Origin of the sequence: Azomonas macrocytogenes, assembly GCF_014191985.1 — a bacterium.
GTDB classification, from domain to species: domain Bacteria; phylum Pseudomonadota; class Gammaproteobacteria; order Pseudomonadales; family Pseudomonadaceae; genus Azomonas; species Azomonas macrocytogenes.
In genome coordinates, this window is record NZ_JACHXI010000020.1 from 1 (window position 1) to 56,697 (window position 56,697).

53 protein-coding genes, 2 tRNA genes and 1 pseudogene (1 of these 56 only partly in view) are annotated in these 56,697 nt (G+C 54.6%); 29 read left to right on the top strand and 27 right to left on the bottom strand.

The features are described from left to right. Positions 1–18 precede the first annotated feature (18 nt). The gene (locus tag FHR87_RS15555; protein ID WP_275944087.1) at positions 19–3,993 is read left to right on the top strand and encodes an amino acid adenylation domain-containing protein; all 3,975 of its coding nucleotides are present in this window, start codon (positions 19–21) and stop codon (positions 3,991–3,993) included. Between the two features lie 366 nt (positions 3,994–4,359). Here FHR87_RS15555 and FHR87_RS15560 read toward each other — a convergent pair whose 3' ends face one another. The 5 genes from FHR87_RS15560 to FHR87_RS15580 form a co-directional block, all read right to left on the bottom strand. Then, positions 4,360–5,361: a GNAT family N-acetyltransferase gene (locus FHR87_RS15560; RefSeq protein ID WP_183167639.1), complete on the bottom strand. Its 1,002-nt coding sequence runs from the start codon at positions 5,359–5,361 to the stop codon at positions 4,360–4,362. Positions 5,362–5,589: 228 nt separating this feature from the next. Then, entirely contained in the window at positions 5,590–8,004 is a 2,415-nt protein-coding gene (locus FHR87_RS15565) for a TonB-dependent siderophore receptor (protein WP_221189879.1), read from the bottom strand. A gap of 176 nt (positions 8,005–8,180) precedes the next feature. Further along, complete coding sequence (pvdO, locus tag FHR87_RS15570; RefSeq protein WP_246336061.1) at positions 8,181–9,053, bottom strand: dihydropyoverdine dehydrogenase; 873 nt, start codon at positions 9,051–9,053, stop codon at positions 8,181–8,183. Positions 9,054–9,103: 50 nt separating this feature from the next. Then, complete coding sequence (pvdN, locus tag FHR87_RS15575) at positions 9,104–10,393, bottom strand: pyoverdine-tailoring periplasmic protein PvdN (RefSeq protein ID WP_183167640.1); 1,290 nt, start codon at positions 10,391–10,393, stop codon at positions 9,104–9,106. A 30-nt stretch (positions 10,394–10,423) separates the two neighbouring features. Beyond that, on the bottom strand, positions 10,424–11,758 hold the full coding sequence (locus FHR87_RS15580) for a dipeptidase (protein ID WP_246336062.1): 1,335 nt from the start codon (positions 11,756–11,758) through the stop codon (positions 10,424–10,426). Positions 11,759–11,919: 161 nt separating this feature from the next. Between FHR87_RS15580 and pvdP the strand changes: the two genes are divergently transcribed. Further along, a complete protein-coding gene (gene pvdP, locus FHR87_RS15585; protein ID WP_183167642.1) occupies positions 11,920–13,542 on the top strand; it encodes a pyoverdine maturation tyrosinase PvdP in 1,623 nt (540 codons plus the stop codon). Positions 13,543–13,675: 133 nt separating this feature from the next. On the opposite strand, the gene FHR87_RS15590 is transcribed toward pvdP, so the two are convergent. The 4 genes from FHR87_RS15590 to FHR87_RS15605 all read right to left on the bottom strand — a co-directional run bounded on the left by FHR87_RS15590 (position 13,676) and on the right by FHR87_RS15605 (position 15,154). Then, positions 13,676–14,233 (bottom strand): recombinase family protein, encoded by a 558-nt coding sequence (locus tag FHR87_RS15590; protein WP_183167643.1) that lies wholly within the window; start codon positions 14,231–14,233, stop codon positions 13,676–13,678. Continuing rightward, complete coding sequence (locus FHR87_RS15595) at positions 14,227–14,388, bottom strand: hypothetical protein (protein ID WP_183167644.1); 162 nt, start codon at positions 14,386–14,388, stop codon at positions 14,227–14,229. The genes FHR87_RS15590 and FHR87_RS15595 overlap by 7 nt, the downstream gene beginning before the upstream one ends. Next, positions 14,385–14,711 carry a hypothetical protein gene (locus FHR87_RS15600; protein ID WP_183167645.1) on the bottom strand — a complete coding sequence of 109 codons (327 nt, stop codon included), beginning with the start codon at positions 14,709–14,711 and terminating at the stop codon, positions 14,385–14,387. The genes FHR87_RS15595 and FHR87_RS15600 overlap by 4 nt, the downstream gene beginning before the upstream one ends. A gap of 152 nt (positions 14,712–14,863) precedes the next feature. Beyond that, complete coding sequence (locus FHR87_RS15605; RefSeq protein ID WP_183167646.1) at positions 14,864–15,154, bottom strand: nucleotidyltransferase family protein; 291 nt, start codon at positions 15,152–15,154, stop codon at positions 14,864–14,866. A 160-nt stretch (positions 15,155–15,314) separates the two neighbouring features. On the opposite strand from FHR87_RS15605, the gene FHR87_RS19675 reads away from it, so the two are divergent. The 3 genes and pseudogenes from FHR87_RS19675 to htpG all read left to right on the top strand — a co-directional run bounded on the left by FHR87_RS19675 (position 15,315) and on the right by htpG (position 17,887). Further along, positions 15,315–15,620 (top strand): DUF4158 domain-containing protein, encoded by a 306-nt coding sequence (locus FHR87_RS19675; protein WP_420826748.1) that lies wholly within the window; start codon positions 15,315–15,317, stop codon positions 15,618–15,620. Further along, positions 15,515–15,832: pseudogene (locus FHR87_RS15610) on the top strand (Tn3 family transposase); the annotation flags it as partial. The gene FHR87_RS19675 and the pseudogene FHR87_RS15610, both read left to right, overlap by 106 nt. Positions 15,833–15,979: 147 nt before the next feature. Continuing rightward, positions 15,980–17,887, top strand: a complete 1,908-nt coding sequence (gene htpG, locus FHR87_RS15615) for a molecular chaperone HtpG (protein WP_183167647.1) — start codon at positions 15,980–15,982, stop codon at positions 17,885–17,887. A gap of 77 nt (positions 17,888–17,964) precedes the next feature. Here htpG and FHR87_RS15620 read toward each other — a convergent pair whose 3' ends face one another. Continuing rightward, entirely contained in the window at positions 17,965–21,432 is a 3,468-nt protein-coding gene (locus FHR87_RS15620) for a PAS domain-containing hybrid sensor histidine kinase/response regulator (protein WP_183167648.1), read from the bottom strand. A 325-nt stretch (positions 21,433–21,757) separates the two neighbouring features. Here FHR87_RS15620 and FHR87_RS15625 point away from each other — a divergent pair, with 325 nt between their 5' ends. Continuing rightward, on the top strand, positions 21,758–22,324 hold the full coding sequence (locus tag FHR87_RS15625; protein WP_183167649.1) for a GNAT family N-acetyltransferase: 567 nt from the start codon (positions 21,758–21,760) through the stop codon (positions 22,322–22,324). A gap of 81 nt (positions 22,325–22,405) precedes the next feature. On the opposite strand, the gene rdgC is transcribed toward FHR87_RS15625, so the two are convergent. After that, positions 22,406–23,326, bottom strand: coding sequence for a recombination-associated protein RdgC (gene rdgC / locus FHR87_RS15630; protein WP_183167650.1), 921 nt, complete (start codon positions 23,324–23,326; stop codon positions 22,406–22,408). 203 nt (positions 23,327–23,529) lie between these two features. On the opposite strand from rdgC, the gene FHR87_RS15635 reads away from it, so the two are divergent. The 20 genes from FHR87_RS15635 to hypE all read left to right on the top strand — a co-directional run bounded on the left by FHR87_RS15635 (position 23,530) and on the right by hypE (position 39,715). After that, positions 23,530–23,605, top strand: a tRNA-Val gene (locus tag FHR87_RS15635). A 15-nt stretch (positions 23,606–23,620) separates the two neighbouring features. After that, positions 23,621–23,697 (top strand) — tRNA-Asp (locus tag FHR87_RS15640). A 264-nt stretch (positions 23,698–23,961) separates the two neighbouring features. Next, a complete protein-coding gene (locus tag FHR87_RS15645; RefSeq protein ID WP_183167651.1) occupies positions 23,962–24,756 on the top strand; it encodes a BamJ family beta-barrel-assembly machinery protein in 795 nt (264 codons plus the stop codon). Between the two features lie 30 nt (positions 24,757–24,786). Next, positions 24,787–25,560, top strand: coding sequence for an SIR2 family NAD-dependent protein deacylase (locus tag FHR87_RS15650; protein ID WP_183167652.1), 774 nt, complete (start codon positions 24,787–24,789; stop codon positions 25,558–25,560). Between the two features lie 468 nt (positions 25,561–26,028). Next, positions 26,029–27,105 carry a hydrogenase small subunit gene (locus tag FHR87_RS15655; protein ID WP_183167653.1) on the top strand — a complete coding sequence of 359 codons (1,077 nt, stop codon included), beginning with the start codon at positions 26,029–26,031 and terminating at the stop codon, positions 27,103–27,105. Next, positions 27,102–28,910, top strand: coding sequence for a nickel-dependent hydrogenase large subunit (locus FHR87_RS15660; RefSeq protein ID WP_183167654.1), 1,809 nt, complete (start codon positions 27,102–27,104; stop codon positions 28,908–28,910). Before FHR87_RS15655 ends, FHR87_RS15660 begins: the two co-directional genes overlap by 4 nt. An 11-nt stretch (positions 28,911–28,921) precedes the next feature. Beyond that, positions 28,922–29,641, top strand: a complete 720-nt coding sequence (gene cybH, locus FHR87_RS15665; RefSeq protein WP_183167655.1) for a Ni/Fe-hydrogenase, b-type cytochrome subunit — start codon at positions 28,922–28,924, stop codon at positions 29,639–29,641. Between the two features lie 88 nt (positions 29,642–29,729). Next, positions 29,730–30,353 carry a HyaD/HybD family hydrogenase maturation endopeptidase gene (locus FHR87_RS15670; RefSeq protein WP_183167656.1) on the top strand — a complete coding sequence of 208 codons (624 nt, stop codon included), beginning with the start codon at positions 29,730–29,732 and terminating at the stop codon, positions 30,351–30,353. Between the two features lie 2 nt (positions 30,354–30,355). Next, entirely contained in the window at positions 30,356–30,679 is a 324-nt protein-coding gene (gene hypC / locus FHR87_RS15675) for a HypC/HybG/HupF family hydrogenase formation chaperone (protein WP_183167657.1), read from the top strand. Then, positions 30,679–31,107, top strand: a complete 429-nt coding sequence (locus tag FHR87_RS15680) for a thioredoxin domain-containing protein (RefSeq protein ID WP_183167658.1) — start codon at positions 30,679–30,681, stop codon at positions 31,105–31,107. Before hypC ends, FHR87_RS15680 begins: the two co-directional genes overlap by 1 nt. Before the next feature lie 10 nt (positions 31,108–31,117). Continuing rightward, positions 31,118–31,975 carry a hydrogenase expression/formation protein gene (locus FHR87_RS15685; RefSeq protein WP_183167659.1) on the top strand — a complete coding sequence of 286 codons (858 nt, stop codon included), beginning with the start codon at positions 31,118–31,120 and terminating at the stop codon, positions 31,973–31,975. Further along, the gene (locus tag FHR87_RS15690; protein WP_183167660.1) at positions 31,972–32,190 is read left to right on the top strand and encodes a rubredoxin; all 219 of its coding nucleotides are present in this window, start codon (positions 31,972–31,974) and stop codon (positions 32,188–32,190) included. Before FHR87_RS15685 ends, FHR87_RS15690 begins: the two co-directional genes overlap by 4 nt. Before the next feature lie 7 nt (positions 32,191–32,197). Next, positions 32,198–32,659, top strand: coding sequence for a [NiFe]-hydrogenase assembly chaperone HybE (gene hybE / locus FHR87_RS15695; protein WP_183167661.1), 462 nt, complete (start codon positions 32,198–32,200; stop codon positions 32,657–32,659). Beyond that, entirely contained in the window at positions 32,652–33,698 is a 1,047-nt protein-coding gene (locus tag FHR87_RS15700) for a nickel-dependent hydrogenase large subunit (protein WP_183167662.1), read from the top strand. Before hybE ends, FHR87_RS15700 begins: the two co-directional genes overlap by 8 nt. Then, positions 33,691–34,032, top strand: coding sequence for a hydrogenase maturation nickel metallochaperone HypA (hypA, locus tag FHR87_RS15705; RefSeq protein WP_183167663.1), 342 nt, complete (start codon positions 33,691–33,693; stop codon positions 34,030–34,032). The genes FHR87_RS15700 and hypA overlap by 8 nt, the downstream gene beginning before the upstream one ends. A 2-nt stretch (positions 34,033–34,034) precedes the next feature. Then, a complete protein-coding gene (hypB, locus tag FHR87_RS15710; RefSeq protein WP_183167664.1) occupies positions 34,035–34,958 on the top strand; it encodes a hydrogenase nickel incorporation protein HypB in 924 nt (307 codons plus the stop codon). 23 nt (positions 34,959–34,981) lie between these two features. After that, positions 34,982–37,288 (top strand): carbamoyltransferase HypF, encoded by a 2,307-nt coding sequence (gene hypF, locus FHR87_RS15715; RefSeq protein WP_183167665.1) that lies wholly within the window; start codon positions 34,982–34,984, stop codon positions 37,286–37,288. A 5-nt stretch (positions 37,289–37,293) separates the two neighbouring features. Next, complete coding sequence (locus FHR87_RS15720) at positions 37,294–37,548, top strand: HypC/HybG/HupF family hydrogenase formation chaperone (protein WP_183167666.1); 255 nt, start codon at positions 37,294–37,296, stop codon at positions 37,546–37,548. After that, positions 37,545–38,693, top strand: coding sequence for a hydrogenase formation protein HypD (hypD, locus tag FHR87_RS15725; RefSeq protein ID WP_183167667.1), 1,149 nt, complete (start codon positions 37,545–37,547; stop codon positions 38,691–38,693). The genes FHR87_RS15720 and hypD overlap by 4 nt, the downstream gene beginning before the upstream one ends. Then, positions 38,690–39,715, top strand: a complete 1,026-nt coding sequence (gene hypE / locus FHR87_RS15730; protein ID WP_183167668.1) for a hydrogenase expression/formation protein HypE — start codon at positions 38,690–38,692, stop codon at positions 39,713–39,715. The genes hypD and hypE overlap by 4 nt, the downstream gene beginning before the upstream one ends. A gap of 72 nt (positions 39,716–39,787) precedes the next feature. Here the strand turns inward: hypE and FHR87_RS15735 are convergent, their stop codons facing one another. Continuing rightward, the gene (locus FHR87_RS15735; RefSeq protein ID WP_183167669.1) at positions 39,788–40,351 is read right to left on the bottom strand and encodes a HupE/UreJ family protein; all 564 of its coding nucleotides are present in this window, start codon (positions 40,349–40,351) and stop codon (positions 39,788–39,790) included. A gap of 342 nt (positions 40,352–40,693) precedes the next feature. On the opposite strand from FHR87_RS15735, the gene FHR87_RS15740 reads away from it, so the two are divergent. Further along, a complete protein-coding gene (locus FHR87_RS15740) occupies positions 40,694–40,903 on the top strand; it encodes a cold-shock protein (protein WP_183167670.1) in 210 nt (69 codons plus the stop codon). Positions 40,904–40,963: 60 nt separating this feature from the next. Here the strand turns inward: FHR87_RS15740 and FHR87_RS15745 are convergent, their stop codons facing one another. The 3 genes from FHR87_RS15745 to dapE form a co-directional block, all read right to left on the bottom strand. Beyond that, positions 40,964–41,338, bottom strand: coding sequence for a hypothetical protein (locus FHR87_RS15745; RefSeq protein ID WP_183167671.1), 375 nt, complete (start codon positions 41,336–41,338; stop codon positions 40,964–40,966). A gap of 108 nt (positions 41,339–41,446) precedes the next feature. Beyond that, positions 41,447–42,169, bottom strand: a complete 723-nt coding sequence (locus FHR87_RS15750; protein ID WP_183167672.1) for a DUF2076 domain-containing protein — start codon at positions 42,167–42,169, stop codon at positions 41,447–41,449. A 219-nt stretch (positions 42,170–42,388) separates the two neighbouring features. Beyond that, positions 42,389–43,528, bottom strand: a complete 1,140-nt coding sequence (gene dapE / locus FHR87_RS15755) for a succinyl-diaminopimelate desuccinylase (RefSeq protein WP_183167673.1) — start codon at positions 43,526–43,528, stop codon at positions 42,389–42,391. Between the two features lie 304 nt (positions 43,529–43,832). Here dapE and tcdA point away from each other — a divergent pair, with 304 nt between their 5' ends. Then, positions 43,833–44,639, top strand: a complete 807-nt coding sequence (tcdA, locus tag FHR87_RS15760) for a tRNA cyclic N6-threonylcarbamoyladenosine(37) synthase TcdA (RefSeq protein ID WP_183167674.1) — start codon at positions 43,833–43,835, stop codon at positions 44,637–44,639. Here the strand turns inward: tcdA and FHR87_RS15765 are convergent. The 4 genes from FHR87_RS15765 to FHR87_RS15780 form a co-directional block, all read right to left on the bottom strand. Further along, positions 44,636–45,052, bottom strand: a complete 417-nt coding sequence (locus FHR87_RS15765; protein ID WP_183167675.1) for a SufE family protein — start codon at positions 45,050–45,052, stop codon at positions 44,636–44,638. The two genes, tcdA and FHR87_RS15765, sit on opposite strands and share 4 nt — an antisense overlap. Continuing rightward, complete coding sequence (locus FHR87_RS15770) at positions 45,049–46,254, bottom strand: aminotransferase class V-fold PLP-dependent enzyme (RefSeq protein ID WP_183167676.1); 1,206 nt, start codon at positions 46,252–46,254, stop codon at positions 45,049–45,051. The genes FHR87_RS15765 and FHR87_RS15770 overlap by 4 nt, the downstream gene beginning before the upstream one ends. A 72-nt stretch (positions 46,255–46,326) precedes the next feature. Then, on the bottom strand, positions 46,327–47,358 hold the full coding sequence (gene dapD / locus FHR87_RS15775) for a 2,3,4,5-tetrahydropyridine-2,6-dicarboxylate N-succinyltransferase (protein WP_183167677.1): 1,032 nt from the start codon (positions 47,356–47,358) through the stop codon (positions 46,327–46,329). 62 nt (positions 47,359–47,420) lie between these two features. Continuing rightward, a complete protein-coding gene (locus FHR87_RS15780; RefSeq protein WP_183167678.1) occupies positions 47,421–47,774 on the bottom strand; it encodes an ArsC family reductase in 354 nt (117 codons plus the stop codon). Positions 47,775–47,905: 131 nt separating this feature from the next. Between FHR87_RS15780 and FHR87_RS19515 the strand changes: the two genes are divergently transcribed. Beyond that, entirely contained in the window at positions 47,906–48,040 is a 135-nt protein-coding gene (locus FHR87_RS19515; RefSeq protein ID WP_275944088.1) for a hypothetical protein, read from the top strand. A 128-nt stretch (positions 48,041–48,168) separates the two neighbouring features. Here the strand turns inward: FHR87_RS19515 and FHR87_RS15785 are convergent, their stop codons facing one another. The 8 genes from FHR87_RS15785 to FHR87_RS15820 all read right to left on the bottom strand — a co-directional run. Beyond that, on the bottom strand, positions 48,169–48,570 hold the full coding sequence (locus FHR87_RS15785) for a VanZ family protein (protein WP_183167680.1): 402 nt from the start codon (positions 48,568–48,570) through the stop codon (positions 48,169–48,171). A 108-nt stretch (positions 48,571–48,678) separates the two neighbouring features. Continuing rightward, positions 48,679–49,797 (bottom strand): polysaccharide biosynthesis/export family protein, encoded by a 1,119-nt coding sequence (locus FHR87_RS15790; RefSeq protein ID WP_183167681.1) that lies wholly within the window; start codon positions 49,795–49,797, stop codon positions 48,679–48,681. 383 nt (positions 49,798–50,180) lie between these two features. Beyond that, entirely contained in the window at positions 50,181–50,951 is a 771-nt protein-coding gene (locus FHR87_RS15795; protein WP_183167682.1) for a WecB/TagA/CpsF family glycosyltransferase, read from the bottom strand. Then, complete coding sequence (locus FHR87_RS15800; protein ID WP_183167684.1) at positions 50,941–51,819, bottom strand: glycosyltransferase family 2 protein; 879 nt, start codon at positions 51,817–51,819, stop codon at positions 50,941–50,943. The genes FHR87_RS15795 and FHR87_RS15800 overlap by 11 nt, the downstream gene beginning before the upstream one ends. Beyond that, positions 51,779–53,032, bottom strand: coding sequence for a hypothetical protein (locus tag FHR87_RS15805; protein WP_183167686.1), 1,254 nt, complete (start codon positions 53,030–53,032; stop codon positions 51,779–51,781). The genes FHR87_RS15800 and FHR87_RS15805 overlap by 41 nt, the downstream gene beginning before the upstream one ends. 49 nt (positions 53,033–53,081) lie before the next feature. Continuing rightward, positions 53,082–54,242 carry a Coenzyme F420 hydrogenase/dehydrogenase, beta subunit C-terminal domain gene (locus FHR87_RS15810; RefSeq protein WP_246336063.1) on the bottom strand — a complete coding sequence of 387 codons (1,161 nt, stop codon included), beginning with the start codon at positions 54,240–54,242 and terminating at the stop codon, positions 53,082–53,084. Between the two features lie 86 nt (positions 54,243–54,328). Beyond that, entirely contained in the window at positions 54,329–55,633 is a 1,305-nt protein-coding gene (locus tag FHR87_RS15815; protein ID WP_183167688.1) for an oligosaccharide flippase family protein, read from the bottom strand. A 6-nt stretch (positions 55,634–55,639) separates the two neighbouring features. Further along, on the bottom strand, positions 55,640–56,697 hold the 3' portion of the coding sequence (locus FHR87_RS15820; RefSeq protein WP_183167689.1) for a polysaccharide pyruvyl transferase family protein. Its footprint extends 145 nt past the window's final position; only the last 1,058 of its 1,203 coding nucleotides appear in the window; the start codon falls outside the window, past its right edge; it ends in the stop codon at positions 55,640–55,642.

Consider the following 56,697-nt stretch of genomic DNA (forward strand, 5'->3'; position numbering starts at 1 on the left):
CAGGCACAGCTGGACCAGTTGACCGCGAACATCCCGTCCGCCCAGATCAGCGATATCTACCCGCTCTCGCCGATGCAGCAGGGCATGCTGTTCCATTCTGTCGAAAGCACAGAATCAGGGTTGTATATCAATCAATTGAATGTCTCTGTAGTGGGACTCAATGTAAATCGTTTTCGGTTGGCTTGGCAAGCAGCGGTAGCGCGCCATGATATTTTGCGAACTGGCTTTGTTTGGCAAAGCGATTTTCATGAGCCTCTCCAGTTTGTAATGCGCTCCGTCGAGTTTCCGATTCGCATAATAGATTGGCGTGATCGTGAGATTGGCGAGCAGCAATTGAGAGAATTGGCTTTGGATGAGTGTAAGTTGGGATTCGATTTGACTTCTCCTCCATTACAACGTGTTCTACTGGTCTGTCTAGCTGAAAATCATTATCAGCTGATTTGGACCAGTCATCATATATTAATGGATGGTTGGAGTCGCTCTCAATTAATGGGAGAGGTTTTAGCCCTATATTTCGGAGACTCGGTGCTTTCGACAGACAGGAGTTACCGTGATTATATCGCTTGGTTGAAATGTCAGGATAAAAAGAAGTTAGAGCACTTTTGGAAAAGTAAGTTGCTCCTGCTTAATGAGCCAACTTGCCTGGCTACTTGTGTAGTTCCCGTTTCTGAGAAAGGCCGAAGTGGTCATGCTGAATACTATTTGCGTTGTGATAAGGAAAGAACCAGTGCGCTCAAGAGGTTCGCTCTAACCCAGCGAGTTACCGTCAATACCTTGATTCAGGCAACTTGGCTACTGTTGCTACAGAAGTATACTGGCCAATCGATCGTTACTTTTGGTGCTACTGTTGCTGGACGGCCACTTGGTTTGGCTGGAGTTGAAAACCTTCTCGGGCTATTCATTAATACTTTGCCGATAATTCAGCAAATAGATTCACAGAAGACTGTTGGTGACTGGTTACGTGAACTACAGCAATATAACTTGTATGCTCGAGAATACGAGCATGCTCCATTGCAAGATATACAGCGTTGGGCTGGACAAAGTGGTCAACCTATTTTCGACAGTATCCTGGTTTTTGAAAATTATCCGCTGGATCAGCGCCTACAACTTCTTGGCAATGACGAGTTGAATTTTGGTACTACGTTCTCTCATGATGTCACTAACTTTGCTATGGGTCTTGGCGTTAATCTTGACGAGACGTTGACCATCGAATTCGTTTATTTACGTCAGGCTTTTTCTGATACTGGAGCGGAACGAATTCGGGATTATTTTAATATTCTGCTGGCTACTCTAATTCAAGATGCTTTGTGTCCAATTGGAAACCTTGGCATCTTACCTGTTTCCTCGAATTTTCTTCCGCCGCAAAATCTTGACATTCGTCCAGGCGCTCCAGTGAAGTTTGTTCATGAGGTGATCGCCCGTCAAGCGATGGCCCGTCCTAATGCTCCTGCGTTGATTTGTGGGGAACAATGCCTCAACTATGCAGAATTGGAGCGGCGCGCTAATCATCTAGCTAACTGCTTGATACAGAAGGGAGTAGGTCCTGAAGTTCGAGTTGGAGTCGCGTTACCCCGCTCAGTCGAACTACCACTAGCTCTTTTAGCTATTCTCAAGGCAGGAGGTGTGTTTGTTCCACTGGATATTTCTTACCCTGCAGAACGGTTGGCCTACCAGATGGCCGATTCGCAAATGGCCTTGCTGTTAACCAATAGCCGGATAAACCAACAGTTAGCCATTGTTGATAACTTAATCTGCCTGAATATAGATGATCTTCCGATTTTGGATTCATCGACGATAGTCACTCCGGCATATTTACATACAGAAAATTTGGCCTATCTGATCTATACATCCGGTTCTACCGGGTTGCCAAAAGGAGTAGCGGTTGCTCACGGGGCAATAGCCCAGCATTGTCAAGGTATTATTGACCTATATGAGCTGGGAGAAAATTCTCGTGAGTTCCACTTCATGTCTTTTGCCTTCGATGGTGCTCAGGAGCGCTGGTTGAGTGTACTGATGTCTGGAGGACGCTTGGTCATCCGCGATGAAGGCCTATGGACTGCGGAACAGACCCTAGAGGTATTACGGAACCATCAAATCAATGTCGCCTGCTTTCCGCCTGCATATTTAATGCAACTGGCCGAGGCGGCTGAACTTTTAGCGACGCCTCCAATAGTTCATACCTATTGTTTCGGTGGTGAAGCGGTATCCGAGGCTAGCTTCGAGCGAGTCAAGAGAACTCTCAAGCCACAGTGGCTGATAAATGGTTATGGTCCGACCGAAACTGTAGTGACTCCGTTGCTCTGGCGGGCTGCGGCGAGTGAACACTGTGCTGCACCCTATGCACCAATTGGTCATGCTGTTGCTAAGCGTGAGGTATTCATACTTGATAACGATCTAAATCTCCTTCCTGTGGGCATAGCTGGAGAGTTATTTATTGGCGGAGAATGTTTGGCGCGTGGTTATCTACTTCGTCCGGCATTAACCGCTGGGTGCTTTGTTCCCAATCCTTTTACTGTGGACGGCGGTCGACTTTACCGAACTGGCGATATCGTTCGGCAACGGCAAGATGGTTTGATCGATTATCTTGGGCGTCTCGATCAGCAGGTTAAAATTCGCGGTTTTCGTATTGAATTGGGTGAGATCGAGTCTCACCTACGCACTTTGCCACGTATAAAGGAAGCTGTCGTTACTGTGCATGAAAATGCTATTGGCAAATATTTGATTGCCTATGTAACGGGTATGTTAGAGCGTGGATCGGAACAAGCTTTGAGTGCTGCATTGCGAATGCAGCTTCCCGATTATATGGTTCCGACCAGAATCATCCAGTTAGATAGCCTGCCGCTTACAACAAGCGGAAAGATAGATCGGCGAGCCCTACCTGAGCCAGATTGGACTACCAAAATTTATCGCGCTCCACGCAATAAGCTAGAAGAGGCATTGGCCGCAATCTGGGCGGAGGTCCTTGGAATATCCCGTATAGGCATTGATGATAATTTCTTCGAATTAGGAGGGGATTCGTTACAGGTATTAAAAGTGATATCTAAAGTTCGCACCTGCCCTGAATTGGGGCTAGATCTAAAGTTGCGAGATTTGATGCAGAAACCCTATATTAGGGAGCTGAGTGGTTTTATGGAGAATACTTCTATACAACACATTCCAGACTCATTGCTGCTATTGAATACGCTAATTGAGGACTCTCCACCGTTATTTTGTTTACATGGAGGTTTCGGTACTGTATTTGATTATGAACCTCTCGCTCGACGTCTTAACAGACGGCGTACGGTCTATGGTATCCAGTGTCGAATGTTATTTGATTCTGCTTGGCAAGATATATCGCTCGAACAAATGGCTAAAGACTATGCTCAGCGTATTCGGCAAATTCAGGTTGAAGGACCCTATTATCTACTTGGCTGGTCCTTGGGTGGAACTCTTGCGTTGTTAGTAGCCTATGAATTGGAATCTCAAGGCGAACAGGTAGTCTTTGCCGGGTTGGTAGATAGCTTTATTGTTGGAGGCTCTGCGCCTAGTGACTGGCGGGATGATCTGTCCTACTATCTTGCTTTTGTACTGAAGCTTCCCTTGGAAGAAGTAAGCTCATTGCTTTCTGGCTTGGAGATGCAAAGTTATGACAACAAGGTCGTTAAACGAATCATTGAGGCTGCGCTGGCTTTACCAAATTTTATTGCGAATGATGCGTCGGCTGTGCTTAGCACTGTAGAGTTGACGCATATTTTTACGGTTGGTAATCATCTCAAACAGCTGGCTTTCGAAGCAAAAGCTCCAGCTATACCTCAAGTAGCGATACATTGCTGGTGGAACCCTGAAGTTACTAAAGAAAATAATATTTCTTCAGTGCAGATTCCGTATCGAGTTATGGATCATACAGTGCAAGGCGGACATTTTGAATTGATGTACAAAAACAGCTTACTTGATGAGCTTGTAGATTTATTGGACCCTGTTTCGATGTCTGCAATTACTGTTTGTCTGGAATAAGTTATCAAGCGGGGACTGAATAGAATCCTTTTTTATTCAGTCTTTAGCTTTTATTTTTCACAATTCATATAGTAGTCTTACTGTATCAAGGAAACAGAGGCATAATTAGATAGTTTTCTGGCCCAGTTTATCGTCATAATGAAAGAGCGCTTTAAAAATTATCTGGCTGTGCGAGACACATGGATCATGCCGACCAGTGCAACGGACTTCGTGGCTACTATTAAGGATTGGTGCTGACGTTGGAAGGCAAGGCGCCGCTACCGCCGAAACTGTGGGGGGGCGGCGTAGACCACAAGCCAGCCCCGCCTGCTGCGTCGATCACCCGACCAGGCACACCCCGAATACTTAGGTGAAAGTATTTTGCAATTAAGCTAGGTTACAATGATCGAAAAAGGATTCACGACTCATAAGCATAAGTGCCGCTCGTTTATGGGGGAAGTCAAATTCGCGGCAACAATGAAACCGATTTTTGATCATATAATTGATCATCCGCTCATTATCTGCACGTGGTTCTGCCACAATTCGTTGAGTTCGTGGGTCATCTAAGAATAAATAATGAGCGAGTCCCGATAACCAACTTGTTACTTTATGTGGTCCGCGGTGGTGATCTTCTCCAACCAGCATATGAATACCACGATCATAATCGGATACATCATAGTATGGGGATATACGATCTTCTTTGGCCCAATAAGCTTCAAAGTATGCAAAAGGCTCGTCGTTAAAGCAGCCTATCAAGGTAAGCGTATGGGGATCATCTTTTAACTTCTGTAAATATTTTCGATGCCGTTCTAAATCACCACTTTCCTGCCAAAACTTCGAAACTCGTGGTAGGTTCTGCCAGCAATTGAAAAGTGCTAAATCGCTGTTAATATCTAAGGTTCGTATGGATATCCAGGTATTTAAGTGATTGTCGAAACGTCGGTATACTTCACCTTTGGGTTTTGAGGGGCGACGTGGATGACGCTTCTCTCCACTCATTTGCATTTGGTGTGGGTAAGGAACAGTTGGCTTGACTAACCATAGATTCGGCAGTTGCCAAAATTGATCACGATCACAATAATAGGTTTTAGTTTTATCGCAAAAAAATAAAGAATCACAGCTTTCAAGAGTATCTTGAGATTTCCATATGATTCTTGAGTAGCTTAAATATCGTGTGAATAACCAATAGTTAGCTAGCTGTATCGCTTGATTTCGGTATTTAAAAGTCCATTTTTGGGGAAAAATAGTCAATGTATTACTGGTTTGTTTTTTGTTAAGCTCTACAAGTGGTGTATTATCGAGACTAAAATTTAACCAGGTATTGGTTTCGTCAACATTTAAATACTGGCCGTTGGGTAGTGGGAATGTATTTTTTAAATTTGATGTCATGAGTGTCGCCTATAAAATATTTTCATAAGTTTATTAATTTATTTTAATGGCTTGTGTTTTGGTGGAATTTTAACCTTTGGTTAACATTTTATCGAGTTGCTAAAAATAGAGAAAATATCTATTTTATATTTTGCAATTAAGCAAATCTACTTGCCTTTAAGTTGTGTTGAAAACAGGTAGATTTGCATTGTTTAAATATATGGGTTTTCTAGGATTTATTAAATGCTCCTAAAAATCCCAGCGTGTAGTGAGCATCATGTTACGGGGTTCTCCGTAAGCTCGAGTGCTATATTGACCAATATTGGTATAATAGTATCGATCAAATAAATTATTGATATTTAGCGTTGCGGATAACTTATCGGTTACTTGATACTTACCCATTAGATTGAATAACCAGTAGGAACCTTGGCGATTGATCGCTGGGTTGTAATCGTAATCATAGACATTTTTATTCCAAGTCTTACCTTGAAAGTTGGCACCTCCGCCAATGGTAAGTTTGTTCAAGCTGCCCGGAAGACGGTATGTCGTATAAAGTTTGAATAGATCCTCCGGTTCTTCAGTCGAAAGTTTATTATTATTGTTGTCCTGTCGGATAATCTTATGAGTATAGCCGGCTTGAATGTTCCAACCTGGTATCAACTCGCCGGATATTTCGGCTTCAAAACCTTTGGTTTTGGCTTTCATCCCTTTATAAATCCCGGTGTAGGTAGCGTAATTCCAGCCTACTTCAACCGCACGGTTATCTTCGCGAATCTCGAAATAGGCCAAGCTGGCATTCAGGCGACCGTTGAACCATTCGCCTTTGATACCACCTTCGTAGCTGTTGCCTTTATTAGGGGAAAGCAGCTGATCGTTTTCATCTCGGCTGTTCGAGGGTAAAAATATCTTCGTATAGCTGGCATAAAGAGAATAGTTGTCGTTAAGGTCATAGACCACACCGGCAAACGGCGTCACCTCACCCGTAGAGCGTGAGTTGTAATCGCGTGTCATGTGGTAGTTGGTGACCCGTCCACCGAGAATCAGCGCCAGATCATCGGTAGGCTTGAAACGTACCGTGGCATAGAGGGCTCGTTGATTCGTAAGCTGGTCAAATCGACGAGTCACTGTGCCAGCTTCTGGTTTCTGAATATCGCCACTCCAGTCATAAAAATCATCTGCTGTGGCTGAAAACGGGTGGTGATTACCTCCTTTCCAATGATTGCGGTAGGCACTGGCACCGATGACCAGTTCGTGCTCACGTCCAAATAGTTCGAAAGGACCGCTGGCATAGAGCTCCACTGCATGGCTCTTGGTCTTGCCACGGTAGAGACCGCCAGCCAACTGAGCTTCACGGGTTTCGGCATCTGGTCCGTAAAGCAACGAGCCGAGCTGGGCGTCGTAACCATTAACCTGAAAGGTGTAATAGGCTCGGCTGACCCAGCCATTGTCGAAATGATGATCCAATTGAGTGAAGGCTGAGCGGCTGTATTGTTCGTAAGAGCTCCAGTCCGCGCCGGGGTTGTACGAGCGCGATACATGCACCCGCTTGTTGGCACTGTCATAGAGGGGAACTCCACCCCAGCTGGAGCCGGTCGGCGTGGTTTTGTTGGAGTCGAACCCCACTGTCCAGAGTGTATTGGGCGACAGGTCCATTTCCAGAATGCCGTAATAGGCCTTGTTCAAGCGTTTGTAGTGATCCTGAAACCATTGCTTGTCCTGGATGGAAGCGGCTAGCCGGCCACGAATAGTCCCTGACTCGTTCAGTGCGTTGCCAATATCGAATTCGGAACGGTAATTGTCCCACGAGCCGACCTCGGCAGTGACATGCCCGGAAAGGTAGGCGGTGGGTTTCTTGCGTATCAAATTTAGCGTGGCCCCGGGAGTACCGGCACCGGTCGTCAGGCCACTGGCGCCCTTGATGATTTCGACCCGGTCATAGACGATCATGTCACTCAGGGTATTACCGGAGGAGTATTGGGCATTGCGCTGGATGGGGATGCCGTCGTACTGATAGTTGGTGATGGGGAAACCACGTGCGTAATATTCCGAGCGATCACTATCGTAGGTAGAGCGAGTAATACCTGGCGTATGATCCATCACCTTGTCCATATTGGTCAGGTTGAAGTCATCCATGTGCTGGCGAGTGATGACGGTGACGGTCTGAGGGGTTTCGCGTGGGGTGAGCACCAAGCGGGTGGCGGTAGCAATTGTGCCGGGTGTATAGGATTTGGTGTTCTCGGTGATGGTGCCGAGCTGGTTATCTACTATCGTCATTGCATCCAAACTCATTGAGCCGGATGCTTCTCGCGAATCTAAAATCGTAATGGTATTACCTTCAAGGTTATAGCTAATTCCCGTGCCCATTAATAATTGCTCTAAGGCAGTCGTAGGATTTAGAGCACCTTTTATATTGTTGCTACGTTGATTTTTAATTTTTTCTGAATTAAAAAGCACCTGCATGCCAGCTTGGGAACCGAACGCTTGAAGGGCGCTAGATAGTGGTTGGGCAGGAATATTGAAATTGACTTCTTGGGCCTGAACTTGTATTGCAAATGGAAATATGAACGCCATTCCAAATGCTGCTGAAACCTTGGACTGGAAAAGTCGATGTACAAGTAAAGCTTTGGCAAAAGGAGGTAATCCATTACTTTCCTGTATTTTCATTCCGCTTGATCCTCATTGAAATAATTTATACAACTCTAGTGCTATAGAAACTAAACGAGTTGCGCCAAGAAAAATTCAAATGATTAATTCGCTCAACATGAAAAGAAGATCTGTCATGGTTTCGTTCCGATGGATTTAAGCCTTGGGTTGTTGATAAATCATGCTTGCAAGGGTTTTCACAAATCCCGTGTCACACGAAAACTCAGCCAATCGCCACGGATGTCTGGCTCGCGATGATTACGATTACCTGAGCGGGAAAATATTGGTGGTTCGATCCAATCGTTACCGCGGATCTGATAGAACTCGCACTTTTCTTCCATCCAGGCGCTGCCATCAGTCGGTGCGTTGAGGTAATTGTCATGCCAGCAATCGGCGACCCATTCGTAGACATTGCCATGCATGTCGTAAACGCCGAAGTCGTTAGGCGAAAAGCTGCCGACCGGCGCGGTATAGCTGAAGCCATCGGTAGGGCCATAGGTGTTGGCATGCTTGGCGATGCTGTACTTGCCCGGTTCATCAAACGGGAAAGGGTAGGGTCCCTGGCTTCCAGCTCTGGCAGCATATTCACGTTCCGCTTCGCTGAGCATGCGGTAGTGTTTGCCTGTCTGTTTTGAAAGCCAGTCGATGTAAGCTTTTACATCGTAATAATCGATGCAGACCGCCGGCTGGCGTGGAGTTTGCGGATAACGAGGTTTGCCAGCGATACATTCACGCCCTGGTCGAGTATCACCATTTTTGAGCTTGATACCGGTCGCTTTTGCATAAGCTTCCCATTCGCCAGCGGTAATGTGGAATTTACTGATGGCAAAAGGTTTGGCGAAGGAAACGGAATGCAGCGGGCCTTCGTCTTCCTGCCTACCTATTTCATCGTCGGGAGTTCCCATAATGAATGAGCCCGCAGGCAACACGACCATTTCCGGGCAGTTTTTACAATCCTTGAAAGTGCTGCCGGGCTTATGCTGTTCATCTGCTTGGGCAACGCTTATCAATATTGAACCGAGCCAAACGATAGCGAAAAAATGAAAAATATGGCGCATGTGATTTTCCATTATGAAAGTACGTTTCCCGAAGGCACGGTTTATTGAGCCTTCTTGCCCAATCAGCTTGTTGGCTTGTATTTTCTGGCTAACAGGTCGATGACACGGTCGACTTCCGCTTCGTTGTTCAACAAACTCGGGGCCATCCGGGTAACTTGTCCGGCATCGCGCAAGACAGCATCGGCAATGATTTTATTATCGACGAGGTAGGCTCCCACTTCTTCTTGGTCTACATCTTTGACTCTGAAGAAGGTGAAGCCTGAAGACAGTTCCGGACTCAGAGGAGTTACCAGTTCAATATTCTTCAACTCTTGAAGACGCTGTTTGCAATAACTATTAAGGCTATGAATGCGCTCTTGAACGTCACCCTTGCCCAGTTGTAAATGCAGCTCAAATGCCTTGCTGACCGCCCAGCGATGTTCAAAGGCGTGATAGCCACCCGGGCTCATGAGTCCGGCAAAGTTGTTGCCCGGAGAGAAGGTTGCGAAGGTCGGGCTGATATCCTTCATTTCTTCTGAAGCCGCGCAAATGATTCCAGTGCCGCGCGCTCCGAACAGCCATTTATGAGTGCCAGAAATAAAGAAGTCGCAGTTGAAGTCGGCGAAGGTGGCATTTTCGATGCCAAAACCATGTACCCCGTCGACGCAGAATAGAATGCGATCATCGGCATCCCGGTTGCGATTCAATTCGCGTACGAGTTGGCCGATCTCGCCAATGGGCAGCTTGACACCACTGCTTGAATGCACCCAAGTAAGGCCAAGCACGCGGGTATTGGGACGGATGTTGCGTTTGATATCGTCCAATACTTCATCTGCCGAGACCTGATATGCATTTTTGAACAGGGGGATTTTACGAACCTGAGTGCCATCGCTCTGGGTCCGGAATTCCATCGCTTCATAGGCAGATGAGTGTTCGTGAGTACTGGTCAGGATTTCCTGGCCTTGCTTGATATGAATTCCCGTATAAACAAGCGAAAGCCCTTGTGTGGTGCTGCCGGTCAGGGCTATCTGACCGGGTTTGACGTCCAGATAGCGCCCAGCCCAGCTGCGTACTTCGTCATCGAGGTTCCAGACGGTTTGCCGCTCATAATCCATTACCAGCCCGGGATTGGTATCCAACTGAGCCCGATAGCTTTCGATAGCATCGCGTACCGGTTTGGGATGTGAGGTGATGAGGAAGTTGGCGAAGTGTGCATAGCTCCAATCCAGTTGAAAAAGGTCGCGCAGCTTTACCCATTTATTGTCTGTTGTCCGGGATGTCTGGGTGGTAGCCGGAGCAGCGGCCAGGCTAGTGAGCGGAAGACTGGCGGTAAATATTCCGGCTTGTTTGAGAAATGTTCGGCGATCGCTCATAGGTATCTCATTGATGGATAGTGAGAAAAATCAGGAAGAAGGTTTGGCTTGGTTCTGCACTTGCTCCCATACGCGCAGAAAGTTGCCTCCCCAAAGCTTGGCAATGTCCTCATTCGAATAACCGCGCTGAATGAGTGCAGCGGTCACGTTGCGAGTGTCGCCGACGTTTTCCCAATCGTTCACACCTCCGCCGTCGTTGAAGTCCGAGCTGATGCCAACGTGATTGATACCGATCTTCTTGACGGCATAGTCGATCGAATCGACGTACTGCTCCAAAGTGGCTGGTGGTTCCTGTCCCAGAACTTCATAGAAAGGAGCGATGAATTCGCCGAATTTTTCCTCGGACCAGATGGAAAACACTGGATCGGTCGTCGTGCCCATCTGCGTCATATTTTGGATATCCGGCAGATCGAATCGGGCTCGCAATTCGTTCATTTTCTCGATGGTTTTTCGGGAAAATGGCTTGAGGTAATTGGAGTAGCCAACGATGTTCACGATCCCGCCGGTGTTCTTGATCCGTTGCAGATCCTCATCACTCAGATTGCGACGAATATCCATCAGGCCCCGTACGCCAGTGTGCGAGGCGATTACCGGGGCGGAAGTCAGTTCGGTAACTTGCTGGATGGCGTTGCTGGACATCTGCGAGACATCAATCACTACACCCAGCTCATTCAGTTTGTGAACAGCTTGTCTGCCCAGCTCGGACAATCCGCCCAGTGCATCTGGGGTATCGCCCAGAAAAGGCAGTGGACGAGCGGAATCGGTCCAACTGTTATTGGCCACATAGCCAGGACCAAAAATACGTACGCCTCGGGCTGCCCATTCATCGAGCTTGGACAAATCATCACCTAGGGGATAAGCGTTGAGCATGCTGATGATGATGGCGAATTTGCCTTCATGGACCAGGCGGCGAAGATCGTCTGGGGTATAGGCAATGCCAGCCTGATTAGGATAATCCCGGGCGATGCCGGTAATTATTCGATAGCGCACCTCAAGCTCGTTACGTATGGCTTCAAGAGAGTTTGATGTGGGACGACGGGGGGGGCCTTCACCGTTCCAGAACTCTGGCCAAGACCAAATCGTCAAGGCCGCACCGCTCAGGCGGCCTCGCGCAGCCTTGACCAAATCGAATTGCGTATCGCCGTCACGATTGACTTCCTGGCCCTCGCTACCGAAATTCAGAGCAACATCAAGATGCCCATCCAAACTGATGATTTGTTCCTGTAGCTCATTGGCTCTGCGCATGACACTCAATGGATAAGGGTGACTGGTTTTAAAAAAAAACCACCAAACCAGAAAAGCGGCACCTGCAAGGATGAGCAGAAACAAAACGAATCTTTTACGAGTCACGTGAAGTATGGCCATGGTGCTCTCGAAGCATGGATAAACAGGCTGGTTAATGCCGGCACTTTGGGATAACGAACCTGTCTAGAAAGAATTTAGATACCTTAAATTCGGCTGAAGACCCTTCGTTCTTGCTGCAAGGCTCGTAGGACTATCGAGCGTAAGGACGGCATGCAGCGCAGATGAAGTTTTCTCGACGAGGGTTTGTAACTGGTTTGGCGATAGCGGGAGTCGCGGGGATACCTGCAGGTCTCTACGTTCGGCAACAGGTACTGGAAGCGGAGGAAAAAGAGTTGGCTTCTGACGAGCCTTCCGTTTCACCTCCTCCATTAAATGACTCGTTGTTGGCAGGACGTCTTATCGGCATCTGGGATTTTCGTCTGTTGGAGGGGGCGGCAGATTTTCCGGAAATTCCAAATGAAAGAGCTGAGCTGCTATTGGATATTGGCCCAGGAGGGCGATCATTGACCGGACGTTTGGGGCAACGTCCTTTCAAAGAGCAAACATTGTTTAATGTATATGGCGAGGTAGTAGCCAGCAAACTGCCGCAATTGCGTTGGAAATTATCTGACCGGCAAGGCAACGCTTATGAGTGCACTGCAACTGTGGATCACCTATGGGGAGGCTGGAGCAACGGAGGTGGTGGCGCAACGCTAAATGGTCGTCTACACCGTCTGGGTGTGCAGCCAGGGTTTTCTGCGGCTCAGGCTACGTTTGTAGCTAACCGCCTTCCTTTTATAGAAGCCCGCGAGCAGCTTACCTACGCACCTGAACTGCATCGCTGGCTGATTTCACCAGGACAACGTTTGTATCACCAGCTCTGGCATGCCTCACGGGACAAGTGGCATCGTCTTAGCGACGAGCGACGCCAGGCATTACGCGGGCTTGGATGGCAGCCGGGGCCGGTCAAGCATGAACGTGATGCACGGGGCAAACATCGGCATAAAAATGGTTCCGGCGAAGATTTTCTGTTCATGCATCGCGACATGATTCAGCGCGCGCGAAGCTTGCAGGATTTGCCTTCGTGGACCAGCTTGCCGGCGCCGCGGCCTTATATCGGTCATGGCGTGGACGCGTTTGTCCGCTACGTGGAAAACGCTAATGGTTATTCCGTACCGCCTACCTGGGAAATTCCCGGTGATGACGCGTTCAATAAATGGCTGTTCGATGTGAAAAGCAGCGAAGGATTTTACGGCAATTTTCAGTTATGGGAAGCGCAATACCAGGACCCTCAATATCTCAGCACATTGTGCCTGGCGGAGTTGGGTTCCCATATTGAGCTGGGCATCCATGACTGGCTGCATATGTGCTGGGCTTCGATTGGTCGCGATCCTACCAGCGGCTTGCCGATGCCTGGCTCTCGCAGCATGACGGATTTTTCCGAGCGCTGGTTCCGTGCGGAGAATGACTATCTCGGCGATGCGTTTTCCTCGCATGTCAATCCGGTGTTTTGGCGGTTTCATGGTTGGATCGATGATCGTATCGAAGACTGGTTTCTTGCCCATGAGCAAGCGCATCCCGGCGAGGTCAAGCGAGCCGTGGTGAACGGCGTACCTTGGTTCGCCCCCGGGCCATGGGTGAAGCTTGCCGAGCCATGGATCGGTCCGGCGAAAGAAGGATGTGGCGCCTGGTTGCATAGCAATGGAGGCGGTTCGGACATCGGCATGCTTGATCTTGAAACCATGAAGCTAGCCTTGCGCCTCGTTTTTAGCGAAGAGGAAGAGGCAGATCGCTTATCCAAGCGTGTATCGCGTCGGCCTTGGTATGGACGCTATTTGGCGCCAGGTCCATCTTCTTTGTTGTGATGGCGTAGTTCACGGCTCGGGTTGCTGGTCGAGCGTTGATGGCGCATGAGCATCAGCGTGACCCGTCCCTCGGTGTTCCAGTGCAGGATCTGTGCTTGTCGGGGTCGTCTCAGAAAACGGATCGCAAAGTACGCTAAGCGTGCGCTGAGGCCGGTATCCAGCGGTACAGCGTAGGAATGGACACACCTAGGTTCTTGGCCACGTCCTTGGGTGGGACGCCGCTGGCCAGCAGCTTCTTGGCCGACTCGATCTTGCTGTCGGTCATCTTGGGCTTGCGGCCGCCTTTGCGGCCGAGCTGCCGGGCGACTTCCAGCCCGGCGCGGGTGCGCTCGACGGTCAGCTCGCGCTCCATTTCGGCGAGGTTGGCCATGACGTGGAAGAAGAACCGGCCTGATGGCGTGCCGGTGTCGATGGCGTCGGTCAGGCTCCTGAACTGCACGCCTTGCTTGTGCAACTCGCCAACCAGATCGACCAGTTGCTTGACGCTGCGGCCCAGTCGATCTAGCTTCCAGACCACCAGGGTATCGCCTTCGCGCAGCATCTCCAGCGCCCTGGCCAGGCCGGGGCGATCGGCCCGCGTGCCGCTCACCTTATCCTCGAAAACCTTCTGGCATCCGGTCCTGGTCAGAGCTTCGCGCTGCAACTCGAGGTTCTGGTCCTGCGTCGAGACGCGCGCATAGCCGATCAACATGGCTTGTCTCTCGCCCGGTCGATGTGTGCCTGCATCGCTCGCATGACTTCTTCGTGCCTGTATGACCGGGCGTTGGGATCGTCGGCTTCCTGCAGGGCTTCCTCGGCGATCTGTGACCAGGCGCTGGCCAGCGCCTCGATGCTGGACGTGCTCATTTGCTCATCCACTTGCGTAGCAGGCGCTTTTTCAGGGAAGCGCGCTCTTGCGGGTTGCATCCCTTGCGGTTGGCGATGCGATCCTCCGTTGCGACCTGACGCTTGAGGGGCCAGTAGGAGCGGCCGTCCTTGCCCATCGACCAGACATTGCTGACCTGGTTTTCCAGCAGGGTCAGATGGGCGTCCAAAGTGTCCGGCGATGTACTGGCCAGCGCAGTGCGCTCACGGGTTCGCCAGCGCTGATGCCAGAGCTTCTTGTCCTCGCGCTCGCTGCGGCAAGTCGTGTGGCCCACGATAGGCGTTTTGCGTCGGCTACGGCTCATGATTCGGTGCTCCCTCACACATTCAGGACTGACCCCATGCCTCGATGGTCAGCACTGGGTCGGGCAGACAGGCGGCGATCCTGTCAGGGGGCTGCACGCATCGGTTGCGGCCTGCTGCATATGGTCAAGGTAGTCAGGCAGACGGTTCTCGCTCATACCGGCCGAGCCTCCGCGAGTATCTTGGCCCGGAACTTCGCTGGCAGGTCGGCGGGAGTGAGCAGATCGACGTGGACGCCGAGCAGCGATTCCAGCTCGTCTTGCAGGCCGCCCAAGTCGAACAGCGTCGCGCCGGGCAGCGCATCGACCAGCAGGTCGAGATCGCTACCGTCCCGGTCGGTGCCATGCAGCACCGAACCGAAGACGCGCGGGTTGGCCACCCGGAAGCGGCTCGCCGCTTCGCGGACGGCACTTCGCTTGAGCTCAAGCACGAGCGAGGGGCGCATGGGCATCTTTCCGTTATCGAAACCCGTTGAGATGCTAGGTTATCGAGAATAGTGTTTCAAGAAACATTTTCGAGAATGGCAATGCCTTGATTTCCCGTGCCGTGCCGGAGGTCTTGGCGGGCTTGTCGTAAACCTACGCTTTCAAGAAGAAGGAGACTGCATGCCCCGCCGTTCGATCCTGTCCGTCACCGAGCGCGAAAGCCTGCTAGCGTTGCCGGACACCAAGGACGAGTTGATCCGTCATTACACGTTTAGCGAAACCGACCTCTCCATCATCCGGCAACGACGAGGCCCCGCCAACCGGCTAGGCTTCGCTGTGCAGCTCTACTACATGCGTTATCCCGGTGTGATGCTCGCGGTGCGCGCAACGCCCTGGCTCGCGAGGTGTTCTTCAACCGCCAGGGCGAAATCCGCGACCGCAGTTTCGAGCAGCAGCGCTACCGGGCCAGCGGCCTCAACCTGGTGACGGCCGCCATCGTGCTGTGGAACACGGTCTACCTGGAGCGAGCTACCCACGCCTTGCGCAACCACAGCCAAACCGCCGATGACACCCTGTTGTAGTACCTGTCACCGCTGGGCTGGGAGCACATCAACCTGAGCGAGGATTACCTCTGGCGTAACAGCGCCAAGATCGGCGTTGGTAAGTTCAGGCCGCTACGGCCGCTGCAACCGGCTTAGCGTACTTTGCGATCCGTTTTCTGAGACGACCCCTTGTCTTGCGCCTAATGTGTATCTGTCGCTCTTGAAATCTGGTATCGGATCCCCATTTCGCTGGAACCGCCGCCAAAGCGGCCTCTGCCATTAACGATATGGAGTCTGATTACCATGAGTGTGGAAACTCAAAAAGAAACCCTGGGCTTCCAGACCGAAGTGAAGCAGTTGCTGCATCTGATGATTCACTCGCTGTATTCCAACAAGGAAATTTTCCTTCGCGAGCTGATCTCCAATGCTTCCGATGCGGCTGATAAGTTGCGCTTTGAAAGTCTGGCCAAGCCAGAGCTTCTCGAGAGCGATACCGAACTCAAGATACGCCTCAGCTTCGATAAAGACGCCAATACCGTCACGCTCGAAGACAATGGCATCGGCATGAGCCGCGACGACGTGATTGCGCACCTCGGTACTATCGCCAAGTCCGGGACGGCCGATTTTCTGAAGAATTTGAGTGGTGATCAGAGAAAGGATTCACACCTGATCGGTCAGTTCGGGGTGGGCTTCTATTCGGCGTTCATCGTTGCCGATCAGGTGGATGTATATACCCGTCGAGCCGGTCTGGCTGCCGGCGAGGGCGTGCATTGGTCCTCGAAGGGTGAAGGTAATTTCGACGTTGCATCGATCGACAAGCCTGAACGCGGCACCCGTATCGTTCTGCATCTCAAGAAAGGTGAAGAAGAGTTCGCCGATGGCTGGCGTTTGCGCAACATCATCAAGAAATACTCTGACCATATTGCCTTGCCGATCGAGCTACCCAAGGAGCATCACGGCGAGGAGGAAAAGGATCAGTCTGCCGAACCGGAGTGGGAGACCGTCAACCGAGCCAGCGCGCTCTGGACGCGTCCGCGTACTGATGTGAGTGATGATGAGTACCGGGAATTCTACAAGCACACAGCGCATGATTTCGAAGATCCACTGACCTGGAGCCATAACAAGGTCGAGGGCAAACTGGAGTACACCTCGCTGCTGTATGTTCCTGCCCGAGCGCCCTTCGACCTGTATCACCGTGAAGCACCCAAGGGACTCAAGCTGTATGTCCAGCGTGTCTTCATCATGGATCAAGCTGAACAATTCCTGCCATTGTACTTGCGTTTTATCAAGGGGGTAGTCGATTCCAACGATCTATCGCTCAACGTCTCAAGGGAAATCCTGCAGAAAGATCCGGTCATCGATTCTATGCGTTCGGCGTTGACCAAGCGTGTGCTGGATATGCTGGAAAAATTGGCCAAGAACGAGCCGGAGCAGTACAAGGGCTTTTGGAAAAACTTCGGCCAAGTACTGAAAGAAGGACCGGCAGAAGATTTTGCCAATCGCGAAAAAATCGCCAGTCTGCTGCGCTTCTCTTCCACGCACGATGCTTCCGGCGAGCAGAGTGTCGGGCTTGCTGACTATATCGGTCGCATGAAGGAAGGGCAGGACAAGCTCTACTTCCTGACCGGAGACTCCTTTGCCCAGGTCAAGAACAGCCCGCACCTGGAAGTCTTCCGCAAGAAAGGCATCGAAGTGCTGCTGCTGACCGACCGGATCGATGAATGGTTGATGAGCTATCTCAGCGAGTTCGATGGCAAACATTTTGTCGATGTCACGCGCGGTGATCTGGACCTTGGTCAACTGGATACAGAAGAAGACAAGAAGGCCCAGGAAGAGGTAGCCAAGACCCGGGAAGGATTGGTCGAGCGTCTCAAAAACGTTCTGGAAGAGCAGGTGGCGGAAGTCCGGGTATCCCATCGATTGACCGATTCACCTGCGATTCTTGCCATCGGCGAGCAGGATCTGGGGATGCAGATGCGCCAGATTCTTGAAGCCAGCGGCCAGAAGGTTCCAGATTCCAAGCCGATTTTCGAGATCAATCCTCAGCATCCGCTGATTGAAAAACTCGATGCCGAGCCGGATGAAGATCGCTTTGCCGATCTGTCTCGTATCCTTTTCGATCAGGCAGCCCTGGCTGCCGGTGACACTCTCAAGGATCCGGCAAGTTATGTACAGCGCTTGAACAAGCTGCTGATCGAGCTTTCTGCCTGACTTCTACCCAAAAAGCCGGCAACACCTGATCGCTTCGATGAGGTGTTGCCGTATTCTGTAATCGCTTGGCGGATGATTCAGGCAAGCGCCAGATGTCGACTTATCAACGCGCGCAAAATGGCTGGCTTGACCGGCTTCGATAGGTAGCCCAGCCCGGCAGCATGAATGCTAGCAACCAGTTCCGGCCTGGCATCAGCACTGATAATCACGCCGGGGATCGGTTCGCCCAGGTAGGTACGCAACCAGGCCATCAATGAGGTTCCGGTTTCACCCTCATCCAGGTGGTAATCGACCAGCACCAATTGCGGGCGAATGCCTTCATCCAGTAACTGTTCGCAGCCTTTGCGGTGGCGAGCTGTCCATACCTGGCAGCCCCAGCGTGACAACAGGCTGTGCATCCCGGTCAGAATGCTGTCCTCGTTGTCGATGCACAGCACTTGCATGCCGTTCAATATTTGCGGCTGCGCGTCGCTATAAGCGCTGGGAACCCGAGGAGGGATGATGTCGCGCGCCAGCGGTACGGTAACGCTGAATACACTGCCTTTACCGACCCAGGAGCGTACGCTCAGTGGATGGCCGAGGACTCGGCATAATCCTTCGGCGATCGCCAGGCCAAGCCCCAGGCCTTTTTCAGCGCGCGTCTGATGGCTATCCAGGCGCTTGAACTCCTGGAAGATCACGCTGAGTTTGTCCTGGGGAATACCAGGACCACGGTCCCAGACTTCCAGACGCAAGAATCTGCCGTGGCGCCGTACGCCGAGTACCACTCGCCCCTTGGCGTAGCGCAAGGCGTTGGTCAGGAAATTCTGCAGGACACGTCGGAGCAGTTTTATATCGCTGCTGATACGCTGCTTGCTGCCGTGAACCTGGAATTGCGTACCGTATTCCTGGGCCAGCACAGTGAATTCTGCTCCTAGCGTGTCAAATAATGAGGCCAGCGGAAAGGTATTGCAGTCCGGCGTAATGCGACCGCTTTCCAGACGCGAGATATCCAGCAGGTCACTGATGAGGTCTTCGGCAGAACGCAGCGAACTGTCCAGGTGACGTATCAGCTCCTGTGTTTCATGGGGCAAGGCCTCCTGCTGGTGGGCAAGCGAAGCCGAGAACAGGCGTGCGGCATTGAGCGGCTGCATCAGGTCATGGCTGACTGCGGCCAGAAAACGGGTTTTGGATGCATTGGCGGCTTCGGCGACACTTTTGGCTGCGGTCAGGGCTTTATTCAGTTCAGATAGCTCGCGGGTACGTTCCTGTACGCGATGTTCCAGGCTTTCGTTGGCTTCCTTGAGGGCTTTTTCCGCCTGGCGAAAAGCCGTGATGTCGCTGAAGCTCATGACGAAGCCGCCCCCCGGCATGGGGTTGCCGATCAGCTCCACGACCCGGCCATTGGGAAATAGCCGTTCGGAGGTATGCGGTGTGCCTTGGCGCATCCAGAACAGGCGTTTGGCAACGTGGCCATCCGCATCGCCAGGGCCGCACAGGCCGCGCTCGGCGTTGAAGCGAATGATGTCGGCGATCGGCCGGCCGATATAAACCATCCCTTCCGGATATTCGAAGATTTCCAGATAGCGCCGGTTCCAGGCAACCAGACGCTGCGATTGATCGACTACGCTGATGCCGTGGGTGATGTTTTCGATCGCGCCTTGCAACAGGGCTCGGTTGAATTCTAGGACTTCCGAAGCTTCGCCGACGATGCGCACGACATCCTCGACCTCCATGTCCCGGCCTTCCAGTACGGCCTTGACCACTGCCCGGGTCGATGAAGCGCCCAACACGCCGGCCAGCAAGCGTTCGGTGTGGGCGATCCAGCGCGTATCGGCCGGCTGCTTGAGCGACAGTGGCTGGCCGGTACGGCGGGCGAAATGCTGGAAGCTCTGTTGGGCGCGCTCGGCACCGACGAAGCGGGAAGCCAGGCTCAGCAAATCTTCGACCTGCACTGCCAATAGCCGTCTTACACCGGGTTGCGGGTTGATCTGCTGCCCCACGAAGCGGCTGGCTTGCCAGTGCTCCGAAAACCGCGAGCGGGTCATGACCGATACCCAGAAGAAGAGGGTGGAATTACCGACGAGGGAAAGAACCATACCTTGGGTCAGTGGATCGATACCGAGCCCGGTCGGGTTGCTTTGTAGCCATTGGAGGCCTGGAAAATGATCCAGCGGCCAACCCAGCAGTGGAATGATCAAGGTGTAGAACCAGATCAAGGCACCGGTAGCCAGTCCGGCAAGCACGCCGCGACGGTTGGCCTGTTTCCAATAGAGGGCGCCGATCATTGCCGGTGCCAGCTGAGCCACCGCCGTGAAAGCGATCTGACCGATGGTCGCCAGGCTGGATGTCGAACCGAGAAGTCGATAGCTGACATAAGCCATCAGCAATACCGCGACAATACTGATCCGGCGTACCGACAGCATCCAGTAGCGAAAGGCTTCGAAAGGGCGTTCGGTCTTCTGGCGGCGCAGCAGCCAGGGCAGGAGAATATCGTTGGAGACCATGGTCGATAATGCCACGCTTCCTACGATCACCATGCCTGTTGCTGCCGAAGCGCCACCGACGAAAGCCATGAGAGCCAGCCACGGACGCTCCTGCGCCAAGGGCAGGCTGATCAGGTAGGAATCTGGCGAGACCGATCCAGGAAGCAGTAGTTTTCCGGCAAGGGCGATCGGTACCACGAATGCTGCGGCAAGCACGAGATAGAGCGGAAAGACCCAGCGAGCCGTACGGAAGTCGCGTGGATTGGTGTTTTCCACCACCGCCACATGGAATTGCCGCGGTAGGCAGATGATGGCCATGAGTGCAACGCTGGTATGGATCAGCATCATCGGCCAACTTATGGTTTTTTGCCAATAGTCGGTCAGTTTGGTGCTGGCTTGTGCCTGGCTCCATAAATCATCGGCACCATCGAACAAGCCGAACGTGACATAGGCACCGATGGTAATGAAAGCCAGCAGCTTGACTAGTGATTCGAAGGCGATGGCCAGAACCATACCGCGATGATGCTCGGTGACATCGAGGTTGCGGGTGCCGAACAAAATGATGAACAGGGCCAGCACAACCGAAACGATCAATGCCGTATCCAGGGCCTGGGGTGTGACCACGTCGGTATCGCTACCGCTGAGCAAATTGACGCCGATGACGATGCCTTTCAATTGCAGTGCTATATAAGGTAGTACTGCAACCAGACAGATCATGGTCACGACCACTGCCAGAAATTGCGATTTCCCATAGCGCGAGGCGATGAAGTCGGCAATCGACGTAATGTTCTCCTGCTTGCTGATCGCCAATACCTTTTGCAGGACATGCGGTGCGAACAACAAAAGCAGGACAGGGCCGAGATAGATGGGTAAGAACGACCATAGCTCCACTGCCGCCTGGCCTACTGTGCCAAAGAAGGTCCAGCTTGTGCAGTACACGGCCAGGGACAGGCTGTAGACTAAGGCCCGCACACGAGGTGGTATCGCCTGGCCGCGTCGGTCGCCATAAAAGGCAAGAGAGAAAAGAATGGCCATGTAGATCAGGGCGACCATGGCAATCACCCCATTGGACAACGTCATGCGAACTCCGAAACAGCAAAATGGCTTGCCTTGGCCTGGTGTCGATACCGGCGGGTCGAGGCTGGTTTATATCTTGTCAGAGTGTTCGCTCTCGCTGAAGCTGATAGCGCATGACCGGGCACATTCGAACAGTAACCGGCTATCCGAATCGAGCCTCTAAGCGTGTGTAGTTTCGCAGTTAAAATAAGCGTATGCGAAACTTGCGACCATTGTCTCATGTGGTGTCTTTGCACTTGCGCCAAGCCGTTGCAAGTCACTGGCATCGATCAAGTCCCGTTCGTCTTACGGATCTACCGAAGGAAGGCGGCATCGCAGGAGAAACATTATGTTCAGACCAGCACCGATCATCTTGCAGCGAGGCGCATTGCGTCTGCAGCCGTTGGTCGAGGCAGATATCCCTTGTCTGGTCGATCTGGCACAGCGTAACCACGAATCGCTGGTTTATATGAACGGCCCGCTACGACCGGATTGGTATCGTCGTGGATTGAACGAACAGGCAGCAGGGCAAAGCCTGATCTTTTCCATACGCCTGGCCGACCGTATCGTCGGGACAACTCGTTTCAGTGATTTCCAGGCCTATCTGCCTGCCGCCGAACTTGGTTGGAGCTGGCTGGAAAGCGAGCAGCACGGTAGCGGGCTCAATACAACGATCAAGTATCTTATGCTTTGCCATGCATTCGGCAATTGGAAGCTGGTTCGCGTACAACTGAAGACGGCCGCGAGCAACCTGCGAGCCCAAAAGGCGATAGAAAAGCTGGGCGCCTCGCCGGAGGGTAGATTGCGCAATCATCGGCGCCTGGGAGGTGGCCGCCTGGATGATACCTTGCTCTATAGCATCACTGATCATGACTGGCCCGCTGTCCGGCAAGGGCTGGAAGCTCGTTTCACGTGAGTTCTCGACCTTCTTCGAGGTCGCTTTCCGCTCACTGGGCGTATAGCTGGAACCAGGCAGTACCAGCTAACGGATTATCGATCAGATACCTTGTAGAATTTCCTCGCCGCCCAATGCTTCGGTCAGCGCCGGGATAAATTCCGCAAACGTCAGCATCATGAGTGTGAAACTGGCGTCCTGCTGCCCCAAGGCATCGTCTCCACCATCCTGCTCCGCTTGCTCTTGCAGCAAATCCTCGAAGCGCAGACGCTTGATGATCAGCTTGTCGTCGAGAATGAAGGAAAGCTTGTCCTGCCAGGCCAGCCCCAGTTGCGTGACTTGCTTGCCGGCACCCAGATGGCGCTGGATTTCATCACTGGCCAAGTCCTGGCGCTTGCAGCGAACCGTGCCACCGTCCTCATGGGTATCGCGCAATTCGCATTCATCCAGGATCTGAAAGCCAGCGCTGGCCTGCTGGGATTGAACCCAGGAAGTCAGGGTTGCCGCAGGAGCTACCTTTATTGCCAGAGGGCGAATCGGCAGCGAGCCGAGTGCTTCACGCAGTGTCGACAGCAGATCTTCGGCACGTTTAGCACTGGATGTATCTACCCATATCAGTCCTAGCGCAGGCGCTATGGCCGCGTAAGTTGCGGATTTTCGAATGAAAGCCCGTGGCAAAAAGCTTTGTACTATCTCGTCTTTCAACTGTTCGCGCTCTTTCTTGTAGACCTTGCGCATCTGCTGAGTTTCGATCTCGTCGATTTTTTCCTTGAGTGCGTCGTTTACCACGCTGCTGGGTAGAATCCGTTCCTCCTTGCGTGCAGCGATCAGCAGAAAACCTTCGCTGGCGTGAACCAGCGGTGCATCTTCTCCTTTGCCGAACGGAGCAACGAAGCCATAGGTATTCAACTCCTGGCTGGCGCAGGGGCGGGCCGGCTTGCTGGCCAGTGCGGCTTCGAGGGTCTCGGGATCAAGGCTTATATTCTGGGTGAGTCGATAGACGAGCAGATTGCGAAACCACATGACGGAAAACACTCCTGAAACGAAGCGCGCATTATTCCTGCCTGGTACGGGTTGTCCAACCCCACGATGCCGTGTCTGTTGCATTCTTGTTGCGTTTTTGAGCTGCCTCAGCTAAGTCGTTGGAAGTCTTGAAAAAATATTTTCACAAAGGGGTTGCCAAGGTGAAAAAGGCTCTCTAAAATGCGCCCCACTTCGAGAGTGAAGGGTGATTAGCTCAGCTGGGAGAGCATCTGCCTTACAAGCAGAGGGTCGGCGGTTCGATCCCGTCATCACCCACCAAACTCGAGGTAATGCGCAGCGGTAGTTCAGTCGGTTAGAATACCGGCCTGTCACGCCGGGGGTCGCGGGTTCGAGTCCCGTCCGCTGCGCCACACACCGGATCACTATGTTGTTGGGTGATCATCAAGAAAGCGGCCTACGGGCCGCTTTTTTCTTATGGGCTGGATTGAAGTGTGTTGAATCTGTAGCCCTGATTCTTTGATTTTGCCCTGCAGTCATGCAAACAACGCAAGTTGCGCGGCGAAGCTCTCAATATATTCGTGGATACTCGTTGCGATGCATGGTAGCCATTCTTCCAGATCGCCTGCTAAGCTGCTCCGCTCTTTTATCCTGAAGCGTCTATATAAGGAAACCGCATGAGACACCAACGTTTGGCATCTGCCTTGGCCCTTGTTGGCCTGGTTTTGGCGGGTTGTGATTCGCAAACCAGCGTCGAGCTGAAGACGCCAGCGCAGAAAGCTTCCTACGGTATCGGCCTGAATATGGGCAAGAGCATGTCGCAGGAAGGCATGGATGATCTCGATTCGAAAGCTGTTGCCCAAGGTATTGAAGACGCGATCGGCAAGAAAGAACAAAAGCTCTCCGACGAAGAGCTGATGGAGGCCTTTACCTATCTGCAGACGCGTGCTGAAGAGCGCGTGTCTGCCATGAATCAGGAAGCGCTCAAGACCGGTGAGAAGTTCCTGGCAGAGAATGCCAAGCGCCAGGAAGTGAAAACTACCGAATCCGGCTTGCAGTATGAAGTGACCAAGGCCGCTGAAGGTCCGCAGCCTGGTCCTGATGACGTCGTTACCGTGCATTACGAAGGCCGCCTGGTCGACGGTACCGTTTTCGACAGTTCCTACAAGCGTGGCAATCCTATTGATCTTCCCGTTAGCGGCGTGATTCCGGGTTGGGTCGAAGGCTTGCAATTGATGCATGTAGGAGAAAAATACAAGCTCTATATCCCCAGCAAGCTGGCTTATGGCGAGCAAAGCCCCAGTCCGCTGATTCCGGCAAACTCGGTTCTGGTGTTTGATCTGGAATTGTTGGGAATCAAGAAACAGGAAGCGACTCCTCCGGCTGCGGAAGAAGAATCGGCACCTGAGGAAAAAGCAGCTGCTCCGGCGGCGACCGATGAGTCGGCTCCCCAAGAAAAAGCTGCTGAGTAAGCAAGAGTCGGGATAAAAAGGTAGTAGGGAATGGGCGCAGGATCGTTCGGCAGCATCCCGCTGGAGCTGATCGAAGGCCTGCGCTCTAGCAGGCATGTGGTGGTATTTACCGGTGCCGGCGTTTCTGCAGAAAGTGGGGTTCCAACTTTTCGTGATGCGCTGACCGGTCTGTGGGCTCGCTACGATCCCCTGGCGCTGGCGACGCCTGAAGCCTTTCAGCAAGACCCCGACCTGGTCTGGGGCTGGTACGAGTGGCGTCGTCTGCGTACTCTTCAGGCATCTCCCAATCCTGCCCATCATGCAATTGCCGAGCTTGCTCGCCGAGTACCTCGACTGACACTGATCACGCAGAATGTCGATGATCTGCATGAGCGAGCCGGTTGCCAGGATGTTTTGCACCTGCATGGCAGTCTGCATCACCCTCGTTGTTTCAACTGTGCTGCTGCTTTTAATGGTTTGCTCGAAACAACCAATGAACCTCCCGTTGAAAAGCGGCAATCGCCACCATGCTGCCCGATTTGCTCGGGGCCGGTTCGCCCGGGTGTTGTCTGGTTCGGTGAAGCGTTACCTGAAAAAGCCATGCATGAGGCATTCGCAGCGGCAAGCGAATGTGATTTGTTGCTGTCGGTAGGTACTTCAGGTGCGGTTTATCCTGCTGCCCTCATTCCTTCGCTTGCTTGGCAAGGTGGTGCTTTGGTGGCGCATATAAATCCCCAGCCTTCTTCGCTGCATTCCGTTCGTGAATACAATCTCACCGGTTTTGCCGGAGAGGTGCTTCCTGCCTTGTTGGATGCCGTATTCTGAGGTCGATGTGACTTGTCTATGTTTGCTGGCTTTTATCGAGGTATTTGAAATCGAGAACGATTAGCAATTAAGTATTCAGAATTTTTTAAAACCAATAATTAAATAAAATGACAAATTTTATATTTCTTGATCTTTTCCTCTTGAATATTTTTATTGTGGCAATCTGCTTATTGTTTTGCTGGTCAATGAAGTTCGATTTGGGTAGTTAGATAGACTATTGTATTGGCTTTGTATAATTAGTTTTTGAATATGTTTTTATTTTCTTTTGCTTGTCATGAGCTGTCTTGTTCGAGTTTAAAAACTATTACGTTTTGGTTGATGGTTTAGGTTCGAAAAATACTTAATCTCATATGTGACGATTTGATAGGATTGCGACCCCCTGATTCAGGGATATTTCGTACTTCCTGATTCCATCTCGAGAAACAGATGCACGCAAGGCATCCTGGCAATTGGTCCAAGGGAAATGGCATGTCTCAGATCGAAACTTTTTATGAAGTAATGCGACGCCAGGGAATTACTCGTCGCAGCTTTCTCAAGTTCTGCAGCCTAACTGCGGCGGCTTTGGGTCTGGGGCCTGCCTTCGTTCCGCGAATCGCCAATGCGATGGAGACCAAGCCACGAACCCCGGTGCTCTGGATCCATGGCCTGGAATGCACCTGCTGTTCAGAATCCTTCATTCGCTCTGCGCATCCACTGGTCAAGGATGTAGTGCTGTCGATGATCTCGCTGGATTATGACGACACGCTGATGGCTGCTGCCGGTCACCAGGCTGAAGCAAGCCTTGAGCAGACCATGCAGAAATACAAGGGTGAATACATCCTGGCAGTGGAAGGCAACCCGCCATTGAACGAAGACGGCATGTTCTGCATCGTCGGTGGAAAACCATTCCTCGATCAGCTCAAGCATGCGGCCAAGGATGCCAAGGCCGTGATTGCCTGGGGTAGCTGTGCCAGCTGGGGCTGTGTGCAGGCGGCTCGGCCGAATCCGACGCAGGCCGTGCCGATTCACAAGGTGATTACCGACAAGCCGATCATCAAGGTACCGGGCTGTCCACCTATCGCCGAGGTGATGACCGGGGTGATTACCTACATGCTGACGTTTGGCAAGCTGCCTGAACTGGATCGCCAGGGCCGGCCAAAGATGTTCTATGGTCAGCGCATTCACGATAAATGCTATCGCCGTCCACACTTCGATGCCGGTCAGTTCGTCGAGCATTGGGACGACGAAGGCGCCCGCAAGGGCTACTGCCTTTATAAGGCCGGTTGCAAGGGACCAACCAGCTATAACGCCTGTTCGACTGTCCGCTGGAATGGCGGCGTTTCCTTCCCGATCCAGTCCGGTCATGGTTGTATCGGTTGTTCCGAAGACGGTTTCTGGGACAAAGGTTCCTTCTATAGCCGCTTGAGCAATATTCCGCAGTTCGGCATCGAGAAGAATGCCGACGATATCGGGCTTGCCGTTACTGGCGGGGTCGGTGCCGCCATCGCCGCGCATGCTGCGGTCAGTGCCATCAAACGCATGCAGGACAAGGGAGAGCAGGCATGAACAAGCCGATGAATGCCAGCCAGCTCGACAATTCCGGACGGCGCATCGTGGTCGATCCGGTTACCCGGATCGAAGGGCACATGCGTTGCGAAGTCAATGTCGACGAGCACAACGTCATTCGCAATGCCGTTTCCACCGGAACCATGTGGCGTGGCCTGGAAGTGATCCTCAAGGGGCGCGATCCGCGCGATGCCTGGGCGTTCGTCGAGCGCATCTGTGGTGTCTGCACGGGTACTCACGCGCTGGCTTCGGTGCGCGCGGTAGAAGATGCCCTGGGTATCGATGTGCCCTACAACGCCTTGTTGATTCGCCAGTTGATGGACAAGACGCTGCAGGTTCATGACCACATCGTGCATTTCTACCACCTGCATGCCCTGGACTGGGTCAACCCGGTCAACGCGCTGAAGGCCGATCCGAAAGCCACATCGGCGCTGCAGCAAATGGTGTCGCCGGCGCACCCCAAGTCCAGCCCGGGCTATTTCCGCGATGTGCAGAATCGCCTGAAGAAGTTTGTCGAGAGTGGCCAGCTCGGTCTTTTCTCCAACGGCTATTGGGACAATCCGGCCTACAAGCTGCCACCGGAAGCGGATCTCATGGCGGTCACCCACTACCTTGAGGCACTGGATCTGCAGAAGGATATCGTCAAGATCCACACGATCTTCGGCGGCAAGAACCCGCACCCCAACTACATGGTTGGCGGCATGGCCTGTGCCATCAATCTGGACGATGTAGGTGCCGCTGGCGCACCGGTCAACATGGTCACGTTGAACTTCGTGCTGGAGCGTATCCACGAGGCTCGCGAATTCACCAAGAATGTCTATCTGCCGGATGTGCTGGCTGTTGCCGGCGTCTACAAGGACTGGCTCTACGGCGGCGGTCTGGCCTCGCAGAACCTGCTTTCCTACGGCACGCATGCCCAGCGGCCGGGCGACAAATCCACCGACATCCTGCCGGCCGGCGCAATCGTCAACGGCAACTGGAACGAAGTGCTGCCGGTGAACGTCCGTGATCCAGAGGAAATCCAGGAGTTCGTGACCCATTCCTGGTATGCCTATGGCGACGAGACCAAAGGCCTGCATCCCTGGGATGGTGTCACCGAGCCGAAATTCGAGCTCGGCCCGAACACCAAGGGCACCCGCACCGATATCAAGGAGCTGGACGAGGCGCACAAGTACAGCTGGATCAAGGCGCCACGCTGGCGCGGGCATGCCATGGAGGTTGGTCCGCTGGCGCGCTACATCATCGCCTATGTTTCCGGGCGCGAGTATGTGAAGGAGCAGGTGGACCGTTCGCTGGCCGCCTTCAATCAGGGGACTGGCCAGGCGCTCACCCTGAAACAGTTCCTGCCTTCGACGCTCGGTCGCACCCTGGCTCGGGCGCTGGAATGCGAGCTGTGTACCGATACCATGCTCGACGACTGGAACGCCTTGGTCACCAACATCAAGAACGGGGATACCGCGACCGCCAACGTCGACAAGTGGGACCCCAGCAGTTGGCCGAAGGAGGCCAGGGGCGTCGGGATCAACGAGGCACCGCGCGGCGCGCTCGGTCACTGGATCAAGATCAAGGATGGCAAGATCGAGAACTATCAGGCCATCGTCCCGACGACCTGGAACGCCACGCCGCGCGATCACAAAGGCAACATCGGTGCCTATGAAGCTTCCCTGCTCGACACACCGATGGAGCGTCCCGACGAGCCGGTCGAAATCCTGCGTACCTTGCACAGCTTCGATCCCTGCCTCGCCTGTTCGACCCATGTGATCGCGCCGGACGGCCAGGAACTGACTCGGGTGAAGATTCGCTAGAGGACAACGCAATGGCTCTGGAAAAATCGCTGGCCGATGCTGGCCACGATCAGGTGCGCAAGCAGACGGCCGTATATGTCTACGAGGCGCCGGTGCGCCTTTGGCATTGGGTGACGGCGCTCTGCATCGTGACGCTGAGCATAACCGGCTATCTGATCGGGGTGCCGCTGCCGACGATGCCTGGCGAGGCAAGCGACAATTACCTGATGGGTTATATCCGTTTTGCCCATTTCTCTGCAGGTTACGTGCTGGCGCTTGGTCTGCTCGGGCGCATCTACTGGGCATTCGTCGGCAATCATCATGCGCGCGAGCTGTTCCTGGTGCCGATCCATAAAAAAGCCTGGTGGCACGAATTGATCCACGAGCTCCGCTGGTATCTGTTCCTGGAAAAGACGCCGAAGAAGTACATCGGCCACAACCCGCTGGGTCAGCTGGCCATGTTCAGTGTCTTCGTGATCGGCGCGATCTTCATGAGCGTCACCGGCTTCGCCTTGTATGGCGAGGGTACGGGGCAGGGCAGTTGGGCCGACCGCTTGTTCGGCTGGGTGATTCCGCTGTTCGGCCAGAGCCTGGATGTGCACAGCTGGCACCGCCTCGGCATGTGGTACATCCTCATGTTCGTGATGATCCATGTCTATCTGGCCATTCGTGAAGACATCATGTCCCGCCAATCGCTGATTTCCACCATGGTCGGCGGCTGGCGCATGTTCAAGGACGACAAACCGGACTGACGGCAGCCTGGAGTCCGGTCATGAGCTGGGCTAAAGCTGCTTCAGCCTTGCCATAAGCCAATCTCCGCGAGTGCCAGAAAAACAGCCTATGAGCGACAGCATCCTGATTCTTGGTATTGGCAACCTGCTCTGGGCGGACGAAGGCTTCGGCATTCGCTGCGTCGAGCTACTGAACGAGCGCTATCGATTTCCCGACCCAGTGCAACTGATGGATGGCGGTACTCAAGGTATCTATCTGGTTCAGCATGTCCAGAAAGCGAGCCGCCTTATCGTGTTCGATGCCGTCGACTATGGCTTGCCGCCCGGTACGCTGAAAATTGTGCGCGACGACGAGGTACCCAAATTCATGGGCGCCAAGCGTATGAGTTTGCACCAGACCGGTTTCCAGGATGTGCTAGCACTCGCCGAATTCACGGGTGATTACCCGAAAGAACTGCTGCTGGTCGGTGTCCAGCCCGAACAACTGGAAGATTTCGGCGGTAGCCTGCGTGACTCGGTCAAGGCGCAGTTGCAACCGGCCATCGACATTGCCCTGGCTTTTCTGGCGGAACGCGGTGTCGTGCCTGAGGATCGCACGCCCGATGCCGAGCCATCCGGATGCCTGGCTCCCGAACAGCTGGCGCTGGAACGGTACGAGGCCGAGCGCCCGCCGGAGCATGTCGCCTATCGCTACGGTGACCTCCGTTTCATCAATGCCGGCGGCAAGGAGTAGCCATGTGCATCGGCATCCCCATGCAAGTGCTGCAAACCGAATCGGGACGGGCCTGGTGCGATGATGGCCAACAGGCTCGCTGGATCGATACGCGCCTGATCGATGAACCGGATGCAGGAAGCTGGTTGCTGGTATTCCTCGATGCTGCCCGCGAGGCGATCACGGCCCAGCGCGCTGCTCAGGTTCGTGATGCGCTCGGCGCACTGGCCGCCATCAACTCGGGCGATCTGGTTGACCTGGATGGTTTCTTTGCCGATCTTCTCGAGCGTGAACCGCAACTGCCACCGCACCTGCAAGCCCAGGTTCGAGCCAAGGAAAAAACCTGATGAAGCATCCTTTGCTGGCGCGTTTGACCGGGACGCTGGATTTTCCTTGTCTGGACGAAATTGAGTTCGAGCGCCACGTACAGGCGCAGGATTTTTCCGTGCTGTTTTTTTGCGGCGATCCCAAGCGCTTTCCCGAGTCGCTGGATGTCGCCGTGATCCTGCCGGAACTGCTCAAGGTATTCCCGCAACTGAGCCCAGCCCTGATCGCTCATGATTTCGAGCAGCGCCTGCAGATGCGTTACGGTTTCAGCGTCTGGCCGACGCTGGTATTCCTGAAAGCGGGACGCTATCTCGGCAGTCTGCCCAAGGTTCGGGACTGGGATGAATATCTGGCGCAGATTCCGTTGATTCTTGCGCTCGAGCCGCAAGACGCTGCCACACGCATTCCGCTCCTGGCAGCGGCGACACCTCCTATCCCTGATCACTGAGGGCGATGCAATGAATGGCGAAACCCCCTTCTTCAATAGCGGTATCGGTCCTGGCTCACGTACGGAAGACGATCAGCTCAGCTATATGCCGATGCCGCATGAAATGCATACCTTCGCGATTCCTGTACTGCCTGAAAGCGAAGAGCTGGGCGAGTATCCCGAAACGCTAGAGCTGCTGGAGCGCGTGCAGGCCGAGCTGGATGGCTACAAGGCCGGTGAACCTGGCCGAGCCGTCGAACTGGCGTGTCTTCCAGAACCGGGATTGGCATTGTTGAACCAGATCCTCGGGGAAGGCGAAGTGGCGGTGCAGGTGTGTGGTGCACAACCGGTACGTATTCAGGAAACCGTGCTGGCCGGAGTCTGGTGGGGCCAGCAGCTGGATGAGCAGGGCATCATTGTCCGGCAGTGGCTGGAAATCGCGGACGTGCCGGCGTTGGTTCTGCAACAGGCATTCGCCGACGCGCGCTGGCCGCAGCTGCAGGCGGCAGCGATGCCTGCTGATTTGCTCAATGCCGGCCCGGTGCTGGCTGAGCTGTTGGATGCGGCGCAACGGCATGCCGAGGCAGGGTTGGGTATGGCGCGCGTGGTCAATCTGTCATTGCTGCCATTCTCGCCGGAAGACCATCGATTTCTCGCCGAGCAATTGGGCGACGGAGCGGTAGTCATGCTGTCCCGCGGTTATGGCAGTTGTCGGATCGCCAGTACGGCAACGCCCGGGATCTGGCGGGTGCAGTATTTCAACAGTACCGACCAGTTGATCCTCGATACGCTGGAAGTCACGACGATTCCGCAAGTAGCCTGTGCCGCACAGGAAGATGTGGAGGATTCCAGCGAGCGCCTACGGGAAATTCGCGCGGTGCTGATATGAACCGACAGTTCGAAGGCAGCTATCTGGGCGATGGCAGCCGCCTGCTGGATGAGGCGGTATTGGAATGCAAGATCTGCTGGTATCAGTATGACCCGGCCAAGGGCGATGAGGTCTGGCAGATCGCGCCCGGTACGCCGTTCAGTCGGTTGCCGGAGCACTGGTGTTGCCCGCGGTGCGATGGCGCACGCGAGCAGTTCATGGTCGTGAGCGCTTGAGCCAGCCATGCATGAGCGTATCGAAATCGAAGCCTGTTATCGCGCGGTCGGCCTGCGCATGGCAGAACTGCCCATCTGTAATCCGGCGCTTAAGGTCGAGCTGGTTGGCTGGCGCTTGCTGGAGGATATCGGTCAGGTGGGGGTATTGATCACGCCCTGGTGCATGAATCTACTCTGGCAGCCCTTGCCCGGAGCGGCGTTGCCACGTCAGGGCGGGCCGGTACTGCTGATGCTGCCTTCCGGCGAATATGAATGCATCGTGCACAACGATGAAATCCTGGGCTTGCTGGCCAGTGCCTCGCTGTATTCGCCGATGCAGGATTTTCCCGGGCAAATCGAGGCACGGGCCGTCGCCGGCGAGGTGCTCACGCTAATCCTGGGCGATACGTCGCACGCAGATGAAGAGGCTGCTGGCGTGAGTCGACGTACCTTGTTTCGCCGGGTATTGGGGCAGACTGTACGTGAGTAGCCTGGCCGGTCGGCTGTGCATCGACGTCCAGCATGCGACCGATCGGATCGTGGCGGTGACGACGAATCTGCAACGGCCCTTGGAACACATCAGCCGCTTGCTGACAGGCCGTGAACCGGAGCCGGCCTTGCGCTGTATTGCGTTGCTGTTTTCTATTTGTTCTAACGCCCAGCAGGTTGCCGCGGTCAATGCCCTGGAGCAGGCGCTTGGCTGGCAGACCCCGCTGGAGGTTGTGCGGGCACGGCAACAGCTGACCGAGCTGGAACTGATCCGTGAATCGTTGCTGCGCCTGGCTCACGGCTGGGAGCTGCCGATTGCCGCCGATCAGCTGAAGCGATTGGTTTCGCTGTGCCAGCATGGCATCTCGGCGTTGCAGCCGATGGCTGGCTTGCAGGCGCTTGCTGATGATCCGCAACGCGGCGAACTGAACACCGCCTTGCAGCAATTGGCTGAGTATGGCCAGCAGCTGCAAGACATCGGGTCTTGCGGTTGGCTGATGCCGCGCCTGGCGCACTGGTCGGGCATCACCTTGGGCGGAGCCGTTCCCGAGGCGCTGGAACCGACCCGGATCGAGCCGCTTCTAGCGGCGCTGCGTGAAGGAAGAGTGACCGCCGAGATCGACGGGCAACCGCGAATGACCGGGCCGGCCACTGCCAGTGAGATTACGGGATCGGCCGGTCGGCAGATCGAACAGCGGGTCATGGCTTTGCTGCATGGCGCGTGCCGTTCGATGGCTGCGCTGCAGACGCTCCCGCCGGTGGCCTGTATGGCGCAACCGGTACTGGAAGCGGGCGAGGGCATGGCGCTGGTCAAGACGGCCCGTGGCTGGCTGCTGCAGCGTATTCGTGTGGAGCGCGGGCGGATCGCCGAATGGCAGATCATTGCGCCGACCGACTGGAATTTCCATGCCGATGGCCTGTTGCGCCGGCAGTTGCGCGGGATTCGGGTTCCTGTGGAGCAGGCCGAAACGCTGGTGCACGAGTTGGTGCTGTCGATGGATCCCTGTCTGGATTTCGAGGTGAAGATCGACCATGCATGAAATGTCCATTGCCGAAGGTGTCGTCCAGTTGCTGGAAGAGCAGGCTACCGCGCAGCGGTTTTCCCGAGTCAAGACGGTATGGCTGGAAATCGGCCCGTTAGCGATGATCGAGCAGCAGGCGCTGCGTTTCTGTTTCGAGGCAGTGACACGCAATACCCTGGCGCAGGATGCCCGTCTGGAAATCATCGACTTGCCAGGGCAGGCCTGGTGCCTGGGCTGCAATGCCAGCGTGCCGATCCGCCAGCGCTACGATGCCTGCCCAGCCTGCGGTAGTCATCATCTGCAGGTCACTCAAGGCGATGAAATGCGGGTCAAGGAACTGGAGGTAGAGTAGAGATGTGTACCATTTGTGGCTGCGAAACCGGCGAGGCTCGGATCGAAGGTCAGGCGTATCGCGTGCAGACCCAGGAGCGGATTCGGCATAGCCATATGAACATCCGGCGAGCAGTTGCTCCGGTAATTCCTGCGGCGGACAAGCCGGTGAGCGACGGGTTGGATCTGCATTTCGGCCAGGGCCCGGCGCATGCTCATGTACCGGGCTTGAGCCAAAGCCGCATGGTACAGATCGAGAAGGACATCCTGGGCAAGAACGCTGGCTATGCTGCGCAGAATCGCAGCCGTTTCGAGGCGTTGTCGCTGTTTGCGCTGAATCTGGTGTCCAGCCCCGGTTCCGGCAAGACCACCTTGCTGACCAGCACCATCCGGCAACTGGGTGGGCGCCTGCCGTTGGCCGTGATCGAGGGTGACCAGCAGACTGCCAATGATGCCGAGCGTATCCGTGCTACCGGCGTGCCGGCGGTGCAAGTCAATACCGGCAAGGGTTGCCATCTGGATGCCCATATGGTCGGCCTGGCTCTCGAACGACTGGAGCACCTGGACGGCGGGCTGCTGTTCATCGAAAACGTGGGCAATCTGGTTTGCCCGGCCGCCTTTGATCTGGGCGAGGCGCACAAGGTCGTCATCCTGTCGGTGACCGAGGGCGAGGACAAGCCGCTCAAGTACCCGGACATGTTTCATGCTGCGGACCTGATGTTGTTGAACAAGATCGACCTGCTGCCGCATCTGGATTTCGCTGTCGAGGCGTGTATCGAATATGCCCGTCGGGTCAATCCACGAATCGAAGTGCTCGAGGTTTCCGCGCGCACCGGAGTGGGCATGGGCGAATGGCTGGACTGGATCGACCGCCGCCGTACGGCCCGTATTCATGCCCGTATCGACGCCTTGAACGAGCAGGCCCGGGCGCTTGAGGCTCTGCTCTGAACAACGCTGCCGAGGTCGCTGAAATGCTCCGGTTGCGACTGCTGTTGAGCGGGCAGGTGCAAGGCGTGGGCATGCGACCTTTCGTCTATCGGCTGGCGACAGCGCTGGGGTTGTGTGGACAGGTGTGCAATACACGGCAGGGCGTGCGCATCGATCTGCAAGGCTCCGTCGCCGACTTGGCGAGCTTCACGAGTCGTCTACAGGCTGAACTGCCGCCGTTGGCGCGGATCGATGCGCTCCAGCGCGAAATCTGCCCGAGCGAACTTCGCTTCGAGCGCTTCGACATTATCCATACGCTGGATGAGCCAGCGCCGCTCATGCTCGGCGCGCCGCCGGATGCGGCGGTGTGCCCGGACTGTCTGACCGAGCTGTTCGATCCGCACAATCGCCGCTGGCGTTACCCCTTCATCAACTGTACCCACTGCGGGCCACGCTACACGCTGATGGAGCGCTTGCCTTACGACCGGGCCGGCACCAGCATGGCGTGCTTCGAGCTGTGCCCAGCCTGCCAGCAGGAATATGACGACCCGGCCGACCGGCGCTTTCATGCCCAACCCAATGCCTGTCCGGTCTGTGGGCCGCAGCTCTGGGGTGAGGACGGCGCTGGCCGGCGTCTGGCTGGCGATCCTGTGGCGCAGACGCTGGCGGTCATCGAGCAGGGCGGCATCGTCGCGCTGCGGGGTGTCGGCGGTTTCCATCTGCTGTGCGATGCGCGCAATGCCGAGGCTGTGGCTGAGTTGCGGCGGCGCAAGCGGCGGCCGGAAAAACCCTTCGCCCTGATGGCCGCCAATCTGCCCACATTGGAAACACTGGTCGAGTTGACCGACGTTGGTTGTCGCGAGTTATCCAGCCCGGCAGCCCCTGTTGTGCTGCAGCGCAAACGACCCGCCGCTGCCGTACTGGCTCCGCAACTGGCGCCACGGCTCGGTTGGCTGGGGGTCATGCTGCCGCACAGTCCATTGCACTGGCTGTTGTTCCACGAAGTGGCCGGGCGGCCGGGTGGGATTGATTGGACCAGGCGAGTGCAGTCACTCGTTCTGGTAATGACCAGCGCCAATCGGCAGGGCGAGCCGCTGATGACCGATAACGACGAGGCCCGCCGTACGCTGGCCGGGATCGCCGATCTCTGGTTGCTGCATGATCGGGAGATCGTGAGGCGCTGCGACGATTCGGTCATCAATGCCATCGGCGCCCCGCCAGCCGTCATTCGTCTGGGGCGCGGCTTGGCGCCACAGTTCATCGAACTGCCTTGGAGCGGTCCAGCGATCCTGGCGCTGGGCGGGCAGCTGAAAACCACCATCTGCCTGACGCGTGGCAACCAGGCCTATATTTCCCAGCATATCGGCGATCTCGACAATGCCGACAACTGTCGTGCTCTGGAGCGGACGGTCGCGCAACTGAGTGAACTGCTGGATATCCAGCCCGAGCATGTCGCCTGCGATCTGCATGCGGATTTCCATTCCAGCCGTTTCGCCCACGATTACGCCGAGCGCCATGGCCTGCCGCTGCGCCCGGTACAGCATCATCATGCGCATCTCTGTGCGGTGATGGCCGAGCATGGAATCAGCGAGCCGATATTGGGGCTGGCGCTGGATGGCTTTGGGCTGGGGTGGGATGGCCAGTTGCGTGGCGGTGAGTTGTTGGCAGTCTCTACGGACGGTTTCATGCCACTGGGCGAACTGGCTCCGCTGCCTTTGCCCGGCGGCGATAAAGGTGCCCGCGAGCCATGGCGCATGGCCGCGGCCGTGTTGCATACATTGGGGCGAAACCGGCAGATTGCCGAGCGTTTCGCCGACCAGCCGGCCTGCGTAACCGTTGCTCGAATGCTCGCCCGCGAGTTCAATTGCCCGCTCACCAGCAGTGCCGGTCGCCTGTTCGATGCGGCGGCTGGGTTGCTAGGCATCTGTCTGCGGCAGGATTTCGAGGCGCAGGCAGCGCTATTGCTGGAGTCGCTGGTCGTCGAGCTGCCGTTGGTGGAGCCCGGTCTTTGGCACATCAGGCCGGATAATCAGCTGGATTGCCTACCCTTGCTGGAGCGCCTGGCGGAAATGACCGATCCGCAGACCGGTGCAGAATTGTTTCATGCGGTCCTGATCGAGGCGCTGGCTGCCTGGGTAACGGCGACCGCCACGCAACATGGGCTTGAGCGAGTCGTCCTGAGTGGCGGCTGTTTTCTGAATATGTGCCTGCGCGATGGCTTGCGCGAGCGCTTGAAGCACAACGGGCTGCAGGTATGGCTACCGGAACGAGTCCCGGCGAACGATGCCGGCTTGTCGCTGGGGCAGGCGTGGGCAGTCCTGTTGAGCAGACAGAACATCAACATGAGGTAACGCAGATGTGCCTGGCAATTCCGGTTCGTATCGAAGAACTGGTCGATGAAGAAACCGCCGTCGCGCACATCGGTGGCTTGCGCAAGACCATCAATATCGCGCTGGTGGATGGGTTGCAGGTTGGTGACTACGTCATCCTACATGTCGGCTTTGCCCTGGAGAAACTCGACGAGCAAGAAGCGCAACGGACGTTGGCCCTGTTCACGGAGCTGGGGCAACTGGAACAAGTGCAGCAGGCTGCGCTGGAGGATGCCTCATGAAGTACGTCGATGAATTTCGCGATGGCGACAAGGCACGGCTCCTTGCCGCCCGCATCGCTGCCGAAGCGAGTCCGCTGCGTCTGTATCATCTGATGGAGTTCTGCGGCGGGCATACCCACGCCATTTTTCGCTATGGCATTGTGGACCTGCTGCCGGATAACGTGCGGCTGATCCATGGACCGGGTTGTCCGGTCTGCGTGATGCCTGTCGCCCGCCTGGATCTGGCGCTCGATCTGGCGCGCCGACCGGGTGTGATGCTCTGCACCTATGGCGACATGCTGCGGGTGCCCGGCTCAGGCCGGCTGACCCTGTTGAAAGTACGTGCCGAAGGCGCTGACGTGCGGATGCTGTATTCACCTGCCGATGCCTTGAAGCTGGCGCAGGCGCATCCGGATAAGGAGGTGGTGTTCTTCGCCATCGGTTTCGAGACTACTACGCCGCCTACTGCCCTGGTGATCGAACAGGCGCGAAGGCTGGGCCTGAAGAATTTTTCGGTGCTCTGCAACCACGTCCTGACCCCAGCGGCGATGCATGCGATTCTTACCACGCCCGAGTCGGAATCCGGCGAGCTGCAACTGGATGGCTTCATTGGGCCGGCGCATGTCAGCACTGTGATCGGCAGCGCGCCTTACGAACCGTTTCCCGAGCGCTATGGCAAGCCGGTCGTGATTGCCGGTTTCGAGCCCTTGGATGTATTGCAGGCGATTCTGATGCTGGTGCGGCAACTCAATGATGGGCGCGCCATGGTGGAAAATGAATTCACCCGCGCCGTGACCCGTGAAGGCAATACCAAGGCGAAGGGGTTGACCGAAAAGGTTTTCGAACCGCGCGAAAGCTTTGAATGGCGTGGTCTGGGTAGCGTGCCGTACAGCGCCCTGCGAATTCGCGAAGCCTATGGCGAATTCGATGCCGAACGGCGTTTTGCGCTGCACGTAAAGCCCGTGCAGGAAAACCGGGCTTGCGAATGCCCGGCAATCCTGCGCGGAGTGAAAAATCCACGCGATTGCCGGCTGTTCGGCACGTCCTGCACGCCGGATAACCCGCTTGGTTCCTGCATGGTGTCATCCGAAGGCGCGTGCGCCGCTTATTACCGCTACGGTCGGTATCGCGAAGCAGGGGCTGCGGCCCGGCAGGTGTATGCATGAACCGGCTCGATCTACGCAACGGCAAGGTGGAGATGGTACACGGCAGCGGTGGCCGGGCGATGGGGCAATTGATCCGGGAATTATTTGCCGCAGCCTTTCGCAACGAGTGGCTGGATCAAGGCAACGATCAGGCTCAATTCAGCTTGCCGCCGGGGCGGGTGGTCATGGCTACCGATAGCCATGTGATCGCGCCGCTGTTTTTCCCTGGCGGGGATATCGGCAGCCTGTCCGTGCACGGCACCATCAACGATGTGGCGATGGCTGGCGCCAGGCCTTGTTACCTGGCTGCCGGTTTCATCCTGGAGGAAGGTTTTCCGCTGGCCGACTTGCAGCGCATCGTCGAGTCAATGGCTGCTGCCTCGCGTGCAGCCGGGGTGCCGATCGTGACCGGTGATACCAAGGTCGTGGAGCGCGGCAAGGGCGATGGCGTATTCATCACTACGACTGGCGTGGGCGTGATGCCCCCAGGGGTAGAGCTTTCCGGAGATCGCGCTCGGCCAGGTGACAGGATTCTGCTTTCCGGGAATATTGGCGATCACGGAGTGACCATCCTGTCGTTACGCGAGAGCCTGGGCTTCGAGACAGAGATCGGTTCCGATTCCCAGGCATTGCATACCCTGGTAGCGGCAATGGTGGAGGCAGTGCCGGAAATCCGCTGCCTGCGCGATCCGACTCGTGGTGGACTGGCCAACACCTTGAACGAGTTGGCGCAGCAGTCCGGCGTCGGTATGCAATTGCTCGAACGGGAAATTCCGGTGCGCGAGCCGGTGCGGGCAGCTTGTGAGTTTCTTGGGTTGGATCCGCTGTATGTCGCCAACGAAGGCAAGCTGATCGCCATCTGCCCGGTGGAACAGGCTGAACGGTTACTGGCGACAATGCGCGCCCACCCGCAAGGACGTGATGCAGCGATCATTGGTACGGTGGTTGAGGATGTCCAGTGTTTCGTGCAGATGGAAACACTGTTCGGTGGCAATCGCATGGTGGACTGGCTTAATGGAGAACAACTGCCGCGTATCTGCTGAGCCGATTCATGGGCGACACCTAAAAGAAGACCGGGCACGCAGGCCCGGTCTTTGGTTTTCCAGCAAGCGCCATCAGACCATCATCAACGCACCGCTGGCGGCGATCAGCGCGCCAGCTCCACGGGCCAGCAGCGGCAAGCGCTGACGAAGCGTCGTGGTGAGCAGCCCTCCGGTCACGTGCAGGGCGAGACTGGCCGCGAGGAAGCCGCTGGCAAAGGCGATCACGCTGCCGCTGGCTTCCGCGCCATGGGCATAGCCATGGAAGATCGCAAAAAAGCCCGCCAGGGCCAGCGATACGAAAGCGGGTAGGCGAATGGCGCTGGCGAGCAACAGGCCCAGGAGCAGGACGGAAAGTGCGATACCGGTTTCCAGCAGCGGCAGTCCCGTACCGGCCACGCCCATGGCGAATCCGGCCAGCAAGGCCGTCAGGAAGGTCGCTGGAACAGCGATCTGCATGGCTCGTGGTTGCAGCGCAGCCCAGATACCGATGGCCAGCATTGCCAACAGATGATCTGCTCCGGTAAAGGGATGGAGCAAGCCGGCAATCAGACCGTTCCCGTCATGGCCGGCATGGGCGAATGCCGCACCGGGCAACAAAGCCAGGGCAAGCAGGGAAAACAGATGACGTTTGTTCATGAGCAACTCCTGATGATCGATTTCGTCATGCCGGCGACCTTCCATGAAGTGCCGTATTAAAGATGAAGAGAGGCGCAGCTTAATTCAAAAGCACAGCAGTCACCATGTTCGAATCAGCGCCTTGCATAGCTGTTTTGTCTTGTGGCAACGGAGGTATGGTTGTCCGCCAAAAACCGCTTTCAAGTCTCGGACCTTGATTTATACTCGGACAAGCGGTCGTTGCTGGAAACGCATTTCCATTCCGCAGCACGCAGCAGATGGATGCCGAAATGCTCGGTTTCTTGTCGAACCGCGAAGCGCCCTCGTCAGGGGGAACAATAAAAGCGAATTGGAGATGTGCTAATGGCTGGTCGTGAAACAGGAACCGTCAAATGGTTCAACGATGCCAAGGGGTACGGGTTTATTCAGCGTGAAGGCGGCGCGGACGTATTCGTCCACTATCGGGCTATTCGCGGCGAAGGCCACCGCTCTCTTGTAGAAGGTCAGAAGGTCGAGTTTTCGGTTACCGACGGCCAGAAAGGCCTGCAGGCCGAAGACGTCGCCAGCGTCTGATCGTACTGCTGGCGTTGCCGAAAGAGGCCCGTTGCAGGCGGGTTCCTCTTTTCATTCAGTTCAACCGGTGCGCCAGATGATCTCTTGCTCGCCTTGCTCGGTAAGGCTGATCCAGCGGTCGGCTTCCTCCTCTTGTTCGTCTTCCTGCCAACCTCCCGGCGCACAACGAATTTCCACCTGCAAGGCCTGATAGGCATCCCGGGCGCAGGCCAGATCGTCTTCCCAGGGCGTGTTGTCACTTTCCAGCAGCAGGCTGTGCCATTTACCAACGGCCTTGGGTAGCCAGACTATCGGGATTCCACTGGCGGATTCGCAGGTGGAAACCTCCCCTTTGGACTGCCAGGGCGAACAAGGCCCGAGGCTCTGTTCCAGCCAGGTTCCTACAGTTTGCCGATCGGCATCCTTGAGATAGATCTCGATATCCGGTTGACGCATGAAAGGGGACCTTGTGCGTGATGGGTGCTTGCTTGAGGCGAAACGAAACTCACCGCCCCAGGCGGTGAGTTGGCCAGAATCCAGGCTGGTGAAGGTAGCCGGAAGCTGTCAGACGAAAGAGTCGTCGTCGCTATCGAAGAAACCACCGTCGTCACCGCCAGAATCTGCTTGCTGGAAGTCATCGCTGCCATAATTGTCATCCATGCCTGAGTCAGCCCAGGCCCCTTGATCGGGCTCGGCAGCGCCGGTATCGGCTACAGCTGGAGCGGGTTCTTCATTGATGACCTGGACGATTTCTTCCGGAGACGAGTCGTGGAAAAGGCCGGAAATGGTATCGGCCAGCAGCATACCACCTGCCACACCCACTGCTGTTTGCATGGCTCCAGCCAGGAAGCCCCCGGAGCGGGAAGGGGCTGCTGCTGCATTGTTGCCCCAGCCAGCCGGATTGCCCTGGCCGTAGTTCTGCTGATTGCCCTGGCGCGGACCAGGCTCGTTCCAGCCGCTCCGGCTGGGTGTCGCTACCGATGTTTTATGGCTGGGCTGCTGGTCGCCACCACCGAACAGACTCGACAGGAATCCACCACTGCTGGGGCGGCTTTGCTGGAGTGAAGCTACCTGGGCTTCCAGCTCTTTTATGCGTTGGTCCAGACGCTTGAGCGCTGCTTCCTGGATGAGAATGACCTGAGCCATGTAGTAGGGGGCGGCAGGTTGCTCGCGCAGGCGCGCCTGGATGAGTTGCTCGGCTTGGCTATCGCGCGTGGCTGTCTGGTTTTCGGCTTCTTTGAGACGGGTGAACAAGCCGTCGATAAGCTTCTGTTCTTCAGTTTGCATGATCGGTTTCCTGTGTACGCGCGGCACTAGAACATATCTAGTCTAAACGTTGGTACTTCCTCGTTTGTATTGGTCACGATGGAAGCGGGTTGGCAGAGTGCTCGTGCCTACTAATATGCTGACGAGCCACTCGTTTTTCAATGTTGCCCGGGAGCGGAGGCGGAATTTGTCTTTCAGGCAATCCCTGCAACCGGATGGAACGTTGCAGCACGTAACGAATCAGGTCAGCAAGCGCACTAGTGTCCTGTAGTAAATATCGGTCAGCAGATCGAGATCACTGGCCAGAACCTTTTCGTTTACCTGGTGAATGGTGGCGTTGACCGGGCCCAGTTCGACCACCTGGGTACCCAGGGTCGCAATGAAGCGGCCATCCGACGTGCCGCCGCTGGTGGATGGGGTTGTTTCGCGCCCCGTCACCTCATGAATGCTGGCGGCGATGGCATCGAGCAAATCGCCCGGTTCGGTGAGAAACGGCAGACCGGACAGGGACCAGTCGATATGCCAGTCCAGCTTGTGCTTGTCGAGAATCATCTGGGTGCGTTGCTGCAACCGCTCGACAGTCGACTCGGTGGAAAAACGGAAATTGAATAGCGCGACCAAGGTGCCCGGTATGACGTTGGTCGCACCAGTCCCGGCATTCAGGTTGGATATCTGGAAACTGGTCGGCGGGAAGAAGGCATTGCCATCGTCCCAATGTTCGGCAGCGAGTTCGGCCAGGGCCGGTGCAGCCAGATGGATCGGATTTCTGGCCAGGTGTGGATACGCGACATGGCCTTGTTTGCCACGGATGGTCAGCGTGCCGCCAAGAGAGCCGCGGCGGCCATTCTTGACCATGTCGCCGAGCAGGTCGGTACTGGATGGCTCGCCGACGATGCACCAATCCAACTGCTGGTTGCGTTCTCGCAGGCGTTCGACCACCGCCCTAGTGCCATGCACTGCCGGGCCTTCTTCGTCGCTGGTAATGAGAAAAGCGATCCTGCCGCGGTGGTCTGGATGATCGCTGACAAAGCGCTCCACTGCGACCACCATCGCCGCGAGGCTGCCTTTCATATCTGCAGCTCCCCGGCCAAGCAGCATGCCCTGGGCGTCGATGATGGGCGCGAATGGTGGTTGCGTCCAGGCATCCTGCGGGCCGCTGGGGACTACGTCGGTATGCCCGGCAAAACAGAGAACCGGCCCTGTTGTGCCCCGAATCGCCCAGAAGTTCTCTACGCCTTCGATGGGCAGCGGTTCCGTCTGGAAGCCACAGGCAGCCAGGCGCTTCATCATCAATGGCTGGCAGCCTTCGTCCAGCGGGGTTACGGATGGGCGGCTGATCAGGTCACAGGCCAATTCGAGGGTCGGAGAAACGGGGGACATGCATGCTCCGCAATGGCGAAAACGAGGTCGGCATAGTAGCAGGCTGGGTGCTTAGGATGATTCTGTATCGATGCGAGCAAGGGCATGCCCATGCCCTTAGAGCCTGTTCACGATCTGCTGCGCGTCGGCCAAACGGCGATAAAACCGGCCTGGATCGCCAGCCCGGTCGGCATGCTCATTTACCACCCGTAAACTCGCGCACGAGCCCGGTCCGCTTCCTCAGTCGTTTTCGCCACCGTTTAGCTCTAGCTCGCGAGATCGTGAACAGGCTCTTATACTTTTCGCTCGTTTTCTGGAGGGTGGCATGGGTTTCGACGAGCAGCGTTTTGGCGGGATTGCCCGCTTGTATGGTTTGGCCGGTATCGAGCGTCTGGTCGCGGCCCATGTTGCTGTGGTCGGCGTCGGCGGGGTTGGTTCTTGGGCTGCCGAGGCGCTGGCGCGTAGCGGGGTCGGGGAGATTTCCCTGTTCGACCTGGATGATGTCTGTGTCAGTAATACCAACCGCCAGTCGCACGCTTTGGTAGGCTCCATCGGACAACCCAAAGTCGAGGTGCTGGCCGCGCGTATTCGCGCTATCAGTCCTCATTGCCTGGTCCATCCTGTGACCGATTTCGTCACGCGGGAAAGCATGGCCGAGCACATCACGGAAAACCTGGACTTCGTGCTCGACTGCATCGACAGCGTACCGGCCAAGGCCGCGCTGATCGCCTGGTGCAAAAGACGCAAGATCGGCATCGTCACGACCGGTGGTGCAGGCGGGCAGATCGATCCCACCCGGATCGAAATCGTCGATCTGAACAAGACCTATAACGATCCCTTGGCTGCCAAGGTGCGCTCTTTGTTACGTCGCGACTACAACTTCTCGCGTACGCCGGGGCGGCATTACAGTGTGCCCTGCGTTTTTTCTTCCGAGCAGCTGCGCTATCCGCAAACCGATGGCAGTGTGTGCCAAAGCAAGGGATTTATCGGTGAAGGCGTAAAGTTGGACTGTGCTGGTGGCTTCGGTGCGGTAATGATGGTCACTGCCAGTTTCGGCATGGCGGCGGCCGCCAAGGCGGTAGAAAAGCTGGTAGCTGGAGCACGACGGCCTTCGGAGAGAGGTACCGGCTAGGTTTTTGTGTCGGCCAGTTCACGCATTCGCTGTAGCACGGCGTTCAGTCCGTTGCTGCGGGAAGGCGAAAGCTGGCGAGACAGCCCGAGCTGGGCGAACCAATCGGCAAGGTCGATGGTATCCAGCTCCTGGCGCGTAAGGCCATTGATCCGCAGCAGCAGCAAAGCCAGCAGGCCACGCAGGATGCGCGCATCGCTCACGGCACGAAAATGTAGGTGATTTTCGCTGCTGGCGTCGATCAGCCAGACCAGACTTTCGCAGCCCTGGATCCGGTTGGTTTCATTGCATTCTTCGGTGCCGACCGCTTCCAACTGGTTTCCCCATTGCATCAACAAGCGGGCCCTTTGTTCCCAGCTAGCGGCCTGCTGAAAACGTTCCAAGACCTGGGCAGCCGCAGTGGGTAGGGCATTCATGCCAGCAATTCCAAGGCTTGATCGAGAGCAGTGAAGAAGCGCTGCAGGTCGGAAGAATCGTTGTACAGTCCGAGTGAAACCCGGATTGCTCCAGCCAGCCCGAGATGTTTCATCAGCGGCATGGCGCAGTGGGTGCCGCTGCGTACTGCGATACCCTGTTCGGTGAGTAGATGAGATAGGTCTGCATGATGAACGCCGATTGCATTGAAACTGACCAGCGCGGTCTGGGGGTGGGCGACGATGCGGATGCTTTTTCGTGCGAGCAACCCTGCCATTAGCTCCGCATGCAAGGACTGCTCATGGGCCGATACGGCGACCATATCCAGCCCTGCCAGATAATCGAGGGTTGCTCCAAGGCCGATCACTCCGGCAATTGGTGGCGTGCCGGCTTCGAATCCGAAGGGAGTCGAATGAAATTCCGCGGCGTGATAGTCGGCGGCGCGCACCATTTCGCCACCGAATTGCCAGTGTTGCAGTTGGTTCAGCGCTTCGTTTCGGCCATAAAGGATACCGACGCCATCCGGTCCGTACAGCTTGTGACTGGAAAGTACGTAGAAGTCGCAGCCTATTTTCTGTACGTCATGACGGCCATGTACCGCGCCCTGTGCACCATCGATGATGGTCAAGGCACCATGGGTTCGGGCCATGGGCAGCAACTCTGCGAGTGGTTGCCAGCTACCGAGCACGTTGGATAATTGGCTTACCGCTAGCAGTCGGGTGCGTGAGCCGATCATCTGGCGTGCCGCATCGAGATCGACCATTCCTGCATCGTCGATGGGCAGGATGACCAGGCGGGCCTGTCGCCGCAGGGCAAGCTGTTGCCAGGGCAGTAGGTTGGCATGGTGCTCCAGGGCGCTGACCACAATGTCGTCGCCTGGCTGGATCAGGTGCTCCAGGCCATAAGCAAGCAGATTTAGGGCTTCGGTCGCGCCACGGGTGAAGACGATTCGACTCGGGGAGCCGGCCCCGATCCAGTCAGCCATTTTCTGGCGTGCTGCCTCGAACGCCTGGGTCGAGCGTTCGGCTGGCAGATGCTGGGCGCGGTGTACGTTGGCTATGCCGTAGCTATAACAGGCATGCAAGGCATCGATCAGTACCAAGGGTTTCTGGGCGGTCGCGGCGCTGTCGAGGTAGGTCTGGTTTTCAGCTTCGAAAGCTGCCAAGGCAGGAAAGTCGGAACGCCAGGGAGAGATCAGCGACATGACGGACTCGAATCACGGGCTCTATGCAGGGAGGGCAGGGTAAGCCTGCCCTTTGTCGGAGCTGCGGTCGGCTCAGTTATGTGCGTGCAGCACTTCATTGAGTTCGATTGCGGACTTGTGGGTTTTGCATTCGACCGCCCCGCTCAGGGAGTTGCGGCGAAACAGTAGGTCCGGCTGTCCTGCCAGTTCCCGGGCCTTGACCGCCTTGACCAGCTGATTGTGCTCGTCCAGTAGATGCACCTTGGTGCCGGCAGTGATGTACAGACCCGCTTCGACTGTGTTGCGATCCCCCAGAGGAATGCCGATTCCTGCGTTAGCGCCGATCAGGCAACCTTCACCCACCGCGATCACGATATTGCCGCCGCCGGAAAGCGTACCCATGGTAGAGCAGCCACCGCCAAGGTCGGAGCCCTTGCCGATGAACACGCCTGCGGAGACGCGGCCTTCGATCATTCCCGGGCCTTCGGTTCCGGCATTGAAGTTGATGAAGCCTTCATGCATCACGGTTGTGCCTTCGCCGACATAGGCGCCGAGGCGAATGCGTGCCGTATCGGCAATGCGCACGCCAGCCGGCACCACGTAGTCAGTCATTTTCGGGAATTTGTCTACCGAGAATACTTCCAGCAGTTCGCCTTTCAAGCGCGCTTCCAACTGCCGTTCGGCCAGCTCGGCAAGATCCACGGCTCCCTCGTTGGTCCAGGCCACGTTGGGCAGCAAGGGGAATATTCCACTCAGGTTCACGCCATGCGGTTTGACCAGTCGATGCGAGAGTAAATGCAGCTTTAGATAGGCTTCGGGAGTGGAGGTCGGTGCCGAATCCTCGACAAGCAGGGTCGCGACCAGTGGGCGATGGCTTTCCGCCAGGCGGGTCAGCAGTGCGCTTTGCGCGGTGTTCAGCGGCTTGAGCGCTTCTGCCAGTTGACTAGCCTGGGTATTGGTGATGGCAATGGCCTGATTGCCACCCGAATAGTTCAACAGGGAAGCGATTGCGTCGACCAGTTCACCGGCCGGATTCAACAGGGGTTGCGCATAGAAGATTTCCAGCCAGTTTCCCTGGCGATTCTGTGTACCAACTCCAAAAGCCAGGCTGAAAAGCGTGGACATGCTCGTTTTTCCTCTTTACGTTCCGCCATACCCAAACCGCTTTCTTGGCTGGTATGCCGGTATCAATTAAGTGACAAGGCCGCTGCGTAGATTTCCGGCTTGAAGCCGACCAGGGTGTGCTTGCCCAGATCGAGAATCGGTCGTTTGATCATCGAAGGCTGGGTCAGCATCAAATCAATGGCTTTGTCCTGGTTGAGATCGATCTTGCAGGTCTCATCGAGTTTGCGAAAAGTTGTACCGGATCGATTGAGTATCGTCTGCCAGCCATGCTCCTCGCACCAGGCTTGCAGGTGCTGACGATCGATGCCAACGCTCTTGTAATCGTGAAAAGCATAGTGCAAGCCTTGCTGATCCAGCCACTGGCGAGCCTTTTTCATGGTATCGCAAGCCTTGATCCCGTAGATAATATAGGTCATTGATTGTTAAAGGAGTCTGCCTGTTTAAGCATTCTCCTGATACTCCTGCCGGATCGGGATGCCGATTATGCCATGAGGCTGATCGATCCTGAGTTTCAGCGATCGAGTGCATAAGATATTTTGGGGTACGCATGCAGCGACAGCTGGCGCTAAGCATAAGGATTATTACAGGTTCATTTGGCGCTGATGGTAACGCTTACCTGATGCATGACAAATCGATAATTGCTGGAATTGCAAAAGCTGAATATAAAAGCGAGCAAGTGTGAATCACTACAAGTTCATCTGGGGCGGGATGGCAGTTGCAATAAATTTATCTGAATATTTCTAATTGTTTTTCTTACTGTTTGCTGTTGAGTATTTTTAATTTGCAATGATGGAGTCATTGTTCAATGACTTATTTCCGATCGTAGATTTCTTTGAAAAAACCTACTGCGGAAATTTCAATAATTATGCCGAGCATACCGAATACAATATCCATCAAGGAGGCAGTTCTATGTGGCAAGAGCATTTGTATGAGTTCTATGGCCACGGTGAGCAGGGCAAGTAATGCCGCCAATTTGAGGTGATGTAGAAATTGGAATGCCATTCGCCCGGTGCATGCCAGCATGGCAAAGGCACCGAAGTGATAAAGCTTGTCTGCCTGTGGAAAGAGCAGGTCTGGTTGTGACGGTTTCAAAGCCATCACCAGAACGAAAACCAATGTAAGCCAGAAGATTCGGCAAAAAATACGAGACAGGTCTTTTGTGGATGAAAACGGTTTTGGAGAGGGTTCGATCGAGGCTTGGTTATCGGTCATTTCGATTCGTGACTGGAATGATGCCTTGTCAGACGTTAGAAAGACTCGGTGTGCCAAGCTTTTGCTTGGCACCCTGGTAGCTTGTTTTTATTTCAAACTATCAGCTCATCACTGAGAGAAGTTGTATTTTGCATTGGCGCCCGTTCCCACAAAGGTGGCAGAAGGTATCAACTGGTTGATGTAGCGGTTCCAGCGAGTAATGCTTGCCGGGCCGATATAGACCACGTCCTGGGGTTGCAGCATGAAATGTCTGGCAAGAGCAAAGGACGCTGGCGATTTTGCATTCAGTTTGAAGACTGTCGCTTTTTCGTTTTCCATATTTCTGACGCCGCGAATCACATATACGGCTTCTGCATTTGCAGTTTCCTGGGCAAGACCACCAGCACTGCCGATAGCATCCATCAGGTTCAGGGTTGTAGCCTTGAAGGTCATGGCTTGCGGCAGTTTTATCTCGCCCAAGACATAGATCTTCTTCTGATCATTATAGGGTAGGTGAATTTGGTCGCCATGTTTCAGGTAGACCGCGTACAGCCAGGATTCAGGACGGTTGAGGCTGTCGATGTTGAGGATGTATTCGCGGCCATCGCGTCTGAGGCTGAGATTTGTAAGATCGGCCACCTCGGTCGCCACGCCGGCCTGCCCGAGTACCTGAACGATCGAGATTGGTACGCCAGTCACCGGAATTTCCCCAGCTGTCTTGAAGGCACCGGAAAGCACTACGCGCTGGCTGCCGTAACGCAATATACCGACATCCACCTGCGGGCTATCGATGTAGCTTGCGAGACGACGGGCAATGGCTGCACGCAGTTCCTCGACCGTCATGCCTTCTGCCTTGATCGTGCCGATATAGGGATAGAAAAGCGTCCCATCTGCGCGAACCAGACGACCATTTGCATCTATCTGTTGTTGCGGCCCGGACGGGGCAGTGAGCTCCGGATGATCCCATACCGTTATGTAAAGCAGATCATTCGGACCAATACGGTAAGCCGTCGGCTTATAGCTCAGCAGCTCTCTCTTCTGTTGATCGTTGATGGTGAATATGGTGGTCTGGTTTTTCTGAACGACTTCCGGAGTGATTTTTACAAGATTGACGCTTGCGTCATTGCCATCTTCTGCCGTTGTGTTTTCTTCGAAATCATCTGGGTCGAGGTATTGGCCAGGAGACCAGACGCAGCCTTGTAAGGCGATCATGGCTATGCCAGCAAAAGCAAATAGGGATTTTTTCATGGGTTCATCCTTGATGGACATAGTTATTAGGACAAGCCGCAAGACGATTGTAATTTCCGGTCTGAGTGCCTACGCGTTGATTGAGCCATTTCAACTGTGGCTGAGTGCACTCTTGCAGTCCTTTGCAATATTTTTACATTTAGAACAAAAATGTTTCTCCGAAATTCACAGCAAGTGTGGCTAACCATTTTTTGGTATTGATTGGTCGCACGAGTTGTAGTCAAGAGAAATTTCCTTTGAACCTTCGATTATTCCTACGCCTTCAGATAAACCCTTTCATATCAAAAGGATATCAAAGTGATTCGGGCAAATGGATAGACCGCTCCGATTAGCTTGAGTTCCTCTGAATTTTTCATGATTGGAAAGATTGCCAACGTTAATAATTAATGGTCCGGTTTGGCTGAATTGGCAGCTTTACGGGATTTCAGATTTCTTTCCCGTAAATAGGCAGGAATTATGAACATGAAGTTATTGAGGTAGCGCTTGCCCAGGCGACGAGGTTCAAGGGTAGTGCGATAAAGCCATTCGAGGCGTGCTTCCTGCATCCATTTCGGTGCTCTTTTTACTGTGCCTGTAGCAAATGAAATAGAGGCTCCGATACCTATGCCCATACCGGTTCTTTCATGGCTTTGTACTTTACTGGCAAGTATTTCACCCTGAGGAGTTCCAACGGCATAGAACACAAGATCCGATGGATGTTCGCGGATGAACGCCAGGCAGCGCTCGACTTCTTCCGGGTGCTTGATGAAGCCCATTGGCGGGTTGTAGTGATCCAGTTTGATATTCGGATACATGCGAAGTAATTTGCCGCATTCGGCGCTGGTACTTCCAATCAGTACTATGCGTAGATGATCTTCATTGGCCCATTTGAGAAGATCGAGCGTCAGGTCACTGCCTGTGATCACTTCCTTGACATGTACACCCAGTGAGTTGAGCAAGGGCATGATGACACGGCTGTCACAAAGACGAAGACGTGCTCTGTCATAAGCATCACGAAACGCTTCTTCGTTTCTGACACGAGCCAGATGGTCCATGTTGGGCGTGACCAGGTATGAATAGGGCTGCTTGATCCAATCGCGAATACAAGCCAGCAGTTCCGCTTTACTGCCGGTATAGAAATCGATGCCGAATGCGGTATTGTTTTTACTTGACACTCATTGTTACTCCTTTGAAGGCTCCCTTGATTCCAGACCAGACCAGGTTGGGTTTCCTGAATTCCTGAATGGCCATGATTCCCGAAAGCAGACAAGCTGAAACAAAGGCAAATGCCGATCCATAGAAGCGTTTGTTAAAGCGTACTGCCGCCCGGTTGCGGTAGTAGTGATAGAAGGCCGAGCGGCCGCCCGAACTCATTGAGCCGTGATGGTAAATCCGGCTTTCCGGGATCACCTGGCTGGTGATACCTAGTTTTTTAGCCTGGTATTGCCAGTCGACCTCTTCGGAATACATGAAATACTCTTCATCCATGAGGCCTACTTGATCGAGTAGCGATTTCGAGAAAGCCAGGCTGCAGCCCATGACATAGTCAGGCTTGTCCTGCAGGTTCTGTATGTTTTCCAGAGCCAATCCTTTACCGAGCAACTTCGTTTTGCCTAGCAAGGCATATACTTTGCCGCCGCCATAACATTCCAGGCGGCCAGTTTCGGCACTGAGGATTATCGATCCGACAAACTGTTTGTCGTTTTTCTCCAAGGCATCTTGAAGCGGCTTGAAAGCGTCACAGTCAACATAGGTATCGTTATTCACGATCCAGAAGTTTGTAATGTCCAGATTGTTCAAGGCCCAGCGAATGCCATAGTTATTACCGCCGGCATAACCATTATTTTCCGGATTGGCCAGTACTGTTACTTTCGATTGGCCGGTCGTTTGTTTCCATTCGTTGAACGCCTCAACGGAGCCATCCTGGGAATCGTTGTCGACAAGCACTATATGATCAACCGAAGTACAGTGTTGCAGTATACTTTCCACACATGTAACGGTTTCAGTAGCTGCCTTGTAATTGAGAATAAGGGCGACGTTCATAAATTCCTTCCAGGGTGCGGTAGTGCATGGCTCTTAACGAGAGAATGACGAAGTAAATGGCAAAAACTGGCTGATCGTATTCGAAAAGACCGTTGAGTGGCCAGGTAATGAAGTAGGCAAACAACGACGTATAGATAAACGTCATGTCAGAGCAAATGTTTTTGGCTATATAGTTGTAGACATATAAGCTTATCGGAACAACTAGAAATGCTAGAAATCCGAAACGAAAAGCCGTGCCGAAAAATCCTACATCAGAAAGAAAGAACCATTCGCCGAAATAAGGAATGAAGCCATCATTCCACATCAAGGAAAGCGATCCGCTGGGCAACCAGTTGACTTGATCCAGATGATGGAATATCTGATCGATGGTGTGCCCTCGGATATTGTCATCCATCCCCTTTTGTGCGGCCTGAGTGTAAAACTCAACATTCAGGCCTAGCAGCTTCAGCAGATCCGGGAAGAAATAGAATGGCAATGCCAGTACAACAAGTGCTACGGCCCAGACGACAGCCTTGAGGCGCAGACAGAACAGAGTAAACAGCAGGCACATGGCAAGCAGTTGGCGAATCTGAGTACCGAATGCCAGGGTCATCAACATGACAAAGGCAACCAGCAAATAGAAATTCTTGCTGCGCTTTGATCCGTCGATGGGCGAGGTACCGGTTGACCAGATCTGAATGCCATAGAAATAGGCCAAGGCCATCAAGTTGGGACCGATCGTAGAGCGGTCTGGCCGTTCGGACGAGAGAACCTTTTCGCGGGTATCGGCAATCAGGCCGAACTTGAAACACCAAGTGAAAAACACCGCGATCATGGCGCTGTAGACGATGGCGCGCTCGAATTCCAGAACGTTGACGCGTTTGGCCATAAATAGCAGCGGAATGGCTCCCAGGCAGAACATTACCCGGCGTTCTTCGATGATTCCGTAGATGAGTGGCTGACCATACATGAGGTTGGAGAAGATGGCCGGCAAAATAATAAACATGAAAATCGAGAAGGCGGAATAATAGAGCAGCAGATGGAATTCACGTGAAGAGTCTTCCGATTTCGCCATAATCAGAAAGCCCGCAAACCCTATACAGATAGCAAGATAGAGCTCATTGATCATCTTGATTCCATAGGGGTTGTGAATGCTTTCCCCCAGCACGGAAAAGTGCAGGAAGAGCCCTAGAATCAAAAGGGGAAAGTAGATTTTCGAACTGTTGATAGTCATCGCGTTCACTACATCCTCAAAGTAAGTCAGTCCCTGACTGAATTCCGGATTACGCGGTTTTCAACTGGCTTCTCTTGATCTTCTTGCGCCGAACCAGTAGTCCGGTGAAAGCTTTGAAGCTTTGGTAAAAACCTATCTCTTTCATGCTGCGGCTCAATTCGAATCCTTTGTAAGAAGGGATTTTCAGCATCAGTGCTTTCATCGCCAGCAGTCGGGGCAGGATGGTCGTGCGCCGGTAATACTGGAATGGCTGGATGGCAAATATGTTCTGTGCGTCGAATGATTCCACTTTGACAACAGCATCCGACTCCGCGTTGCGCAAAAGTTCCCGGCCTTTTTCAGTTCGCAGCAGAATGAGTGAGTGCCCGTCCTGTTCCTCGAAGGAGGGATAGCCTTTTTCGTCACCTTCCCAGCCATCCGCACACACAATATCGGCAAATTCTCCGATGCCATCCGGACAGATCTTGCAGCGAGTTTGCAGATGACGATTCAGAACCTTGCCCCAGGATTCGTTGTAGGTCATGGAGCGAGTTTCGCCGTTTTTCAGGGTGGCTTTGGTTAAGCCTGGCCAGCCGTCGCCACGATAGCGAAAGCCAATAATTTCCTGGCGAGAGACGTTCAGTTGATCGAGCACTTGGTGAGTGCCGGTAATACTTGGCGTGCCGGCGCACATGAAAGAAATCAGATAGGGAATTCCTTGCTTGATGTGAGGATCGTGCTTCTGTAGCTGCCGAATGGCGGCTACATCGCAGGGTTTGCCGACGAACAGGTATTTTTCCGTAGAGGATTTGACCAGTCGGATGGCTTCGGCAGGTGATGCTGGAGCATAGCGCGAACCTGACGAGGCAATGATCTGCTGTCGTGAACGGCTGATGACAGCGACGTTTTCCAGGGGATTTTGATCGCAAGCCTTGATCTGGATAACACCATCTACCAACTTGTGTTTGAGGCAATACTCGGCCAGTGCAGAAATAACACCGCCAGATGAGCCTGCCTGGCGAATCTCCTTGTCCTGCGCGTGGCCGCGCAATACTTCGAGAATTTCACCCCAGATAGGATGATAGTTCTTGGTTTTGTAGGGTGTGATATCAAGAGTCAGCGCAGGGCATGACCTGTTGAGAGTTTTCGTTGCTTCGGAACTGGCAATAGGCTGATCTTGATACGCTTTGTTGAGTCGCGGACGCTTATAGCCTGCTTCATCGATCTGCATGTGGATGGCTTGTTCATTCGCGATGGCGCTGCACATCCCACAGCCACTGCAGAGGTCATTGTTCAGAACGCGATTCAATAGTGCTTTCATATTCCAGCTTTCTCGTTAAGTGACAGACTTGCAGGCATCTCAGGTTGATCGGAAGCAGGCTGTGAAGCTTTTTTGCTGCGACGAATCCTTTGGAAAATGTTGTATACGCCATGACCATAAATGACACTCAGGATGGTCATGCCCAGAGTCGAGACCCAGGGCGCTGCTGCAATCCCATATGCTGGAATGAAAATCCAGTAGCAGATTACTGTCACTATCCCGGAAGTGATGATGCCGAAGGTCCGCAGAAAACCGGTTCCCAAGGCAATCAGTTGTACACCGAAGCCGGCAGCGAGGAAGCGTGTTGCCGTGAAACAGGCAAAAGCCAGCCAGAGCGCATTCAGCTCGATGTAATCCGGCCCGAGAAAGTGATCGGTGAACAGCGGTCCAATAAAATAGAATCCCAGGGCGAAAAGAACTCCCAGAATCATGTATTCACCAAGAATGCGCATGCTGTAGCTGCTTGCCATCAGGTTCTTGTTATGTAGCTGGTGAGCCAGGCGCGGAATATGAATACTGGCTAAAAGCACAGTGAACGGTACAGCACCCTGCAGCAGGCGAGCTCCGGCAAAATAGATTCCGGCTGCTTCCCGGCCAGCCAAGTGATTGACCAGAATCACATCGAGTTGGGCAAAGATATTTGTGGCACCACTGTCGATTGCGAAGCTGGTGGAGGTTCTGAAGCGTTCTTTCAGATCTTTCCAAGAGTTACGCAGGATTCCTTTGAGCTCCAGTATCCTGGACAGCGCAAACAACGCGCACAGCGCATAAACTGTGCGAGAAACCAGGAAGGCGAGCCCGATGGAAAGCAGATCGTTGCTTAACCAGATTGCCAGGCCGAGCAAGACGAAATGAACGATTGCGGTGAGCACGACAATCTTTGTTTCGCGATGAAACTGACCAATGCTGCGAAAAACAGTCAGGCTCAGGTCGCCGTAGGAAAAGGCAAGACTACCCAATAAAAACATGACCGCAGTCAATCGCTCGTCTGGCTGCAAGTGGAGCACGAGCAAGATCAGCGGAATGAGAATCAGGCAGGCTGGAATCACTAATAGTGTTTTGGCTGCCAGGCTAGCGGACATGACGTAGCCTGCCCGCTCGCGTTCGGCACCGATATCGCGTAACGCTCGCATCCCGAAGCCATAATCGGTTACCAGTGCAACAATGGCCGACCAGGTGATGGCGATGGAAACAAAGCCGAAATCGCTGGGTCCCAGGGTTCGGGCAAGAATAAGGAGTGTCCCAAGTGCCACGGCGGTCCTTGCCGCCGTGGTTACTCCCATTAGCGCGTGATCACGCATCCGGCATCACCCTTTCGCTTTTTGCTGGCCTATCGGTTGCTGCCCATTGGCAAGCGAATCCATCAGCTCTTCCAGCGCACTGCTATATGCCGAGAGTTTTCGTCGAATAATGCTGCCACTGGCATCGACTTCGGTTTGGAGCTGTTCGCGGCCATCGAGTTTGGAGAGTATTTTTTCCAGTGCGCTTTCAGTTGTTTCGACCTTCAGATCGACCACATGCCCATACTTCAAGGATTCATAGAGCCCGGTAAATTTGCGACTGTAGGCTAAGGGAACAACTGGTACTCCAGCTGAAAACGCGCCAATGGTGGCGTGCATGCGGGCACCGACAAAGAAGTCCAGGCCACTTATATAGGATTTCGCTTCGATAGGACCGCGGAAGCGTGGAGCCAACTTCAAGTGCGGGCGTTGTTCCACCAGTTTCTGCGCAAGCAAATAGTCATCTTCTTCGGGAAACCCTTCGGGGATGACATGTGGGACCAGATGTATCTCATGGCCGCGTTCATCCAGAACCTGGATCAGGCGCTCGGTCAATGCTACATAGTCGACTGTCAGGCCGAATTGGTTGGCGTTGCCTTCATAACCACCATGGTGAAGGAGAGCTGAAATATTCAGCCCGACCGCGAGTTTTTCTGAATTGCGTACTTCAGTATGCTTTTTAAAAGGCAGATGGAATGCAAGGTCGATGACTTCTTCCCGGTCCGGGACTTCCATTTCTTCCAGTACTGCGAAAGAGCGGTGATCGCGAGCAAAGACTTTGGTGCTCTTTTTCATCATGGCAGCAGATATCTTGTTGCCCCAGTCCGATTTAAAAGGGCCGATGGTCTGAGGGGAGAGAATCAGCGGAACTTTGGTCGACAAGGCCATACCTTTGCTCAATAGCAGTTTGACCAGGCGTTTGCTTCCATAGATATCCGAGAAGCTGTCACCTTCGCCAATATCGAAAATTGCATCGCAGGAGCGAATCGTATTGAACAGCTTGAGTGGGCTTTTCAACAGAGTCTTTTCAGTGAACTCGATATGTTCGCACTTAAAGCGATCTGTTTCCGGCGGATAGTCGCAAG

What these genes read in the sequence shown, in the direction of transcription:
- FHR87_RS15560 (WP_183167639.1), bottom strand. Translation starts at nt 5,361, where the DNA reads ATGACATCAAATTTAAAAAATACATTCCCACTACCCAACGGCCAGTAT.
- FHR87_RS15565 (WP_221189879.1), bottom strand. Translation starts at nt 8,004, where the DNA reads ATGAAAATACAGGAAAGTAATGGATTACCTCCTTTTGCCAAAGCTTTA.
- pvdO (WP_246336061.1), bottom strand. Translation starts at nt 9,053, where the DNA reads ATGGAAAATCACATGCGCCATATTTTTCATTTTTTCGCTATCGTTTGG.
- pvdN (WP_183167640.1), bottom strand. Translation starts at nt 10,393, where the DNA reads ATGAGCGATCGCCGAACATTTCTCAAACAAGCCGGAATATTTACCGCC.
- FHR87_RS15580 (WP_246336062.1), bottom strand. Translation starts at nt 11,758, where the DNA reads ATGGCCATACTTCACGTGACTCGTAAAAGATTCGTTTTGTTTCTGCTC.
- pvdP (WP_183167642.1), top strand. Translation starts at nt 11,920, where the DNA reads ATGAAGTTTTCTCGACGAGGGTTTGTAACTGGTTTGGCGATAGCGGGA.
- FHR87_RS15590 (WP_183167643.1), bottom strand. Translation starts at nt 14,233, where the DNA reads ATGTTGATCGGCTATGCGCGCGTCTCGACGCAGGACCAGAACCTCGAG.
- FHR87_RS15595 (WP_183167644.1), bottom strand. Translation starts at nt 14,388, where the DNA reads ATGAGCACGTCCAGCATCGAGGCGCTGGCCAGCGCCTGGTCACAGATC.
- FHR87_RS15600 (WP_183167645.1), bottom strand. Translation starts at nt 14,711, where the DNA reads ATGAGCCGTAGCCGACGCAAAACGCCTATCGTGGGCCACACGACTTGC.
- FHR87_RS15605 (WP_183167646.1), bottom strand. Translation starts at nt 15,154, where the DNA reads ATGCGCCCCTCGCTCGTGCTTGAGCTCAAGCGAAGTGCCGTCCGCGAA.
- FHR87_RS19675 (WP_420826748.1), top strand. Translation starts at nt 15,315, where the DNA reads ATGCCCCGCCGTTCGATCCTGTCCGTCACCGAGCGCGAAAGCCTGCTA.
- htpG (WP_183167647.1), top strand. Translation starts at nt 15,980, where the DNA reads ATGAGTGTGGAAACTCAAAAAGAAACCCTGGGCTTCCAGACCGAAGTG.
- FHR87_RS15620 (WP_183167648.1), bottom strand. Translation starts at nt 21,432, where the DNA reads ATGACGTTGTCCAATGGGGTGATTGCCATGGTCGCCCTGATCTACATG.
- FHR87_RS15625 (WP_183167649.1), top strand. Translation starts at nt 21,758, where the DNA reads ATGTTCAGACCAGCACCGATCATCTTGCAGCGAGGCGCATTGCGTCTG.
- rdgC (WP_183167650.1), bottom strand. Translation starts at nt 23,326, where the DNA reads ATGTGGTTTCGCAATCTGCTCGTCTATCGACTCACCCAGAATATAAGC.
- FHR87_RS15645 (WP_183167651.1), top strand. Translation starts at nt 23,962, where the DNA reads ATGAGACACCAACGTTTGGCATCTGCCTTGGCCCTTGTTGGCCTGGTT.
- FHR87_RS15650 (WP_183167652.1), top strand. Translation starts at nt 24,787, where the DNA reads ATGGGCGCAGGATCGTTCGGCAGCATCCCGCTGGAGCTGATCGAAGGC.
- FHR87_RS15655 (WP_183167653.1), top strand. Translation starts at nt 26,029, where the DNA reads ATGTCTCAGATCGAAACTTTTTATGAAGTAATGCGACGCCAGGGAATT.
- FHR87_RS15660 (WP_183167654.1), top strand. Translation starts at nt 27,102, where the DNA reads ATGAACAAGCCGATGAATGCCAGCCAGCTCGACAATTCCGGACGGCGC.
- cybH (WP_183167655.1), top strand. Translation starts at nt 28,922, where the DNA reads ATGGCTCTGGAAAAATCGCTGGCCGATGCTGGCCACGATCAGGTGCGC.
- FHR87_RS15670 (WP_183167656.1), top strand. Translation starts at nt 29,730, where the DNA reads ATGAGCGACAGCATCCTGATTCTTGGTATTGGCAACCTGCTCTGGGCG.
- hypC (WP_183167657.1), top strand. Translation starts at nt 30,356, where the DNA reads ATGTGCATCGGCATCCCCATGCAAGTGCTGCAAACCGAATCGGGACGG.
- FHR87_RS15680 (WP_183167658.1), top strand. Translation starts at nt 30,679, where the DNA reads ATGAAGCATCCTTTGCTGGCGCGTTTGACCGGGACGCTGGATTTTCCT.
- FHR87_RS15685 (WP_183167659.1), top strand. Translation starts at nt 31,118, where the DNA reads ATGAATGGCGAAACCCCCTTCTTCAATAGCGGTATCGGTCCTGGCTCA.
- FHR87_RS15690 (WP_183167660.1), top strand. Translation starts at nt 31,972, where the DNA reads ATGAACCGACAGTTCGAAGGCAGCTATCTGGGCGATGGCAGCCGCCTG.
- hybE (WP_183167661.1), top strand. Translation starts at nt 32,198, where the DNA reads ATGCATGAGCGTATCGAAATCGAAGCCTGTTATCGCGCGGTCGGCCTG.
- hypA (WP_183167663.1), top strand. Translation starts at nt 33,691, where the DNA reads ATGCATGAAATGTCCATTGCCGAAGGTGTCGTCCAGTTGCTGGAAGAG.
- hypB (WP_183167664.1), top strand. Translation starts at nt 34,035, where the DNA reads ATGTGTACCATTTGTGGCTGCGAAACCGGCGAGGCTCGGATCGAAGGT.
- hypF (WP_183167665.1), top strand. Translation starts at nt 34,982, where the DNA reads ATGCTCCGGTTGCGACTGCTGTTGAGCGGGCAGGTGCAAGGCGTGGGC.
- FHR87_RS15720 (WP_183167666.1), top strand. Translation starts at nt 37,294, where the DNA reads ATGTGCCTGGCAATTCCGGTTCGTATCGAAGAACTGGTCGATGAAGAA.
- hypD (WP_183167667.1), top strand. Translation starts at nt 37,545, where the DNA reads ATGAAGTACGTCGATGAATTTCGCGATGGCGACAAGGCACGGCTCCTT.
- hypE (WP_183167668.1), top strand. Translation starts at nt 38,690, where the DNA reads ATGAACCGGCTCGATCTACGCAACGGCAAGGTGGAGATGGTACACGGC.
- FHR87_RS15735 (WP_183167669.1), bottom strand. Translation starts at nt 40,351, where the DNA reads ATGAACAAACGTCATCTGTTTTCCCTGCTTGCCCTGGCTTTGTTGCCC.
- FHR87_RS15740 (WP_183167670.1), top strand. Translation starts at nt 40,694, where the DNA reads ATGGCTGGTCGTGAAACAGGAACCGTCAAATGGTTCAACGATGCCAAG.
- FHR87_RS15745 (WP_183167671.1), bottom strand. Translation starts at nt 41,338, where the DNA reads ATGCGTCAACCGGATATCGAGATCTATCTCAAGGATGCCGATCGGCAA.
- FHR87_RS15750 (WP_183167672.1), bottom strand. Translation starts at nt 42,169, where the DNA reads ATGCAAACTGAAGAACAGAAGCTTATCGACGGCTTGTTCACCCGTCTC.
- dapE (WP_183167673.1), bottom strand. Translation starts at nt 43,528, where the DNA reads ATGTCCCCCGTTTCTCCGACCCTCGAATTGGCCTGTGACCTGATCAGC.
- tcdA (WP_183167674.1), top strand. Translation starts at nt 43,833, where the DNA reads ATGGGTTTCGACGAGCAGCGTTTTGGCGGGATTGCCCGCTTGTATGGT.
- FHR87_RS15765 (WP_183167675.1), bottom strand. Translation starts at nt 45,052, where the DNA reads ATGAATGCCCTACCCACTGCGGCTGCCCAGGTCTTGGAACGTTTTCAG.
- FHR87_RS15770 (WP_183167676.1), bottom strand. Translation starts at nt 46,254, where the DNA reads ATGTCGCTGATCTCTCCCTGGCGTTCCGACTTTCCTGCCTTGGCAGCT.
- dapD (WP_183167677.1), bottom strand. Translation starts at nt 47,358, where the DNA reads ATGTCCACGCTTTTCAGCCTGGCTTTTGGAGTTGGTACACAGAATCGC.
- FHR87_RS15780 (WP_183167678.1), bottom strand. Translation starts at nt 47,774, where the DNA reads ATGACCTATATTATCTACGGGATCAAGGCTTGCGATACCATGAAAAAG.
- FHR87_RS19515 (WP_275944088.1), top strand. Translation starts at nt 47,906, where the DNA reads ATGCAGCGACAGCTGGCGCTAAGCATAAGGATTATTACAGGTTCATTT.
- FHR87_RS15785 (WP_183167680.1), bottom strand. Translation starts at nt 48,570, where the DNA reads ATGACCGATAACCAAGCCTCGATCGAACCCTCTCCAAAACCGTTTTCA.
- FHR87_RS15790 (WP_183167681.1), bottom strand. Translation starts at nt 49,797, where the DNA reads ATGAAAAAATCCCTATTTGCTTTTGCTGGCATAGCCATGATCGCCTTA.
- FHR87_RS15800 (WP_183167684.1), bottom strand. Translation starts at nt 51,819, where the DNA reads ATGAACGTCGCCCTTATTCTCAATTACAAGGCAGCTACTGAAACCGTT.
- FHR87_RS15805 (WP_183167686.1), bottom strand. Translation starts at nt 53,032, where the DNA reads ATGACTATCAACAGTTCGAAAATCTACTTTCCCCTTTTGATTCTAGGG.
- FHR87_RS15810 (WP_246336063.1), bottom strand. Translation starts at nt 54,242, where the DNA reads ATGCAGATCGATGAAGCAGGCTATAAGCGTCCGCGACTCAACAAAGCG.
- FHR87_RS15815 (WP_183167688.1), bottom strand. Translation starts at nt 55,633, where the DNA reads ATGCGTGATCACGCGCTAATGGGAGTAACCACGGCGGCAAGGACCGCC.